Origin of the sequence: Rothia sp. CCM 9417, assembly GCF_048513575.1 — a bacterium.
GTDB lineage: Bacteria > Actinomycetota > Actinomycetes > Actinomycetales > Micrococcaceae > Rothia.
Genome location: NZ_JBLXXT010000001.1, coordinates 1 through 57,671, shown reverse-complemented (window position 1 = coordinate 57,671; position 57,671 = coordinate 1). Strand labels below are relative to the sequence as shown.

Annotated in this window: 50 protein-coding genes (1 of these 50 running past the window's edge); 21 read left to right on the top strand and 29 right to left on the bottom strand. The window is 55.9% G+C overall.

Translation table 11 applies throughout. From position 1 onward, the window contains the following. A protein-coding gene (locus ACN082_RS00250; protein WP_419098850.1) for a sucrase ferredoxin crosses the window boundary here: on the top strand, positions 1–714 show its 3' portion. Its footprint begins 261 nt before the window's first position; the window shows 714 of its 975 coding nt (coding positions 262–975); its start codon lies off the left edge, out of view; its stop codon occupies positions 712–714. Between the two features lie 17 nt (positions 715–731). Here ACN082_RS00250 and ACN082_RS00245 read toward each other — a convergent pair whose 3' ends face one another. Beyond that, a complete protein-coding gene (locus ACN082_RS00245) occupies positions 732–1,685 on the bottom strand; it encodes an alpha/beta hydrolase (RefSeq protein WP_419098849.1) in 954 nt (317 codons plus the stop codon). A gap of 162 nt (positions 1,686–1,847) precedes the next feature. Here ACN082_RS00245 and ACN082_RS00240 point away from each other — a divergent pair, with 162 nt between their 5' ends. Beyond that, on the top strand, positions 1,848–3,506 hold the full coding sequence (locus tag ACN082_RS00240; RefSeq protein WP_419098848.1) for an alpha-keto acid decarboxylase family protein: 1,659 nt from the start codon (positions 1,848–1,850) through the stop codon (positions 3,504–3,506). A 196-nt stretch (positions 3,507–3,702) separates the two neighbouring features. Then, entirely contained in the window at positions 3,703–3,960 is a 258-nt protein-coding gene (locus ACN082_RS00235) for a metal-sensitive transcriptional regulator (protein ID WP_419098847.1), read from the top strand. 118 nt (positions 3,961–4,078) lie between these two features. On the opposite strand, the gene ACN082_RS00230 is transcribed toward ACN082_RS00235, so the two are convergent. Further along, positions 4,079–4,870 (bottom strand): TSUP family transporter, encoded by a 792-nt coding sequence (locus ACN082_RS00230; protein ID WP_419098846.1) that lies wholly within the window; start codon positions 4,868–4,870, stop codon positions 4,079–4,081. A gap of 204 nt (positions 4,871–5,074) precedes the next feature. On the opposite strand from ACN082_RS00230, the gene ACN082_RS00225 reads away from it, so the two are divergent. From ACN082_RS00225 to ACN082_RS00215, 3 genes are all read left to right on the top strand, one after another. Further along, entirely contained in the window at positions 5,075–5,392 is a 318-nt protein-coding gene (locus ACN082_RS00225; protein WP_419098845.1) for a hypothetical protein, read from the top strand. Positions 5,393–5,702: 310 nt separating this feature from the next. Beyond that, entirely contained in the window at positions 5,703–7,622 is a 1,920-nt protein-coding gene (locus ACN082_RS00220) for an alpha/beta hydrolase (protein ID WP_419098844.1), read from the top strand. A 4-nt stretch (positions 7,623–7,626) separates the two neighbouring features. Further along, positions 7,627–8,154 carry a hypothetical protein gene (locus tag ACN082_RS00215; protein WP_419098843.1) on the top strand — a complete coding sequence of 176 codons (528 nt, stop codon included), beginning with the start codon at positions 7,627–7,629 and terminating at the stop codon, positions 8,152–8,154. Between the two features lie 135 nt (positions 8,155–8,289). Here the strand turns inward: ACN082_RS00215 and ACN082_RS00210 are convergent, their stop codons facing one another. The 3 genes from ACN082_RS00210 to ACN082_RS00200 all read right to left on the bottom strand — a co-directional run bounded on the left by ACN082_RS00210 (position 8,290) and on the right by ACN082_RS00200 (position 12,703). Further along, positions 8,290–9,669, bottom strand: a complete 1,380-nt coding sequence (locus ACN082_RS00210; RefSeq protein ID WP_419098842.1) for an NAD-dependent succinate-semialdehyde dehydrogenase — start codon at positions 9,667–9,669, stop codon at positions 8,290–8,292. A 129-nt stretch (positions 9,670–9,798) separates the two neighbouring features. Further along, complete coding sequence (gene gabT, locus ACN082_RS00205; RefSeq protein WP_419098841.1) at positions 9,799–11,142, bottom strand: 4-aminobutyrate--2-oxoglutarate transaminase; 1,344 nt, start codon at positions 11,140–11,142, stop codon at positions 9,799–9,801. A 73-nt stretch (positions 11,143–11,215) separates the two neighbouring features. Beyond that, positions 11,216–12,703: an NAD-dependent succinate-semialdehyde dehydrogenase gene (locus ACN082_RS00200; protein WP_419098840.1), complete on the bottom strand. Its 1,488-nt coding sequence runs from the start codon at positions 12,701–12,703 to the stop codon at positions 11,216–11,218. Positions 12,704–12,920: 217 nt separating this feature from the next. On the opposite strand from ACN082_RS00200, the gene ACN082_RS00195 reads away from it, so the two are divergent. From ACN082_RS00195 to ACN082_RS00175, 5 genes are all read left to right on the top strand, one after another. Continuing rightward, positions 12,921–14,567 carry a hypothetical protein gene (locus tag ACN082_RS00195; protein WP_419098839.1) on the top strand — a complete coding sequence of 549 codons (1,647 nt, stop codon included), beginning with the start codon at positions 12,921–12,923 and terminating at the stop codon, positions 14,565–14,567. A 110-nt stretch (positions 14,568–14,677) separates the two neighbouring features. Next, on the top strand, positions 14,678–15,268 hold the full coding sequence (locus tag ACN082_RS00190) for an arsenic metallochaperone ArsD family protein (protein ID WP_419098838.1): 591 nt from the start codon (positions 14,678–14,680) through the stop codon (positions 15,266–15,268). A gap of 58 nt (positions 15,269–15,326) precedes the next feature. After that, complete coding sequence (locus ACN082_RS00185; protein WP_419098837.1) at positions 15,327–15,788, top strand: GyrI-like domain-containing protein; 462 nt, start codon at positions 15,327–15,329, stop codon at positions 15,786–15,788. Between the two features lie 99 nt (positions 15,789–15,887). Then, complete coding sequence (locus tag ACN082_RS00180; protein WP_419098836.1) at positions 15,888–16,769, top strand: DUF1295 domain-containing protein; 882 nt, start codon at positions 15,888–15,890, stop codon at positions 16,767–16,769. After that, complete coding sequence (locus ACN082_RS00175; RefSeq protein ID WP_419098835.1) at positions 16,769–18,550, top strand: AMP-dependent synthetase/ligase; 1,782 nt, start codon at positions 16,769–16,771, stop codon at positions 18,548–18,550. The genes ACN082_RS00180 and ACN082_RS00175 overlap by 1 nt, the downstream gene beginning before the upstream one ends. Positions 18,551–18,649: 99 nt before the next feature. Here the strand turns inward: ACN082_RS00175 and ACN082_RS00170 are convergent, their stop codons facing one another. The 5 genes from ACN082_RS00170 to ACN082_RS00150 all read right to left on the bottom strand — a co-directional run bounded on the left by ACN082_RS00170 (position 18,650) and on the right by ACN082_RS00150 (position 29,005). Then, positions 18,650–23,551, bottom strand: a complete 4,902-nt coding sequence (locus ACN082_RS00170; protein WP_419098834.1) for an NAD-glutamate dehydrogenase — start codon at positions 23,549–23,551, stop codon at positions 18,650–18,652. 231 nt (positions 23,552–23,782) lie between these two features. Continuing rightward, on the bottom strand, positions 23,783–25,975 hold the full coding sequence (locus tag ACN082_RS00165) for an acyltransferase family protein (RefSeq protein ID WP_419098833.1): 2,193 nt from the start codon (positions 25,973–25,975) through the stop codon (positions 23,783–23,785). 131 nt (positions 25,976–26,106) lie between these two features. Beyond that, complete coding sequence (locus ACN082_RS00160; RefSeq protein ID WP_419098832.1) at positions 26,107–27,591, bottom strand: hypothetical protein; 1,485 nt, start codon at positions 27,589–27,591, stop codon at positions 26,107–26,109. Beyond that, positions 27,581–27,991 carry a GtrA family protein gene (locus ACN082_RS00155; protein WP_419098831.1) on the bottom strand — a complete coding sequence of 137 codons (411 nt, stop codon included), beginning with the start codon at positions 27,989–27,991 and terminating at the stop codon, positions 27,581–27,583. The genes ACN082_RS00160 and ACN082_RS00155 overlap by 11 nt, the downstream gene beginning before the upstream one ends. A gap of 3 nt (positions 27,992–27,994) precedes the next feature. After that, positions 27,995–29,005 carry a glycosyltransferase family 2 protein gene (locus ACN082_RS00150; RefSeq protein WP_419098830.1) on the bottom strand — a complete coding sequence of 337 codons (1,011 nt, stop codon included), beginning with the start codon at positions 29,003–29,005 and terminating at the stop codon, positions 27,995–27,997. Positions 29,006–29,091: 86 nt separating this feature from the next. On the opposite strand from ACN082_RS00150, the gene ACN082_RS00145 reads away from it, so the two are divergent. Next, entirely contained in the window at positions 29,092–30,384 is a 1,293-nt protein-coding gene (locus ACN082_RS00145; protein WP_419098829.1) for a hypothetical protein, read from the top strand. Positions 30,385–30,391: 7 nt separating this feature from the next. On the opposite strand, the gene ACN082_RS00140 is transcribed toward ACN082_RS00145, so the two are convergent. From ACN082_RS00140 to ACN082_RS00120, 5 genes are all read right to left on the bottom strand, one after another. After that, complete coding sequence (locus tag ACN082_RS00140; RefSeq protein WP_419098828.1) at positions 30,392–31,231, bottom strand: glycosyltransferase; 840 nt, start codon at positions 31,229–31,231, stop codon at positions 30,392–30,394. Positions 31,232–31,267: 36 nt separating this feature from the next. Further along, positions 31,268–32,377: a glycosyltransferase family 4 protein gene (locus ACN082_RS00135; protein ID WP_419098827.1), complete on the bottom strand. Its 1,110-nt coding sequence runs from the start codon at positions 32,375–32,377 to the stop codon at positions 31,268–31,270. A gap of 7 nt (positions 32,378–32,384) precedes the next feature. Continuing rightward, positions 32,385–32,789: a DUF2304 domain-containing protein gene (locus ACN082_RS00130; protein ID WP_419098826.1), complete on the bottom strand. Its 405-nt coding sequence runs from the start codon at positions 32,787–32,789 to the stop codon at positions 32,385–32,387. Between the two features lie 2 nt (positions 32,790–32,791). Then, positions 32,792–33,526, bottom strand: coding sequence for a glycosyltransferase family 2 protein (locus ACN082_RS00125; protein ID WP_419098825.1), 735 nt, complete (start codon positions 33,524–33,526; stop codon positions 32,792–32,794). Between the two features lie 220 nt (positions 33,527–33,746). After that, positions 33,747–35,744, bottom strand: a complete 1,998-nt coding sequence (locus tag ACN082_RS00120) for a DUF6541 family protein (protein WP_419098824.1) — start codon at positions 35,742–35,744, stop codon at positions 33,747–33,749. A 448-nt stretch (positions 35,745–36,192) separates the two neighbouring features. Between ACN082_RS00120 and ACN082_RS00115 the strand changes: the two genes are divergently transcribed. Further along, on the top strand, positions 36,193–37,857 hold the full coding sequence (locus tag ACN082_RS00115; protein WP_419098823.1) for an alpha-keto acid decarboxylase family protein: 1,665 nt from the start codon (positions 36,193–36,195) through the stop codon (positions 37,855–37,857). 84 nt (positions 37,858–37,941) lie between these two features. Here the strand turns inward: ACN082_RS00115 and ACN082_RS00110 are convergent, their stop codons facing one another. After that, a complete protein-coding gene (locus tag ACN082_RS00110) occupies positions 37,942–39,348 on the bottom strand; it encodes a GntP family permease (protein WP_419098822.1) in 1,407 nt (468 codons plus the stop codon). A 42-nt stretch (positions 39,349–39,390) separates the two neighbouring features. Beyond that, the gene (locus ACN082_RS00105; protein WP_419098821.1) at positions 39,391–39,912 is read right to left on the bottom strand and encodes a gluconokinase; all 522 of its coding nucleotides are present in this window, start codon (positions 39,910–39,912) and stop codon (positions 39,391–39,393) included. Between the two features lie 224 nt (positions 39,913–40,136). On the opposite strand from ACN082_RS00105, the gene ACN082_RS00100 reads away from it, so the two are divergent. Then, positions 40,137–41,369, top strand: coding sequence for an acetylornithine deacetylase (locus tag ACN082_RS00100; protein ID WP_419098820.1), 1,233 nt, complete (start codon positions 40,137–40,139; stop codon positions 41,367–41,369). Between the two features lie 44 nt (positions 41,370–41,413). On the opposite strand, the gene ACN082_RS00095 is transcribed toward ACN082_RS00100, so the two are convergent. The 6 genes from ACN082_RS00095 to brnQ all read right to left on the bottom strand — a co-directional run bounded on the left by ACN082_RS00095 (position 41,414) and on the right by brnQ (position 47,402). Continuing rightward, positions 41,414–42,778 (bottom strand): hypothetical protein, encoded by a 1,365-nt coding sequence (locus ACN082_RS00095; protein ID WP_419098819.1) that lies wholly within the window; start codon positions 42,776–42,778, stop codon positions 41,414–41,416. A 142-nt stretch (positions 42,779–42,920) separates the two neighbouring features. Next, positions 42,921–43,883, bottom strand: coding sequence for an MIP/aquaporin family protein (locus tag ACN082_RS00090; protein WP_419098818.1), 963 nt, complete (start codon positions 43,881–43,883; stop codon positions 42,921–42,923). 241 nt (positions 43,884–44,124) lie between these two features. Beyond that, positions 44,125–44,748, bottom strand: coding sequence for a VanZ family protein (locus tag ACN082_RS00085; protein ID WP_419098817.1), 624 nt, complete (start codon positions 44,746–44,748; stop codon positions 44,125–44,127). A 104-nt stretch (positions 44,749–44,852) separates the two neighbouring features. Next, positions 44,853–45,227 carry a fluoride efflux transporter FluC gene (locus ACN082_RS00080; protein ID WP_419098816.1) on the bottom strand — a complete coding sequence of 125 codons (375 nt, stop codon included), beginning with the start codon at positions 45,225–45,227 and terminating at the stop codon, positions 44,853–44,855. Next, on the bottom strand, positions 45,224–45,691 hold the full coding sequence (locus ACN082_RS00075; protein ID WP_419098815.1) for a fluoride efflux transporter FluC: 468 nt from the start codon (positions 45,689–45,691) through the stop codon (positions 45,224–45,226). The genes ACN082_RS00080 and ACN082_RS00075 overlap by 4 nt, the downstream gene beginning before the upstream one ends. Before the next feature lie 379 nt (positions 45,692–46,070). Continuing rightward, positions 46,071–47,402, bottom strand: a complete 1,332-nt coding sequence (brnQ, locus tag ACN082_RS00070; RefSeq protein WP_419098814.1) for a branched-chain amino acid transport system II carrier protein — start codon at positions 47,400–47,402, stop codon at positions 46,071–46,073. Positions 47,403–47,551: 149 nt separating this feature from the next. Between brnQ and ACN082_RS00065 the strand changes: the two genes are divergently transcribed. Next, positions 47,552–48,403 carry a PRD domain-containing protein gene (locus tag ACN082_RS00065; protein ID WP_419098813.1) on the top strand — a complete coding sequence of 284 codons (852 nt, stop codon included), beginning with the start codon at positions 47,552–47,554 and terminating at the stop codon, positions 48,401–48,403. Positions 48,404–48,661: 258 nt separating this feature from the next. Continuing rightward, a complete protein-coding gene (locus ACN082_RS00060) occupies positions 48,662–49,168 on the top strand; it encodes a MarR family winged helix-turn-helix transcriptional regulator (RefSeq protein ID WP_419098812.1) in 507 nt (168 codons plus the stop codon). Between the two features lie 109 nt (positions 49,169–49,277). Here ACN082_RS00060 and ACN082_RS00055 read toward each other — a convergent pair whose 3' ends face one another. From ACN082_RS00055 to ACN082_RS00040, 4 genes are all read right to left on the bottom strand, one after another. Beyond that, on the bottom strand, positions 49,278–49,505 hold the full coding sequence (locus ACN082_RS00055) for a hypothetical protein (protein WP_419098811.1): 228 nt from the start codon (positions 49,503–49,505) through the stop codon (positions 49,278–49,280). Positions 49,506–49,538: 33 nt separating this feature from the next. Continuing rightward, the gene (locus ACN082_RS00050; RefSeq protein ID WP_419098810.1) at positions 49,539–49,907 is read right to left on the bottom strand and encodes a hypothetical protein; all 369 of its coding nucleotides are present in this window, start codon (positions 49,905–49,907) and stop codon (positions 49,539–49,541) included. 183 nt (positions 49,908–50,090) lie between these two features. Then, positions 50,091–51,296 carry a biotin synthase BioB gene (bioB, locus tag ACN082_RS00045; protein WP_419098809.1) on the bottom strand — a complete coding sequence of 402 codons (1,206 nt, stop codon included), beginning with the start codon at positions 51,294–51,296 and terminating at the stop codon, positions 50,091–50,093. An 81-nt stretch (positions 51,297–51,377) separates the two neighbouring features. Beyond that, entirely contained in the window at positions 51,378–52,076 is a 699-nt protein-coding gene (locus ACN082_RS00040) for a hypothetical protein (RefSeq protein ID WP_419098808.1), read from the bottom strand. Positions 52,077–52,166: 90 nt separating this feature from the next. On the opposite strand from ACN082_RS00040, the gene ACN082_RS00035 reads away from it, so the two are divergent. The 4 genes from ACN082_RS00035 (at position 52,167) to ACN082_RS00020 (ending at position 54,866) form a co-directional block, all read left to right on the top strand. Further along, positions 52,167–52,739, top strand: coding sequence for a TetR/AcrR family transcriptional regulator (locus ACN082_RS00035; protein WP_419098807.1), 573 nt, complete (start codon positions 52,167–52,169; stop codon positions 52,737–52,739). Between the two features lie 101 nt (positions 52,740–52,840). After that, complete coding sequence (locus ACN082_RS00030; protein WP_419098806.1) at positions 52,841–54,214, top strand: galactokinase; 1,374 nt, start codon at positions 52,841–52,843, stop codon at positions 54,212–54,214. A 169-nt stretch (positions 54,215–54,383) separates the two neighbouring features. Continuing rightward, entirely contained in the window at positions 54,384–54,548 is a 165-nt protein-coding gene (locus tag ACN082_RS00025) for a ribosome recycling factor (protein ID WP_419098805.1), read from the top strand. Between the two features lie 87 nt (positions 54,549–54,635). Then, positions 54,636–54,866 (top strand): CsbD family protein, encoded by a 231-nt coding sequence (locus ACN082_RS00020; RefSeq protein WP_419098804.1) that lies wholly within the window; start codon positions 54,636–54,638, stop codon positions 54,864–54,866. A gap of 329 nt (positions 54,867–55,195) precedes the next feature. Here ACN082_RS00020 and ACN082_RS00015 read toward each other — a convergent pair whose 3' ends face one another. Together ACN082_RS00015 and ACN082_RS00010 are read right to left on the bottom strand one after the other, a co-directional pair. After that, entirely contained in the window at positions 55,196–55,975 is a 780-nt protein-coding gene (locus tag ACN082_RS00015) for a rhomboid family intramembrane serine protease (protein ID WP_419098803.1), read from the bottom strand. Between the two features lie 95 nt (positions 55,976–56,070). Then, positions 56,071–56,595, bottom strand: coding sequence for a peptidylprolyl isomerase (locus tag ACN082_RS00010; protein WP_419098802.1), 525 nt, complete (start codon positions 56,593–56,595; stop codon positions 56,071–56,073). A 237-nt stretch (positions 56,596–56,832) separates the two neighbouring features. Between ACN082_RS00010 and ACN082_RS00005 the strand changes: the two genes are divergently transcribed. Next, positions 56,833–57,432 (top strand): hypothetical protein, encoded by a 600-nt coding sequence (locus tag ACN082_RS00005; protein ID WP_419098801.1) that lies wholly within the window; start codon positions 56,833–56,835, stop codon positions 57,430–57,432. The last annotated feature ends 239 nt before the right edge of the window (positions 57,433–57,671 follow it).

The window sequence follows — 57,671 nt, the reverse complement described above, 5'->3', positions numbered from 1 at the left end:
CTTATGGCTAGTGGGGAGTCCCGCAGGGCCTACCTTGCCCGGGTAGGAGGTCGGGGCTTTGAGCCTGCCGTGCTTTATACTTTTGAGGTTTCAGATGTGGCAGACCTGCTGACACTCCCCCTGGAAAAGCCAGAAACTATACCCGGACTAGTTGTTTCACGTGAAACCCTGGTGCTGATATGCACCCATTCTAAGCGCGACCGGTGCTGTGCCTTACTGGGGCGCCCCTTGGCGGCTTTCCTCCAGGAGCAGAGCACCGGGGTGCAGGTATGGGAGTGCTCCCACACCGGAGGCCACCGTTTTGGCCCGGTTGCCCTCACCCTACCCAGTGGCTACACCTATGGGCGGCTCACTTTTGAGCAGGCCTTAACTCTCGCCTCTGGCATCCGGTCTGAGCAGCTTGCTTTAGCGGGCCTAAGGGGACGTTCAGCCCACACCCCTATTGAGCAGGTAGCGGAAGTTGCAGTGCGCTCCTACCTTGCCCAAGAGGGCGAGAAGCCGCCAATCAATGACCTCAGCCCCGAACGGGTAAGCACACCGGCAGACGGGATCGTCCAGAGCGCACGCGTGACCCACCGGGACGGGCGGGCATGGCTAGTTACCGCCCATGAGGTAGAGCTACCTGCCCGGCCGGCCTCCTGCGGCAAAGACCCCAGCCCGGCAACTAGCTGGCAGGTAGAGAGTATAGCCCCCACCCAGCCTGCGGAGGGCTAGACAGCTCTAGCGCCCTCTTAGTCCACTGCCAGCCGCCGCATAAACCGGCCCATAAGTTTGTAAGCTTGACTGCGGGCGGGTTGGGCGGAGAGAAAAACATCGTGGGTAGCACCGTCAATGACTTTACTGGTGACATCGTTGCCCAGTTCTAGGGCCCAGCGGCGGATTTGCTGAACAGAGAGTACCGCGTCAAAGTCATGTTTCTGGCCCGGTGCGCTCAGCCGCCCGGAGCGGGCTGAGGTCAGTACCAGCACCGGGGCTGTGATGCCGGTACCCCGGTGGAGCTTAGCCTGGGCGCGCCGGATAGCGGTGAGCCAGCCTGCGTAGATGGGAGGGAAGTCGAGGGTCTTCCAGGCGGTCTTGAAGTCCCAGGTGCCGCCGGTGCTGTGGTGCAGGGAACGGGCGTAGGGGTCGGGTGCGGGCTTTTTGAGGACGGTGCGCGGGTTCAGACGGGCGGCGGTAGCGGCCAGGGCGGTCAAACCGGCCTGGGCAACCGGCCCTTCAAAGTGATCCAACCAGGGCGAGTTGAGGATCAGGGCGGTAAGTTCTGGCGGGGCGGTCTGCCCCGCCCACAGGCTGGTGATGAGCCCGCCGGTGGAGTGCCCCATGAGCACCACCTGCTGGTGCCCGTCACGGCTGGTTATCAGTTCCCAGGCGGTGTCCAGTTCTGCAAAGTAGTCGGTGATGTCCTCGGTGTAGAAGGGGGTCTGGCCGGTGCGCAGGGAACGTCCGTACTTTCGTAGGTCAAGGGCGTAGAAGTCGTAGCCACGGGCTGCCCACCAGTCCCCCAGTTCCCGCTGGAAGAAGTAGTCCACAAAGCCGTGTACATAGAGCACAGCACCCGCTGACGGGCTGGGGCCAGAATCAGCGGGCCGGTGAACCAGAGTGGCCACCAGCGGGCCTTCGGAATCAGCGCCCAGGTCAAGGCTTTCGGCGGTGTAGGGGTGCCCAAGAATATCCTGCTCTTTCATAGGGTCAGTCTACGCCCACCGGCAGGCAATAAGGTTTCTTACGCCCCTGTGACGCTGGGGCTAGGGGCAGTTTATTCAAGCTAGCATCCGGCCCTATCATAGAGAGAGACAAACGTGATGCTAACAACATTATGTGGTTACCCCCAGAGAAAGGCCCGACCTTTGACCTACACCGTCAGCGACTACCTCCTTGACCGACTTGTTGAGCTGGGGGTTACCGATATTTTCGGTGTTCCCGGCGACTTTAACCTCCAATTCTTGGACCACGTGGTTGCCCACAAGACCCTAGCATGGGTGGGCAACGCTAACGAGCTCAATGCCGGCTACGCCGCCGACGGCTATGCCCGTGTTAACGGTATTGGTGCCCTGGTGACCACCTACGGGGTGGGTGAGCTCTCGGCTATCAACGCCACGGCAGGTTCCTACGCCGAGCATGTGCCCGTCCTGCACATTGTGGGTGCGCCCTCTAAAGATGCTCAGGCCGCCCACCTGACCATGCATCACACCCTGGGAGACGGCGATTTCACCCACTTTATCCGCATGGCCTCCGAGGTTTCCTGCGCTGTGGCTAACCTGGAACACGCCACCGCGACCGGTGAGATTGACCGCGTCCTGCGCGAGATGATGATTCAAAAGCGGCCCGGTTATATTCTGCTAGCTACCGATGTGGCCCGGGTTGAGGTGGCACCGCCCCAGGCACCGCTGGAGCTGCCCCAGGCGCTCTCATCCCCCGGTGCTTTAGAGTCCTTCCGGGCAGATCTTGCCACAGCGCTTGCAGGTAAAAAGACCACCGTTCTAGCGGACCTACTGGTTCACCGCATGGGGGCGCAGGAACAGCTGGCCCAGCTCCTTGCCACCACCGGCCTACCCTACGCCACCCTCATGTGGGGCAAGACCCTGGTTGATGAGTCCAAGCCTGCCTTTGCGGGCATTTATGCCGGCCTTGTTTCTGATGCGCGGGCAAAGGATGCTGTGGAGCAGGCCGAGGCCCTGATTTGCGCCGGTGTCACTTTTACCGATACCACCACGGCTGGTTTCTCGCAGAAGCTCCCCGAGAATACTGTCTTTTTGGGGGCGCAGACCGCCAAGATTGGTCGGCGCACCTATGCCCCGCTGACCCTGGCTGCCGCTCTCGATGTGGTGCGGGAGGTTGCCCTTGAGGTGGGAGCCCAGCCCAAGGAGCTCCTGCCCTGGGCCGAGGAAGAAAACCAGGGAGTAATCGCCTGGGATGAGCCGCTCACCCAGGATGTTCTCTGGTCTCTGCTGTCTCAGAAACTTTCACCGGGCAATATTGTGGTGGCCGACCAGGGCACCTCTTTCTTCGGTATGGCTTCGCGCCGCTTCCCCGAGAACTCAATGTTTATTGGCCAACCCCTGTGGGGCTCTATTGGCTACACCCTACCGGCTATGTTGGGGGCGGCTATAGCTGACCGTTCAGCACGCGGGGTTCTGCTCATTGGTGACGGCTCAGCCCAGCTGACCTTCCAGGAAATCGGTACCATGCTGGAGCAGAAAATTAACCCGGTGGTGGTGCTCATTAATAACAAGGGTTACACGGTGGAGCGTGCTATCCACGGAGCCACCCAGCCCTACAACGATATCCGCACCTACAACTGGCAGCTGATTCCGGCGGCTTTGGGCGCACAGGAGGACGATGTACTCATGCTCAAGGTCTCTACCGCCCGTGAGCTGGTCGAGGCTGCCAAGCTCACCCACCAAACCCGTGACAGGCTGGTCTTTATAGAAGTCGTCATGGATCAGGACGACGTCCCGGCTCTGCTGGCGGATGTGGCCGCTGCACTGACCCGCGCCAACTCATAGGTGGCACCTGCCAGTAGTCCGCCTTAAAAATAGCCGCCCCTCTCCCCTGGTTCTAGGTGGGAGGGGCGGTGCTTTTGCAGTATGCCTGCCGTGAGTAGGTATGCCAGGGAAAAGCGGTGTAGCTCTCAAAATACGATAAACCCCGGGGGGTATAATTTTTCTGTAGGGACCACCCAAACACGAAAGTAGAGAAGCCGTGAAACTCGATCCCGATGAGATGAAGCCCGTCATCAACCGTCTTAAGCGTGCCCAGGGCCAGCTCAACGGTGTTATTCGTATGCTCCAAGAGGGCGATGACTGCCAGAAAATTGTTACCCAGCTGGCCGCCGCATCCAAGGCGGTAGACCGGGCCAGCTTTGCGGTGGTGGCCTGCGGCCTTCAGCAGTGCCTAGCGTCCGATAACCCGGAACTCAGCCCCCAGGAACTTGAAAAAATGTTCCTCTCCCTAGCCTAAAGCAGACCCCAGATACTAGTAATGCCCCAGCAAGGTATTTGGCGTAGGGGAAGAGACCGCGCTGGGGCACATCAATCTGTGCGGGGAGGTCGGTGGGGATAGCCGTCATGTGCTGTCCTTACCTTGATGCGGCCAACTGAGTGAGGGTACTGACAGCGATATAAATGGAAATAAGGTAGAGGAAGCCCGCGAAGGAAAGCTGGAGAGCCCGGCGGGAGACGCGTTTACCCACCCAACCGCCAGCAAGTACTCCTGCCACGGTGGTCAGCAGTAGGGGAAGCAGTAGCGCCCAGTCGAGGGCCGCCAGGTGGCTGGCGCTCAGGGCGAGAGTGATAAGGCTGTTAATGAGGATGACCAGCAGGGAGGTACCCACAGCCGCCCCCATTCCCAGCCCCAGAATCAGGGTGAGGGCGGGGACAATAGCAAAACCTCCGCCCACACCAAAGAAGCCAGTCAGAAAACCTACCCCGCTAGCGGCACCGATGAGGCGAGCAAGCCGACCGGGTGCTAGATGGGTGGTGTGAGCGGGGTGGGAGGGGCGTGCGGGTATGGCCCTGAGGGCCTTGGTCACCATGAGGCTTGCCACCACTACTAGGAGTGCGGAGAAAGCCAGGAGCAGGGCGCTGCCGTCTACCCCTACAGATAGCATCCGCCCCACAGAGGCACCGGCTATACCCAGGGCACCAAAGGTAATGCCCTGCCGCCATTGGACGGTGCGAGCGTGCGTGGCGATTCCGGTAATAGAACCCAGGCTGACGATAACGAGTGATGCCAGAGTGGCAGAAGCTGGTGCCATTCCAGCCCCGTAGACCAGCAGGGGCACGGCCAAGATAGCGCCGCCGCCGCCCAGGGCGCCCATGAGTAGGCCAATGAGCAGGCCCCCTACCAGCATGAGAAGCACCAAGGCCACCTTTCTATTACCTGATCCATCTCACCTTAGGCTACCCCAGGTGTGCACCCGGGCAAGGTAACTTGCCTGGGGCTCACTACCCGTATACCGGATCCACCCATTAGTTCACAAAAATATTGACTTAAGGTAACAAAAAAGTTGAACCACATGCCTTTGATAGGCTGGTTCGGGATCTATTTCTTCCCTTGCGCAGAGAGGGCTTTCATGTCGGGTTCAGGTCTTGATTTTAGCTTTGAGCTGTTACAGAGTCTCATTGATACGTTCGATGCTCTCACTCGGGATTTAGAAGCTTCTGCTTGGTTTGTGGTGCAGAACGCCAACAGTTCAGACCCTGTCAGTGAAGTTCATGCAAACACCGTTAAACCTCTTGAAGACAGAATGTACCAGGCCGCTACCGAGTCTATGCGTCATACAAGAGAGGGAGCACAAGTCACCTATGACGGATTCAAAGATGCAGATTTTGCAAGGCATGGCTACGGGGCAATTACCGGCGCCGCAGGTGCAGGCACTGGAGTTGCATAGCAATTTATAGCCCAGGAGGGAATTCTATGGTTTACCGACCCGTCAATTGGTCGCCGCTGACCGGGGGTGATCCTGCTCCCGGGGACCCCGATGGCTGGAGCCATGTACTACATCACTGGGATTTTGAATCTACCCGCATGTCAGATCGGGCTAGGAAGCTAGGTGAAATCACAGCGACCGGGCAACTTCTCAGCGTATTGAACGTATTGAAAGTGTCGCGCTCGAGGGGCAGGCACTTTTTACCTCTTTTGCGGCTTCCTATACCAATGCTCACACAACGCTTAGTGCCTGGGTAGAGAGCTTGAAAGATATGCAAGACCGTTCAATTCAGGCACTTACTAGGGCGCGCATTGCTGAAACGCTGAGAGATGATGCTCAGGGAAGGCTTAAAAATCTTGCCTTTAACAGTAAGTATCTAAGTGATGAGATGGTCTCTTCCCGCGAAGCCTCAATTCAGGGGGATATTAGTAGCGCAGAGCAGATGCTGGCGGAAGCGCAAGCCGATGTAGATGATATCCGCGAGGAATATTCGATTAAAGCCTCCGAAGCAGCTCAACAGTATCAGAGGGACTTCCAGAGTCTGTGGTCTTTCGCGGGGTCCTCTCTGTCATCTCTTGATCGGTTTGGTAGCTCGCCTTCAGCAATTATCGAGAGATTAACGGGCTATGACAATAAAGCATTAGATATGTCCTTCGAGAATGCGCGCCGGGATCCCAGCAGACTACCTGAGCTGCTGGCGACCCTCTCTGAATGTACACCCGAACAGCTTCATATTTTCTTTGAGCAGAACCCTGAGCTGGCTTATACTCCCCTGTTTCCCGAGGGTACAAGTACTGCGAACATCTTTGCCGCTAAGGGTTGGTGGTCAGGTACGGAGCTCACGGATCAACAGCGGTCGGCCCTTATGTCTGCGGCTCCGGGTTTTGTTGGCAATCTTGATGGAGTCCCCTATAGTGTTCGTCACCAGGTGCTGAGTGATTTTATGCAGAATCTTCTCAGGGGTGAGGTGTGGCCTGTTCCCGGAGAAAAGATGGATGCGGATACCGAGATTGCTTTACAGAAAATCGAGGATTCACTTCAGAATGAGGCAGAAGGCTCCCGCCAGCTGGTGGTCTTGGATCTTAGTAATGTCCTTCCCCCGTATAGGGATAAGAACCCGGATAACAATGTCTTATCTGCTATGTCTATTGGGAAATTGGACGACTCCCAAAACACCACAGTCCTGGTTCACGGCATCCAAAACAGTGTCTATGGAACCTGGGGTGACTTAGTTACCCAGGGTCAGGCTCTCTATAACCGAAGGGGTGTATATGCTGATGGCACCCCTCAAGCTGTCATTATTTGGGCCGGCTACGATGCCCCACCCAGCCCCGGTGAACAGGCTAAACTCTTGGCCCAGAAGCCGCTGGTCCCCTATTACCCCTATGAGGGTGGGGAGCTTGGTAAACCAGGGTCACCGCTTGTGCGCCGCCCGGATGCCGCAGAACGCGGCGGTGTAAGGTTAGCCGGTTTTACAGACGGCTACCTTGCGACTAGAGCGTCTGATGCTGAGCATCTCAATGAACCCGTGTACTCTATAATTGCTCACTCCTACGGGACTACGGTAGCTACCTATGCCTTAACCCGAACAGAGGGTACGGTCCATGGCTACTTTATGCTGGCTTCGGCGGGGCCGCGGAAGAGAGATGTTGAGACTGCGAATGCCCAGGGGCTCCATGTGGAATCTGGCACAGAGGGGCCCTTGATTTATTATGCTTCAACGAACGAAGACTGGACTGCGCCCTTCGGCTATGTAGGCACAGGCGTGCTAACCCCTGATTTTGCGAGAACCGTCCCCCAGAATATTGATGGTGCCATTCGACTAGAGACAGGTGGTGGCTACAGCCTGGACGGAAAGTACTGGGAGGACGTGGATCACCACAGCTTAGGCAAGAAGGACAACCCGGACTTCCTTGAAAGATTCCCCTATGATGAGAGCACCCAGCAGGGCTTCAACACCCCGGGGACGACTAGTCATGAATCTGTTGCCTACCACTCGATAACCTTTGATGAAAAGCCTCTCACCTTCATCAAAGCTGAGGAGCGGGTTCTGTCCCCCAGAGATGAATGGCATACAGAGTCTGTACGAGGTGACCTCGACCCTAACGATCCCAGACTCAAGACTATGATGCGCCAACAGGGGCTTACCGAAGAAGACATAATCCCCGGTAAACCAGATGCCCAGGAGTAAGTAGATGAAACACCACCTTGCCACAACCGCCCTCACCACAACCCTCATCCTCACCGCCTGCACACCCCAACCCACACCCCCCAACACCACCACCATCACCAACGACTTCCGCCAAGCAGTCACCCAAACAGTCCAAGCCACCGGTCTCCCAGACCAACAACTCACCTACAACACAGGAAAACCCTACGACACCGACTACTTCACCCACCAACCCCTCACCACCGCAATCACACCCTGCGGAGATACCAAAGAAGGCGGGCTTAAGTACTCCTACAGCGTGGTCATTAAAGGAGACACAAGATACCCAGCCAACCAATGGCAAACCCAAGAAAACAAAGTCCGCCAAAAATGGCAAGAACAAGGCTGGGAAGTCAAAAACGTAGCACCAGGCTTCAACAAACCAGGAATCACCATCGGCACCACCACCGAACACGGAGTCACCATCCTCTACTCCGTAGCAGAAGGCCGCATCGACTACATACAAGTAGACTCACCCTGCCTAGCCGAACTAGCCCCCACACCCACTAACTAGCTCGGTATTTACTGGTGGATTTAGCCCCTCATAGGGCTTTCTTGCGGGCCAGTAGCCACAGGGCAAGCATGGCAAAACGAAGCCTGCCTTCACCTTCTCTATCAGAGGGTGAAGACAGGCTTGACCGTATGGCTCTTACTTCTGCACGAAGTAGAGGCGCTTGTTGACAAACTCGTCCATGCCATAGGGGCCCAGCTCACGGCCATAACCGGAGTTCTTCACCCCTCCGAAGGGAATCTCAGCTCCCTCCCCGGCAGGAGTGTTCACATTGGCCATGCCCACATCCAGCTGACGGGCCAGCCTCTCGGCACGCTCCCGGTCCTGGGAGAAGACCGCACCACCCAGGCCGTACTGGCTATCATTAGCCAGAGCCAGGGCTTCCTCATCACTGCTGACCCTATAGACGGTAGCAACAGGGCCAAAAAGTTCCTGGTAGTAGACCTCAGAACCCACAGGAACATCGGTGAGGACAGCTGGGGAGAAGTAGGCGCTGGTGTCATCGAGTAGTTCACCACCAGCATGCAGGGTGGCACCGGCGGCCACGGCCTCATCCAGTTGCTTCTTGAGGCCCTCAGCGGCAGACCGTGAGGAGAGGGCCATGTAGGTAGTATCGTCAGCTTCGGTCGGCTTGCCGGGCTTCATAGCCTGGGCCAAGGCAACCAGTTCAGCTACGAACTCGTCATAGATGTCCTCCATGACGATCAGGCGCTTATTGGAGTTGCAGGCCTGACCGGCGTTGTACATGCGGTAGCCCCAGGCGGTTGCCGCAGCGGCCTTCACATCGTCGGTATCAAGCACAATGTAGGGGTCAGATCCGCCCAGTTCCAGAACGGCCTTCTTGAGGTTGCGTCCTGCAATGCCGGCAATAATGGATCCGGCGCGCTCTGAGCCGGTCAGGGAAACACCCTGAATGTGGGGGTGCTCAATGATGGTTTCAATCTGCTGGTGGCTAGCAAAGACGTTCAGGTAGGTGCCAGCTGGTAGACCAGCGTCCAGCATCAACTGTTCGATAGCCTGGGCGGAGCGGGCACAAATTTCGGCGTGCTTGAGCACGATGGTGTTACCCAGCATCAGGTTGGGCGCGGCAAAGCGGGCCACCTGGTAGTAGGGGAAGTTCCAGGGCATGATTCCCAGCAGGGCGCCCAGGGGGCGACGCTGAATGTAGGCCTCAGAGCCTTCGGTCTGGGAGGGGATCGGCTCGTCCTTGAGCTGGTCAGGAGCGATATCTGCATAGTAGGTGAAGATCGCGGCGGAGAACTCAGCCTCTTCAATCGCCTCGGGCAGGGACTTACCGGTTTCGGTGCAGATGATTTCTGCTAACTCCTGCTTGCGCTCTTCAAAGAGCTGACCGATCCGGCGCACAATGGCCGCACGATCCTCCAGGCTGGTCTTGCGCCAAGTCAGGTAGGCGGCGTGGGCGCGCTCTACAGCCTGGATGGCTTGCTGGTCGGTGAGAGTGGGGAAAGTTTCGAGGATCTGCCCGGTGGTGGGGTCCTCTACGCGGTAGTTACTCATGGATCATATTCCTTTTGTGTCTCTTAGGGTTGATGCGGCTAGGCGCTCCTAGGCCGACTAACCAGCTCGCAGACGATTCATGCCAGCCAGCCGATTGCCGGGGACACCCGCCCTGCCTATCGCTGGGTATTAGCCGGCGACCTTGCGGATTTCTTCAACGAAGATATCCAGGGCCTGGCCCAGCAGTTCATCACCGATGGTCAGCGGCGGCAGCAGGCGCACCACGTTACCGTAGGTGCCACAGGTCAGAATGAGTACACCGCGCTCAGCGCAGGCGGCGGCAATCTCTTTAGCGGCGGTGGCGTGGGGTTCCTTGGAGTCGGAATCTGCCACGAACTCCACGGCGAACATAGCGCCACGGCCACGGATTTCACCCACGATGTCCAGCTCTTCAACCAGGGGGGCCAGCTTCTGGCGGGCGATTTCTTCAATGTGGCGGGCGCGGGCAGAAAGATCCCACTCTTCCATGGTGTCGATAGTGGCCAGGGCTGCGGCGCAGGCCACGGGGTTACCACCGTAGGTGCCGCCCAAACCGCCGGGCTGCACTTTGTCGAAGAGTTCGGCGCGGCCGGTGACAGCAGAGAGGGGCATACCACCGGCAATACCCTTAGCTGTGGTGATCAGGTCAGGTTCGATACCTTCGTGGTCGCAGGCGAACCAGCTACCGGTGCGGCAGAAGCCAGCCTGTACTTCGTCAGCGATAAAGACAATGCCCTTTTCGTGGGCCCAGGTGACGAGCTCGGGCAGGAAGCCCTCGGCGGGTACGATGAAGCCGCCCTCGCCCTGTACGGGTTCAATCAGAATTGCGGCCACATACTCGGAGCCAATCTGCTTTTCGATCATGTCGATGACCTTGGCGGCAGCTTCCTTACCGCCGACGTTGCCATCGCGGTAGGGGTAACTCATGGGTGCGCGGTAGACCTCGGGCGCAAAGGGGCCAAAGCCCTTCTTGTAGGGTGCGGCCTTGGCGGTCAGTGCCATGGTCAGGTTGGTGCGCCCGTGGTAGGCGTGGTCAAAGACCACTACGGCGTTGCGCCCTGTGGCGGCGCGAGCGATCTTGACGGCGTTTTCTACAGCCTCAGCGCCGGAGTTGAAGAGCACGGTACGCTTGTCGAAGTCGCCGGGGGTGAGCTTATTGAGTTTCTCGGCAACAGCCACGTAGCCCTCATAGGGGGTGACCATGAAGCAGGTGTGGGTGAAGTGGCTGACCGCTTCTTGGACGGCGGCCACAACCTTGGGGGCCGAAGCGCCCACGGAGGTCACGGCAATACCGGAGCCCAGGTCGGCAAAGGAGTTACCGTCCACATCGACGATCACACCACCGTCTGAGTCTGCGGTGTAGACAGGCAGGGTGGAGGCCACGCTACCGGGTACGTTGGCGCTGCGACGGGCGGCCAGTTCTGCTGAGCGGGGGCCGGGGACGGGACCGTTTAGCTTGATTTCTTGGGGCAGGCGGTAGGTAATCTCAGCCATGGTTTTCCTTAAAAAGTTTTGTAATTACAGAAAAGTTGGGTGTCCGCCGGTGGGGACCGGCGGCACAGGGTAGCTAGCTGGTGTAGGGGTTACGCATGCCGATGTACTGAATGGAGGAGTACTCGTCAATGCCTTCTGCCGCGCCTTCACGGCCCATACCGGACTGTTTGACACCACCAAAGGGGGCCGCCGCGTTAGAGACGACACCGGCGTTGAAGCCCATGATGCCGAACTCTAGGTGGTCAGAAGCCCGGTAGAGGCGGTCGATATTTTCGGTAAAGACGTAGGAGGCCAGGCCGTATTCGGTGTCGTTGGCCAGGGCGTAGGCTTCGTGTTCCTTGCTGAAGGTAAAGATGGGGGCGATGGGCCCAAAGATTTCTTCGCGGGCTACGCGAGCGTCCAGGGGCACATCAACTAGCACGGTGGGCTGGAAGAAGTAGCCGGCGCCCTCCCCCTTCTTACCGCCGGTGAGCACGCGGGCACCCTTGGCGACAGCATCTTCAACCAGGGCAACCATGGAGTCCTGGGCCTTCTGCTCAATGAGCGGGCCGCAGGTCACGCCCTCATCCAGGCCATTGCCCACCACCAGTTCGCTCATTTTCTGGGCAAACTTCTGGGAGAACTCTTCGGCCAGGGATTCGTGGACGATGAAGCGGTTAGCGGCGGTGCAGGCCTCACCGATGTTGCGCATCTTGGCGGCCATGGCCCCGGCAACCGCCTGGTCGATGTCGGCGTCCTCAAAGACGATGAAGGGGGCGTTGCCGCCCAGTTCCATGGAGGTACGTAGGACGTTCTCAGCGGCCTTTTTAAGGAGTTGCTTACCCACCGGGGTGGAGCCGGTGAAGGAGACCTTGCGCAGGCGCGAATCGCTCATGATGGGCTCGGAGATAGTTGCCGCCGACTTGGAGGAAACCACGTTGAGTACACCTGCGGGCAGGCCGGCGTCCATGAGGGTTTGGGCCAAGTATTGGCTGGTGAGCGGGGTTAGGCGGGCTGGCTTGAGCACCATGGTGCAGCCTGCGGCGATGGCGGGGGCTACCTTGCGGGTGCCCATGGCCAGGGGGAAGTTCCAGGGGGTAATGAGCAGGCAGGGGCCAACCGGCTTGTGGCGGGTGATCATACGCAGGTGCCCTTCGGGGGCGGTGAGGGTGCGCCCGTAGTGGCGGGGGGTTTCCTCGGCAAACCAGCGCAGGAATTCGGCACCGTAGGTGACTTCTCCCAGGGCTTCGGCGTAGGGCTTACCCATTTCTAGGGTCATGAGGGTGGCAAATTCTTGGGCGCGTTCAGTAACGAGCTCGAAGGCGCGGCGGAGAATTTCGGCGCGTTCGCGCGGGGAGCTGGCGGCCCAGCCGTTGCCTCGGGTACCGCGTTCAGCGGCGCAGGCGGCGTCGAGGGCGGCGAGCGCGTCGGCTTCGGTTGCTGATGCTAGGGTGGCGAGGTGTTGGCCGGTGGCGGGGTTTTCAACGTCGAAGGTTCCGCCGTCGGAGGCCTCACGCCATTGCCCACCGATAAGTAGGCCGGTGGGGACCTTTGCCAAAAGTTCCTGTGTATCCAGGGTCATGAGGGTTTTCACCTTTCAGTGACTGTGTGTCTAATGTCTCGCGGCTGTCCTATCCATCTTACGCCCTCCCCTTGCTAGGCAGGTAGCCTGCCTCACATGCCGACGGGCGGGTCATGTTTCGTTATTAAAGTTTGTGGGGTGAACGGCAAAAAGTAATCTCCCCTAGCCACCGGTCATTCGGGTCATAGCCCCCTGGAAACGTGCAAAAATAGTGACCATGAGTTTTGATTCGCACTCCGAGCTCCCCTCGCACCTTTTAGCTCTTGCTCAGATGACCCAGTGGTACACGGATGCACACCAGCTACCTCTTGAGCTTCGCCTGAGAGTGCACGAGGGCGCTGTCGATACCGTCCGCACCTCTGTGACCGGGGGCGCTGATAGGCCGGTTCCAACCGACTACGCCCAAGCGGTTACAGTTGCCGCCCTTGATATAGCCCGGTCTGAAGATTTTTCAGGCTCCTTCACCGTCCGCATCAATAGCAGCCCTGGCGGGCAGGTGATCGTCAAGCAGGTACCCCTTGCTACCGCTGATTCCCAGCCGGCACCGGCCGCTCAGCCCCAGCAGATTATCACCGCTGATGGCCTGCAATTACGCGCGGCTTTGATGGACCGTGGGCATACTTCGGGCTATTCTCCCCAAGAGATTGCCAACGAAGAAAGAGAACGCGGTTTTTCTTTTTCTCCCGAACTCAAGTTCTACAGGGCTTTGGTGCGTGAAGGTGTGGTTGCACAGGCGCAGGGGCGCGATGTGCTGGCCTCTAGTCCACAGGCTGACTTTGGGGCTTCAAGCCTCGACAGTGCCCCTTGGAAGGCCCCGGCCACCCACGATGGTACCGTGCAGGCTGTATTGAACCACCGCCTGTGGATCGAGATAGCCCACAGCGATAGCCACCTGTACGCCATCGACCTGGCTCCAGGTTCTGCCGGTGTTATCGGTCAGATTATTGCGCGCCCTATTGGCGAGGCCTCCGTCCCTGTGCAGGTTGCAAGTTCACTGGCCCAGTTTGTGGTAGGTGAGGTTGGAGGCGACCAAGGAGCCCAAGCTCCCCAGGTCACTTCTCAGAAGGAAAGCCCGTTTGGGCAAACCATTGCCTGGGTTGGCACCGTAGACCCTATCGCCTTCCCCTCGCTCTTAGGCTGGGCAGGGTTTCCGGCTGAGTCCCGCTACCGGCAGGCACTCCAAGAGCTGGCTGACCCGGCTCCTGCTGAGGGTGAAACCGACGCTGAAACCGTCGAGCAGAGCACAGCAGGGCAGGCGGAGACTTCTGGGCCGCTAGAAGATGCTACTCCTGGAGAGGCCAAGGTCGCAGAAGATGCCAGCGCTCTCTTCTCTAGTCAAGCCCCCACCGAGGCACCCTCTCCCGTAGCAGATGCTGAAGCTACCGCCGGGTCCGCTACCGATTCAGGTGAGCAGGCGGGTGCAACCAGCAAAGCCGACGAGCCTGAGTACTCTACCAATGTTGAGGGGACCGAGGCTGATAGCCCTGAGGCACCCAGCGCCGAGTGGCAAGAAGAACAAGCCAACGGCGCCCAACCCGACAATGAGCCGGAGCGGGCAGAGACCGTTCAGTCTGAGGCTTCGGAGGTCAGCGCCGACAATACTAACCCCGGCAAGACCTACGCACCGATTTCGCCGGAGCAGAAGAATATCGCCACTGCTATTGGCACCCTGGCCTTTGGCACCAAGGAACAGCGCGAGGAATACCGTGCGGCAGACACCAGCCCCATGCCCACCCGTGATAGGCGCGGTAAGAAACTGTCACTCACCTCAGCCTCCCCGGGTGAGGTAACAGCCCAGCGTGAGGATAAGCAGCCCGAAGGTAACCTGCGTTCCGCCCTGCGCAAATTCTTTACCGGCAGCTAGGTAACTAGAGGCGCGGGGGCACTATCTGGGCGTAGGCTAGGGTCTAACTTCTTCTCATATCTGCTGGGAGAAGAGCTAGCACCCTTGCACACCCCGTCAAAGGAGTACCCGTGGCCCGTATCGCCAAGGACACCATCGGCACCACCGCTCTAGAAGTTTTCATTCCAGCGCCCGGCCAAAACCCTGACGACCCGGGCGATAGCGCCCGGCAGGATTTTTTGCGCCAGGCGCAGGAGCTCCTGGATGCCGGTCTTGATATCGCCGTCTACTCCACGGACTCTTACCCCTCTGCTTTTAGGGACTGTGAGCCGGTAGCGGATCAGATTGCTATGGCTGGGGAAGCGGTCCTGCCCATCCTGCTGGTGGAGGGCCTAGTCAAGGTGTCTTACATGTACCCCACTGCTGAGCAGATGCGCCGTTTCTCGCACTTTTCTGAGGTCAAACAACCCAAGGTGAACGCAGCAGCTGCGGCCTGCGGGACCGGTGGTGCCCAAGCTCCGGCAAGCACACCTACCCTTGAGCCAGCTGGCTTTGCGGCCGTCCTTGCGGGGGTCACTCAAAAACCAACGGGTGGCCCCGATATCGGCGGGCGCCGCAACCTCATGGGCGGCGATTTCGGGCAGGGCCTGCCCGATGACGGTGACCCCCTGGTGGAGTCGCAGTCCACCTGCGGGTGCGGCGGATGCGGGTGCGGCAGCTGACCGGCCGTTGGGTGCTGGGCACTAGAATAGTGCTGATTTTATTTTCTAAGGAGTGGCGATGATTGGTGCGCGGGTAGAGCACAAGGACGAGTTCTTTATTGCGGGGTTCCGCCAGACCGTCAAGCAGGGGGCTGGAATCGGTGAACTCTGGAAGAAGCTGACCGACCACGCCCAGAAGCGCGGTGTTACCATGCCAGAGGTTCATTCCATGGGTGTCATTGTGGGCATGAATGGCGCAGGCGAGTTCGACTACATGGCGGGAATTCTGGTGGAGAACCTAGAGACCGCTCAAGCTCTAGGGCTTAATGCCCTTAAGGTGGATGGCGGCGATTTTGCTGTGACCACTGTTCAGGGTGCTGTGCCTATGAGTACTATGGCAGGTGTGGATCACCTCATGGGGACTTTCTTGCCCCAAGCTGGTTTTAAGGCCAACGGCCCAGTCTTTGAAGCCTACGGACCGGGTGACCCCTCGTCTCAAGACTTTCAGATGCAGGTGTGGGTTCCGGTAAAACCAGCCTGAACCAGCTCTGAGCTGGGGGGTGCGGAGCACTCAAAACAGCAACTATATTTATAACCCCTGGACCGCTCAAGCTAGCGGGTGCGAAAAGGTAAGGGAAATATGTCTCAAAAATTAAAAGCACTGGTCAGCGTACTTGGGGTAGTCATCCTGATTTCTGCTCTGGTAGCTAGCGGCGGTAGCTACCGGGGTGAGACCTTAGCGGGTGGGTTCCCGCTCTTTGCGAGCGCCGTGGTGCTGTCCTACCTGATTCAGTGGCTCTTTTTCATCCCCGCCTACGCCCTAAAGACCGAGAAGTTCTATGATGCTGCCGGTGGTGTGGGCTTTGTGGGAGGAACCCTCTTTGTGATGCTTGCTGCCTCCTCTCTGAGCCCTCTTGCCTGGCTGCTGGGGGCCATGGTTATTCTCTGGTCGCTCCGCCTGTCCCTCTTCCTCCTGGTTCGGGTCATGCGCAGCGGGGGCGACGGCCGCTTTGACGACATTAAAACCGACCCCGTACGCTTTTTTATCGCCTGGACTTTGCAGGGGCTGTGGGTTGCGGTAACAGCAAGTGCAGCCTGGGCGGTCATTACCTCAGGCCGCCATGCTGAGCTGGGCTGGGTAAGCTATCTGGGTGTACTGGTGTGGCTGGTAGGTATGGCTCTTGAGATAACCGCCGATGTCCAGAAGAGCCGCTTTAAGGCTGACCCCGCCCACCGTGGTGACTTTATCCAAAGCGGGGTCTGGTCGGTGTCGCGTCACCCTAACTATCTGGGCGAGATTCTGGTTTGGGTGGGTGTTTTGGTGACCGCTGCTCCCCTGCTGGTGGGCTGGCAGTGGGTAACTATCTTGTCGCCTGTTGTGGTGGTTCTTCTTCTTACTAAGGTCAGTGGTATCCCCAAGCTGGAGGCTCGTGCCGATGAACGCTGGGGCGGCCAGGAGGCCTATGAGGAGTACAAGCGGAACACCCCTGTGCTGATTCCGGGCCTTAAGGGTAAGAACTAGTGAGAAAGCGGACATCGGTCTCATCAGCTTTGATGGTTGATCCTGAGCAGAAGTACCGTAACCTCAGTGACGTTTTAGAGGAACGGCTTTCACAGAACCCTGAGCACATTGCTTTTGATCTGCCGGTGCGAGGGTCTACAGGTGCCATTGAGCGCTGGAAGCATGTCACAACAGCAGAGTTTCACCGGCAGGTTCGGGCGGTTGCGGCGGGTCTAATAGCCCAGGGCATAGGTTTGGGCGACCGCGTTGCTCTTTTCTCACCCACCGTTTATGAGTGGGCTGTAGCTGACTGCGCCCTGATCTATGCAGGTGCCCAGGTGGTGCCCATCTACGACACGAGCTCACCCCAACAGGTGGGCGATATTCTGGCCGATGCCGGCGTGGTGGCCGCTTTTGCCGGGTCGCAGGGGCATGCCGATACCCTGACTCAGGCAGGGGAAGAACGCGGGCTGGAACTTGCCATCTGGTGCTGGGAAAGCTCGCTTTCCTACCCCTGTCTGGCCGACTTGGAGGAGGCAGGGCGGGGCCTTGAACAGGTGCAGGTGGACCAGCGCCGAGCTCAGCTGAGGCCCGCAGATATCGTTACCCTGGTCTACACCTCGGGGACCAGTGGGGCGCCCAAGGGCGTAAAAATTAGCCACCTGAATATGATGGGGCAGGTTCTCAACGTTGCAGCTGCCTACTCGGAGATTGTTCATGAACAGGGCAGGACGGTTATTTTCCTGCCACTGGCTCATGTTCTGGCGCGGGGCTTACAGCTGGTGTGCCTGGTCAAGGGTATGCGGATCGCCCACCTTTCAAACCCCAAGGAGCTGATTTCGCAGCTACCGCATACCCAGCCCACCTTCTTAGTGGTGGTTCCGCGCGTCTTAGAGAAGGTAGGCGATGCGGTGTCCAAGCAGGCGCAGGCTAAGCACCTGGGCAGGGTGTGGCAGGCCGCCGAGCGAACCGCCCTGGCTGTAGCCCGAGCGCAGGAGCAGGGGCTACGCCCCGGTCGGCCGCTTCTTTTCGCTAGGGCCGCATACGATGCACTCTTCTTTAGCAGGGTGCGTTCCTTGCTGGGAGGAAAAATTGAATGGATACTCTCAGGCGGCGCTCCCCTAGCTCGTGAGCTATCACTACTTTTTGCGGGCATGAAGGTTCCGGTGGTGGAGGGCTACGGCCTGACCGAGACTACCGCCCCACTGGCTGGTAACAGGCCAGGTGCTATCCGCTCAGGGACGGTAGGTTTACCCCTGCCCGGCGCAGAGATCCGCATTAGCGAGGAAGGGGAGGTCTTAGCGCGGGGCATCGGTGTGATTTCGGGCTACACAGATAGTTCTTGGGATCAGCTGGCTTTTACCGAAGACGGCTACCTGAGAACCGGTGACCTGGGTTCCCTAGACGCGGACGGCTACCTGACCATTCGCGGGCGACTCAAAGATGAAATTACAACAGCCGGCGGCAAGTCCATATCGCCTTTTACCTGGGAGGAGGCGGTTACCGCCAGCCCACTGGTGGAACACGCGATCATGATAGGAGATAAGAGACCCTACCTTGTTGCCCTGATAGTGCCCAGCGAAGATGGCCGGGCACTACCTCAGGCGGCTTGCGCTCAGGCTATCCAGAAGCTGGTTGAAGATGCTAATTCCCTGGTGGCCCGCAGTGAGCAGGTCCGCCGTTTTAAGGTCATTGAGCTAGATGATCAGGACCCGGAGCTTATAACCCCCACGCAGAAGCTCAGGCGCACAGCGCTTTCTAAGCGCTTCGGTCAGGTCATTGATGAGCTCTACGCCGCCTAGCTGAGCCCCTGTCAGAAAGTAGCGGCCCCGGGGGGGGGGGACATTCCCCGGGGCCGCTGTCTACTAGCTATTTCGCCTTGCAGTGAGGAGATCTTCCGTCTAGCTCACAGCACCGCGCAGGGTACGCAGGGCTACCTGGAGTACCGCCAGGCGGGGGCGGCCGTCGGCGCCGGGGGCAGCCTGCTGAATCTCAGCCAGCATGGTGTCCACACGGCCCATACGAACCGGGTGCTTCTCTACCCAGCGGGCTACGGCAAGATCGCCGTTCTCGGTGCCCGCTACTACGCCCTGCCCGGTTTCCTGGAGCACACGCAGGGCCAGCTTAGCGGCAATCTCGTAGAGGTCATCGCGCAGTGATGAGCGAGCCAGAGTCTCCCACCGGTCTGCACGGGGCAGAGTCGAGATAGTGGTCAGGAGCATATCTACCTGGAAGCGGTCATAGACCGAGTAGTAGACGCGGGCCATTTGCTCGGTGGACAGGTTGTGGTCTTCTGCCGCACGTACCACGTCCATAAGAGCAAATGCCTCAAACTCGCGAATCCAGTTGACTGTGAGCTCTTCGGGTAGGTTCCAGGCCTCTGCCTGGTTACGCATAGCGCGTACTCTGGCTCGTGTGTCGTCTGCAAAGTAGTCATTGAGTGAGGGGATGAGTTCGGCAACGGGCTTGAAGCGCTCAATCATGTCAGCAATGGGGGTGCCCACCACCACCGAGCGTTCAGCGGCAAACCAACGGGCTAGGCGGTCCAACACGCGCTGCCAGTCACGGATAACAGCCAGCCACCCCTCCAAGGGAGTTGAAGCAGGAAGCTCACGATGCAACCGTGCAGAGTTGCCAATGCCAAATGTTTCACGGGAAACATAGAAGGCGCGGGCAATCGCATCAACCCCCACCCCGGTTTCTTCCACAGCCCGGAAGACGTGGGTAATGCCACCCAGGTTCACCATCTCATTGGCGACACGGGTACAAATAATCTGCTGACGCAGCGGGTGCGAAGCCAGATGTTCCCCAAAACGCTCCACCAGGGCAGGCGGGAAGTAGTCGGTCAAAATACGGGCCAGGTAGGGGTCATCGGCCAGGTCAGTCTTCTCCAACTCGGCGGTTAGGTGAATCTTGACGTAGGCCGCCAGCACAGCCAGTTCCGGGCCGTTGAGCATTTCACCGGTCGCCTCGTAGCGGCTGCGAATTTCCTCATCGGTAGGCAGGAACTCGACAGCACGGTTCAGCCCGGCCTTCTCTTCCAGGTCGTGAATCAGTCGGATATAGACCTCAATACCGGGGGCGGTGCCGTGGCGCTCAGCCTGCAAAAGCACGTTCTGTTCCCGGTTGGTCAGCAGAACCTGGGCACCAACATCCTCACGCTGGGCTTCAATGAAAGCCGCGCGTTCCTCAGCGGCAAGCTCACCGGCAGCCACCAGGCGGTCCACCAGAATCTTGATATTAACCTCGCGGTCAGAGGTTTCCACGCCGGCGGAGTTATCGATAGCATCAGTATTAAGCAGGACGCCTGCGCGTGCGGCCTCAATGCGACCTAGCTGAGTGAAGCCCAGGTTGCCGCCCTCGCCCACAATCTTAGCTCGCAGGTCACGGCCATCCACGCGGATAGCGTCGTTGGCCTTATCACCCGCGGCCGCGTGGTTCTCACTGGAAGCCTTCACATAGGTACCGATGCCGCCGTTGTAGAGCAGATCGACAGGGGCCTTAAGAATGGCGGAGAGCAGTTCGGGCGGTGAAAGCTGGGTAATATCCTCGTCCAGCCCCAGAACCTCACGCACCTGGGGAGAGATGGGAATGGACTTAGCGCCGCGAGAGTAGACACCGCCGCCCTCAGAAATCAGCTCGGGATTGTAGTCCTGCCAGGACGAGCGGGGCAGGTTGTAGAGGCGAACACGTTCCTCAAAGGAGACGTCAGCCTGCGGTGAGGGGTCCAGGAAGATATCCCGGTGGTCAAAGGCCGCAACCAGGCGGGTGGCGCGTGAGCGCATCAGGCCGTTGCCAAAGACGTCCCCGCTCATATCGCCGATACCTACGGCGGTGAACTCCTGGGTCTGGCAGTCGATACCGAGTTCGGCAAAGTGCCGCTTGACGGATTCCCAGGCACCGCGTGCGGTGATGCCCATAGCCTTGTGATCGTAGCCTACCGAACCGCCGGAAGCAAAGGCATCGCCCAGCCAGAAGCCGTATTCGGCGCTAATGGCGTTGGCGGTATCGGAGAAGGAGGCGGTACCCTTATCGGCCGCAACGACCAGGTAGTAGTCGTCGCCGTCACGGGCCAGGACGCGGGGGTTGTGTACTACGGTTTCGGTGCCGTCGGCCTCGATAGAGAGGTTGTCGGTGACATCGAGCAGGGAGGCGATGAAGACCTTGTAGGATTCGCGGCCCTCCGTGATCCAGGCGTCGCGGTCAAGTGCGGGGTTGGGGAGCTGCTTGGGGTAGAAGCCGCCCTTAGCGCCGGTGGGGATAATGACCGCGTTTTTGACCATCTGCGCCTTGACCAGGCCCAGGACCTCGGTGCGGAAGTCTTCACGGCGGTCGGACCAGCGCAGGCCGCCGCGGGCTACGGGGCCAAAGCGCAGGTGAACGCCCTCAACGCGCGGTGAGTAGACGAAGATTTCGAAGGTGGGCCGGGGTAGGGGCGCAAAGTCAATCTGGCCGGGTGCCACCTTGAAAGCGAGGGCGGGGCGGTCCAGGTAGGCGTTGGTGCGCAGGGTTGCCTTTATGACGGTGGCAAGTGAGCGCATGAAGCGGTCCACATCGAGGGTGGGGATAGCATCCAGGGCGGTGGTGAGTTCGGCCCAGACCTGTTCGCGCTTGGCTTCTCGTTCCTCTGCTGGGCTGTAGCTGGCGTCGGGGTCGAAGCTGACCGCGAAGTAGCGGGCAAGCAGGCGGGTGGCCGCAGGGTAACCCAGCAGGGTGTCGGACATGAACTCTGCGGAGTAGACCTGGCCCAGCTGGACCAGGTAGTGGGTGTAGGCACGCAGGATAGCGACCTGTTCCCAGGTGAGTTCTTCAATGAGGATGAGGCGGTCCAGGCTGTCAGATTCGCGCTTGCCCAGCAGGTAGGCGTTGAGGGCATCCTGGTAGAGCCCTGCAACTGCCTGGATATCGACCCCTTGGGGTAGTTCTACGCCGAAGTCGTAGAGGGAGAATACTCGTCCGTCAGCAGGGGTGATTTCGTAGGGTTTTTGGTCAATGACGACCAGGCCCATGTTCTGCATGACCGGCAGTAGCTCGGTCAAGGTGTGCGCCGAGGCCAGGTAGGTCTTGATGCGGGTGCGGCCCTTGCGTTCATCGATGCGGGCGGCGGCGGGCTGTTCCTGACTGAGGGACTCAAAGATGGCCATGTCTTCGACCGCGTTTTCAACCTCGTAGTCGGCACGGTAGGTCATGGGTACCGCTTCTGACCAGGCGGATGCGGCCAGGCGGCTAGCTTCGGGGTCTTGCTTTTGGCCAAGGACAGCGCCTTCAACGGCGGCGGCGGTTGCTTCACCCCAGGAGCGGGTGGTGGCCTGTAGGCGGCGTTCAATTTCCCGTGCATCCAGGCTGGGAATGACGTTGGGGGTTGCCAGGCGCAGGCGGAAGAAAATACGGGCCAGCGATGAGGTGGAGAGGTAGACCTCAAAGTCTAGGCTCTCTACGTCGATGAACTCATAGAAGACCGCTTCGAGCCGTTGGCGAACCTGGGTGTTGTAGCGGTCGCGGGGCAGGAAGACGGTGGCTGAAACGAACCGGCCAAAGGTATCGGAGCGCAGGAAGAGGCGGGTGGTACGGCGTTCTTCTAGGCCCATAATGCCACGGAAGGTGTCGGTGAGTTCTTCCAGGTCGGCGTGGAGCAGTTCTAGGCGGGGGTAGTCTTCGATAATGCCAGCCAGGGTCTTATCGGAGTGTGAGCCGGGCTGGTAGCCCAGGTGTCGGCGCATAATGGCGATGCGTTCACGCACCAGCGGGGTTTCTACAGCCGGTAGCGAGTAGGCCTGGCGGGAGAACAGGCCCAGAATGACGTATTCGCCCACAATCTTGCCGGACCGGTCAAAGTCGCGTACCCCAATGTAGTCCAGGTATTCGTGGCGGTGCACGGTAGAGCGGGAGTTGGCTTTGGTGATGTAGAGGGGGCGCGGATTCCGGGCGTTTTCTAGGCCCAGGCCGGTGAGGACGATGGGGTCGCCTTCCCCCGTAGTGGCCAGGATGCCTAGGCCGGAGCCTGGGCGGTCCGTCAGGAGCACTTCGCCGGAGTGGCCGGTCAGGTCACGTTCTTTGATGCCCATGAAGAGGAAGTTTCCTCGGGTGAGCCAGCGCAGGAATTCTTGGGCGGCTTCCACCCGGGTCATGGGGTCGGCATCGGAGTTGATGGTGCCGGTGTAGTGTTCGGCCCCGCCGAGGGTGACTCCGGAAAGCTCGTTGAGCTTATCAGCGATATCTAGGACACGGCTAGCCATAGCTTCGTTGTCACGGGCAGCGCGGTGTACGTCGGTCAGGACGGAGCGGATTTCTTCTTCCAACTGCCCGGTGGCGGCATCATCGACGCGGGTGGTCAGTCGGACGGAGATCCAGGATTCGACGGTTGCCCCTGCCCCCATATTGCCGCTGGCAGCGTCTCTGATGATGGGCATGGAGACGGTGTCACCGCTGGCTACAGGCTGTTTGAGGCCGGGGCCGGTGAGGTTGACCAATTCACCTGCACCGTTACGTTCTACCAGGAAGGTGGGGTGAACCAGGCCCGAGATACCGCCCCAGTGGGCTGCGATCTGGGCGGTGATGGAGGAGACGAGGAAGCTGGTGTCATCGACCACGATGTAGAGGGTGCTGCCGCTGTCGTCGTTCTGGAGGGAGACGATAGCCTGGCCCGGTGCGCGGACGGCAGCTAGGGACCGGTGTGCTTGGGCAAGGTCAGTGAGTTGTTGGTCGGTCAGCCCTTCAAGCTCGTCTGCTGAGCTGTGACGGTAGTAATCGTTGATCCAGTCATTGGTGCCGGACCAGAGGGCTGAGCGTTCGTTCGTACGCAAGAATTTGCCTTTCGCTGGTGAGGATGTCACTTCTTTGTGATATCGGTGCGCGGGGTGGTGCGCGTCATTTAATCTTAGTCCGCTTGGGGGTAGGAGTGAACCGCAACACTACCACCTCTAGATTTTAGTGAGACCGGTCAGAGGCATAAGGAGCCTAACCCCGGGCGTCTTCACACGGGGGTCACTTTGAGAGCTAGCACTTTCTCAGCCTGCCATCAGGTAACGGGCCGGTTACGGTGCAGGTAATAGCTCTTGAGAGGAAGGAATCTGTAAATCGTAGGGATCCCAGCCCTGTTCATGTAGCTCTTGGTCTGCTTCCTCAACCAAAGTTTGAGAAAAGGACCAATTCAGGTGGTTATCATCCATGTAAACAATAATGTTGCCCACAATGGAGTTGCAGTAGTTATCCGGGCATAAACCGTCGGTGATATCGACCCTATAGGTGTGATCGTAACGGTCCATGATGTCGATGCTGGGATCAGTCTCAGCCATCTTGTCTTGCAGGGGAGCACCACATGAGGCAGGGTTCTGCCGGTTGGATTGTGCACACTCAAACATATTCTCTGTCCAACGGGGGTTATCCCGAACACCTATGACGTTAATCCCCTCAGAGGTGAGCCCAGCAAGTGCTGGCTCCAGGTTGGGCGTAAGAATTTCTTCATTGGATTCTCTGGAAGTGCGGGTAGAAACCAAGGCCACGTTATCAGGGTGTAATTCCAGCAACTGCTGGTAGACAATCTGATTGTAGTCCTGGCAAGATCCAGGTTTAGCAGGGCCTGAGGTGAGCGAGAAACGGCAACCCGGGCGGAAGAGCAGGATGAGGTTACTGTCCGTTGCCCGGGCGATACCTTCCATCAGGGGGTAGACCAGGTGGTGGGCATGGGAGTCTCCGACCACCACGGTCAGAGGAGCATCTGGGTCTCCGTATAGTTTCATGCGGCAGATGCTGGTCTCAACGCCTGAATCGAGGTACTCATTATCAATCCCAGGGTAATCCAGGCAACTCTCACCCAAGGGGGGGAGCTGTCCGTCTGTAGTCATTGGGATAGCCGGGTCAGCATACCTCTGGTTTGCATTTTCAGCGAGAGCGCCGGGGAATCGCTCACTGCCGGCGTACTGTTCATTTGAGGCCCACTGGGCAGACTTAGCATCAAGCCACTTCTGCCCACCAAACACCAGGCCTCCCGCTAGGGCCAAGCAAAGAAGAATTAATGAGGCTGGGCGGATCAGGCGGGTTGAACTTACCCGGAGCACACTAGACCAGGGTATCTGGTGCCTGTGTGTTGCTCCAGCAGGGGAAGTAGAGGGAGTAATAACACCTGGCTTTTTCTCCCAGGCTCTCAGTGGCCTTTCAACACCCTTGTGCAAGAGCCAGGCAAGGACCAGGGAGATCAGGATAATGAGAGCACCGTCAAACCAGCCTGCCTGAGGTTTTCGGGCCCAGGAAGTATAAAGGATCAGGAGTGGCCAGTGCACCAGGTAGAGGCAGTAGGAGATAGCACCCATCTTTTGAAGGGGTTTAGCGGATAGCAACCTATCTGCTCCAAAAGGTGAGCCGGTCTGCCCGGCCGCAATCACGAAAGCACCGGAGAGCAGGGGCCAGAGAGCGAGGTAGCCGGGGAAGGCCTGTTGGACGGGTAGCAACCAGCCGCAGGTTATCAGCCCCGCTACGCCTAACCAGCCCAGGGGTACTTTGAGAATGCTTGGTAGCCGCCATTTGAGAAGGGCGATAGCAAGCAGGGTCCCCGCGGCGAACTCCCACAGGCGGGTCCGGGTATCGAAGTAGGCAAAGCCCTGGTTTGAACCGGTCTCCAGGATAGAGAAAGTCAAAGAGAGAACAAAGATGGGGCCGAAGACAAAGAGAGCTGTTGGTAAGACTTTAAGACGCAGATAACCGACCAGGAAAGCTACCAGGGCAAAAAGCAGGGGCCAGAGAATAAAAATTTGTCCCTGCATGGAGAGCGACCAGAAGTGCTGGAATGGTGTCTTGAGGGTGGCGTCCTGGGCGTAGTAGTCCACGGCGTTGAAGGCCAGTCGCCAGTTGAGGTAATAGAAGATGGAGGCTTTGGCATCCGCCAGTATGGAGGCCCAGCGTGAGGGAACAATAACAAAGTAGCTTGCCAGCAGGGTGGCAACAATTACCGTTGCGGCAGCCGGGAGCAAGCGCTGAAAGACATGGAGCCAGTAGCTAAGAATTTTTAGGGGCTGACCTTCTTGAATTTTGCGCAGAGAGGAAAGAGACAGTAGGAAGGCGGAGATGAAAAGAAAGACATCCACACCGCCTGAGACTCTGCCAAACCAGACATGGTACATGACGACCAGGAGCACAGCCAAAGAACGCAGGCCCTGCACTTCTGGCCTGAATTTAGGTTGTTCCACCAAGCTACCGAGGGGCTTGTGCTGTCTACGCGGTCTCTGATTCATCTCTTAACACTATCTGCTAGGCCACAGGCCGTATCGAATATCCCAAGTTTTCTATCAAATCTCAGGCCAATAACTGAGGGAGTCTATCACACCCCGCTATTAGCCTTTGTCAGAATAGTATTCACGGACTCCTAAGGCATATTGCATGTCATCCACGACTTGACGATAGGGCTTGCAGGCAGGCAGTAGCCCTCGGGCTCCTGACCTATAACTACCCGTTCGGGATCCACTCCGTACCAGGTGCTAATCGCATCAAGGACCCACTCAATTTGGGGTACATGATTGTAGTTGAGGTCAACGGCCTGGCTTACGAGGGGGGTATTGAGTGGCTTTAGCTCAACCGGGGAATGGGCATCTCCAGATGCCAGTTGGTCGGCTACAGATTGCGCGCGTACCTCAAGTTGAGTAGCGCGCATGGTAAGTGCCTGAGAGACAGTTTGACCATAGGGCACGGCTGAAATGAGTGAAAACCCCAGGAGGATACAAGGTAGCACCAGCACTACCGATTGTTGCTCCTTCCGAGGTGCTAGGAGTCGAACCAGCGCAAGTATAACCAGGGCACAGCAGCTTGCTAGAGCGAAAGTGGGGTTTGTGAAGGTTCTTAGTGCAATCTCGGGGCTACCTGTTCGGGCAACAAAAATTTGGCCCACAAAATAGATGAGGAATACCAGTACGGTAACCATTAGTAGTTTTCTGAACTTGAGGTTTTCGTGCCACTGGGTTGAAGCAAAACCATAAACAGCTAAAGCTGCGGCCACGACAAGTAGATACCCCCACTCTTGCGAGTGCTCTGTGAAGAGCCGGAAGTTCGCGGGGAGACTCTTAAGAATCTCTCCAATAGAAATATCAGTCCCATAGTACTCACGGCGAGCTGCTGTACCCGGGGAAAAATAAATGAGCGCAAAGGCTACAATTGAGCCCAGCCACAGGGGAAGGCCAAGACGGCGCAAGGCCCCCTTACCCGTAAAAACTCCACTCAAGAGTATGACAAACCCGGTAAGACCGGTGCAGATAGTTAGGGGCTCAGTGAACATACCCGCCCACAGCGTCACCAGGAACAACACTAAAATACCTGGTAGCCGCACGTCTTTAAAACTCATCGACAGCGCCAGAGAAAAGGCCAACAGTGTAAAGGTGAGGCCACCCAGATATACGGTGCTTGAGGTAAGCCAGAGGAAGGAATCAAACATACTCGGGGTGAGTATCAAAGCGCCTACGGTGAAGAGGGTAGCTACGCTATAGGAGACAACTAGCGGCGCCACAGTCAGTGCCACTAGACGGCGCACCATATAAGCCACCAAAGAAACGATCATGACCAGCATAAAAACAGGCACAATCTGCAAGGAGGCCTGACCAAAGACTGCGTAGGCAAAGGCAAAGAAGGCGGCCTGCCCCAACCGCCCATTGTGGGTCATGTAGTGGTGGGTGACATAACTTATAGGATTACCCGCCTGCTCATAGGCATGAAAATAGCTAAAGTCATCGGCAATGATACTTGCCTGAGTGGCAAAGTAGGTAAAGGTTCCAAACGCCACAAGAGCGGCAGTGGCAAGTATCGTAGCCGCTACCCTTGAAAACCTACTAGTTACAGCACGGGCGTGAGAGCTATGAGACATGGCTTGGCTTTCTAAAGATAATTAATTTATAGACAAAGAAGTTCCAGCCGGTTGTAATGGCTAGTGCAACCATACGGGAAAGATAGATCCCTAAAAACTCGGCCGTAAAATGCACAAAAACCAAGGTAAAGAGGTAATTAAACCCAAGCAGAACTGCAAACGCAGCGGTTTGGTAGCTCACGGTTTTAGCACGAACGTCCTTATTCTCAAACGCAAAAAATTTCTGCAGTAAGAAAGAGAAAATAACGCCGAGCCAGTAGCTCGCAGTGACCGCGAGACTATCACTTGCAGTGAATACCCGGATCATCACGAAGATGACCGCAAGCTCAAATAGTACGCCGACCCCGCCCACTAGAACGTAACGTACCAAGGTCTGATTTTTACGGATTAAACCGAGCATGGTTTACCTTGCCAGATTGCGTGATGAGGAACGATCAACCACATAGAGAGGCCGCCCTTGAGCCTGCACGTAGATATGTGACATATACACCGCGAGAATCCCCTGAGCTATCAACAAGATACCTACGAGGAAGGCCACCAGGATACCCACCATAGCTGACCCAGTAATGTCCCACCCCAGCGGGTCACCCATCATAAACTGTTGCACGATAATGGAAATACCGGTGATGAATGCTACCAGGGTAATCATGACCCCTAGATAGCCAAAAATAAAGAGCGGTTTAATGCTCATCGTGGTAAAGCTATTAAGTGCAAGACCTACCAGTTTGCGCATATCATAGGTGGCTTCACCGGCCAGACGCTCTGGAGCCTCAAACTCAATGTACTCTCGCCTAAAACCTAGCCAATCAATGAGCCCCCGAGTGATGCGTTTACGCTCACCTAGGCGGAGGAACTCATCGACCACACCCCGATCAAGTAGGCGATAGTCAGTAGACCGAGGCACAGTTTGGCTATCAGAAATTGAGTTGAGGATGCGGTAAAAGTAGCGGGAACCTTGGGTTTTAAAGAAGCCGCCAGCATCGTTAGAGCGAACCCCTACAACGACCTGGGCCCCACCCTGCCAGAGCCTTATGAACTCTGGTAGATAGGCAGGCGGGTGCTGTCCGTCTGCGTCCATCATCACCACAGCCTGACCGGTAGCTGCTTCAATACCAGCAGTTGTGGCAATTTCTTTACCAAAATTACGCGAGAGGTTAACGACCCTTATGTTCTCTTTTTCGTCTGCAAGAGCGTGGAGTTCAGCTAATGTACTGTCAGAGCTACCATCATTCACGTAAACCACTTCATAGGGGACCTGCCCCAATCGGCTCAGCTCCTCGCGCATCTCGTCAAGCGCCGGTATCAGTAGCATCTCATGGAATGTTCTGATACCTTCGCTTTCGTTGTAAGCAGGAACCACTACCGACAGGACGGCTGCACCTTGGTCAGGCTTGGGGGAGGAAGGATTGGTCACAGAACCATGATACGGCACCGGGCGACAGCCTCACCACCACTAGACTAGAGGGACTAAAGGCTATGAGGAATCAAACTGGAGGGCTCGTGAAGCAGGATTTATCCAAGCAACCTGTCATCAGCAAGGGGCAGTCTCTTTTTATCACCGGCTCATCAGTTATTAGCGCCGTCTCCACTTTTATTGTCACCTGGCTTGCAACCCGCTCCCTGGGACCTCAGGAGGGCAAGGACTTCCTCGTTTTCTGGTCCCTTACCTCCCTTGTCTTTGCAACACTTCTGGGTGTCCAACAGGAATCGGCCAGGCTCCTGGGGCTTGCCCAGCAAGACCGGGCTGGGACAGGTCTCAAAAACCAGCACTCCAGTAGCTCACCAACCTATAACCCCCTTCTAGCTGCAGTGCTCGTTGGTGTCACCTGCTCCCTGGTTTTCCTCGCCCTCACTCCCGTATGGTTAGGGACGGTGCTTCCGGCTAAGGACCTTCGATCAGCCCTCCTGATCGCCTTGACCACCACCGTTTACGCCTGCCACGTTTACTTTATCGGTGCGGCCGCTGGGATCCGAGCCTGGACCGAATATGCTCTTCTGATCGCTACCGGCGGTATCTTCTGTTTGCTGTGCACCTACCTTGCATCGGTGACCGGAGCAGGTCCGCTAGGCTTCCAGCTGTCCTTTTTAGCTACCGCTTTTTTGTGGATCTTCTTTATCCTTTTCTCACCGCAGATTCGCTCCACACTCACGATTCGCCTGAGCGGTAACCTAAGGACTACCTATATCAGCATGATGCTGGCGGTGGGAACGGCTCTGGCTATGGCCGCCATGTCTACGGGCTTCCCCGTATTTCTTGAAGCCACCAGTTCCACCAGCTCAGCAAAAGAAGCTACCCTGATGGCGGCAATCATTCTGGGTATATCCATCACTAGAGCCCCCATTATGCTCCCTCTTCAGGCTTTTCAGGGTGTGGCGGTCTCCTACTTCATCACTCAAAGTCAAAGCCCCGCAAGGATTTTAGCTAAACCCCTAGCGGGCTTAGTCGGCCTGGGAGTGGTGGGTGCCTTAGCGGCCTGGCTCATCGGTCCCTTGCTCTTCGATCTGATTTATACACAGTACGCTGGGCAACTGTCTGGCCCCTTCTTGGCCGCCTTAACCTTCGCAGCAGCCCTTTTAGCTCTTACTACCCTCTCAGGGACGGCGGCCCTGGCTATGGGGGCACACCGTATTTACCTGCTCGGGTGGGTCGCTACCCTTCTCACCGCTTTGGTCTGCCTCATCTTCCCTTTGGGGCTAGAGGCCAGAACCTTGCTTGCCCTCATATCCAGCCCGCTGGTAGGTGCAGCGGTGCATCTTGCTGGAATGCAGGCCCTCTTCCGTTCTAGGCAGTAGACCTTACCTACAAAAATTTAAAGTACTCGTGCAAAGGTCGGATAAGGCCAGCTGCCCGGATAAACTGAACAGCTCTCCACACTAGGTGTAGCGGGACTGCCACTAAAGGCGATACACCGAGCGTTTTCGCGAGTTGACGACGGCCACTAGTGACAGCATCAATGTGCTTACCTCGAGGTGTAGCACCCTTACTTAAGTTAGAGGTATGAACGCGGTACAAGACTAGGAAGTCAGGCAAGAGAGCGACTTTACCACGGGTAGCAATTCGCAAAGTAAGGTCATAGTCTTCGCATTGAGTGAGCCCCGGGGTGTGTCCACCAACCTTGTCGTATGCGTCTTTACGAAACATTACAGAAGAATGGGGTATAGGGTTGTAGAGAAGAAGGCTCCTTCTGATATCGGGAGATTCACGAGCCTTCACATCGCCGATTCTATCCCCTTGTTCATCAATCATATGGGCGCGAGCCCCTACCAGAACGCAGTCGGGGTTTGATTCCAGATAGTTAATTTGCTGAATAAATCGCCCCGGCAAAGCTATGTCATCACCGTCTAAGTTAGCCACGAAGGTCGTGTCGATGTGCTTCATTCCCTCAATGATTGAGCCACTCATACCTAGATAATGATCAAACCGCACAACGCGGACTTTCGGGTTAGTGAGCCACGGATAGCGACGATTTTCCTCCTCGATATCAGCTTCTTTGGTACTTACCTGGGGGCCATTGAGGATAAGGACCACAGGTATTTCTATACCTTGTTCTTCCACAACGGACTTGACTGCCTCATCGACCCAGGTATTAAGGTCACCACTTCGCACGATAACAGCTAGCCGGCCAGAAATTTTTTCCATGGCTTTTCCTCACTCACACCTATCTCGTCATCAATCCTACTGGGCTTGGGTACCTATTCCGCTAATAATCTCCTCGTATATTTTGGCCTGACTGGCCCAGCCCCATTGTTCTAAGTCTGATACCGGGTAAGGTTCAGACTGCCCCATAAGCTCTACCTCAATAGCAGCTGCCAGCTCTTCTGCCCCGCGGTCAGTCACGATGCGAATTCGAACACCGGATTCCTGAAGTACGCGGGCGCTAGAAACATCGTAGGTAACAATAGCAGCCTGTGAAACGTATGCATCAATAATGGTGGTCTGGAAGCCCTCAGCGGCAACAGTCGGGTTGACCAAGGTAGCACCGGCCAGCTCCCGGGCTACCGTGGAATGATCCACAAACCCCTTAAAATCTACGCGGTCAGCTATACCCAGCTCACTAGCATAAGCACGAGCCTTTTCAAGGTCGGGACCCGCCCCTAAAACAAGAGCTCTGATCCCCGGGTCATCAGCTGCTAGGAGCTGAACCGCCTCAAGGAAGGTTCTCCAACCCTTAACCTCCACAAGCCGGGCCAGAAAGACCAACTTTTTACGATCAAAAGTTACATCTTCAGGGGCTAGGGCAGGAAGTGGAGAAACGTTATAGAAAACCTCAGCCTCCACCCCGGCAAGTCTTTTAATAAAATCACAGGAGGGTTCTGACACCCCAATAACCCGTGAAGCCGCTCGCAGGGTCAAAACACCCAAGGTCCGATCAACGAGTCGGCTGGCAGTGCGAATTAAAGCTTTTTCCGAAGCTACAAAACCTGAACCGTGTTCAGTATGCAGAACGGGGATTCCCAGGATTTTCCCTAAGGCGGATCCTATCCAGCTCATACTAAAAAACCTAGTATGAACCGAGATGATATCTATTTTTTCGCTTTTGAGCAGACGGGCAATTTTCAGGACTCCCAGCGGTGAGGGAAAACCTAAAATTCCATCCACGGTAAGATACTCTTTGAGCCGGTAAACCCTGATACCTTCCTCTACCGCGAAGTGGGATTTGGCCCCTAAAGTAAGTACCGTCACCTGGTGGCCTAAGTCTTTAAGTTCAGCGGCTAGGGCAGAGACATGCTGTTCTAGCCCGCCCACCTTGGGAGGGTAATTATTAATGACAAAAGCAATATTCATGCCCTAGCTATTTCCTCTTATGGTTTGCTGCCTGGCTTGGCTGGTCCTTCAAGATAGCAGCTGGCCCCGATCTATGATCTGGCTTTTCCAGCTGGGACCGTAAGATTGCTACCTCTTCGGCCAGCCTTCTGGTGTCTTCCCCCAAACGAGACAGGTCTAATGTTAGGTGTAAGCAGACCCCTATAAGCATGATAATCGCTAACATAAAGAGCAGATTAACAGGCATAACAACCCCGGCTAACTGTGCCAGGGCCCCCAAAAGGTGCGGGAAGATAGCTAAGATAATGATGGTTGCCGAGACCAGCAGCCACAGCGCGGCGTACTTTTCCTTCATCTTTTGATTGCGGACTTGGGCAAAGACCATAGCAAATATGAGAATGGCCAGGATCAGAAAAAATATGTTAGATGGCACGACTACTTCCCGCTTTCTGTTTTTTTACGGGTCATGGATATACCAAAGGCGAAAAAAGAGCGCATCAGGTAGACAGCTGATTTAAGAGGTCCGGATGAGGGTTTGCCTCCTTGACGTTCTCGCATCTCAACTGGGACTTGAATCACTTTACAGCCAGCTCGTATGGCCATAACTGTGGAGTCAATGGTGTCGCCCAAATATTCCGCTGGGAAGAAGTCGCAATACTGGTCAATTCCCCTTTTATTCACGGCACGAAAACCGCTGGTGACGTCCGTAAATTTCTCACCCGATATCTGCGTGAAAAGAAAGGACAGCAGGTGCATGGCCCATTTGCGGGGCCCCTGCACACTGTAACTATCTGACCCAGCAAAACGCGATCCAATAACTATATCCGCTCCCTCAAGGGCTTCTACTAGAGTGTCGATATACTCTGGGGGGTGCTGGCCATCAGAGTCCATTTGCAGGGCAACGTCATAGCCCATCCGCTGGGCGTAACGGTAACCTGCACGCATAGCACCTCCCACGCCCATGTTATAGGGCAGGTCCAGCACCAGGGCGCCTGCCTCACGGGCTACCTGAGCTGTTCTATCTCTTGAACCATCGTTAACAACCAAAAGATCAGCCTGCGGTTTTACGGCGTAGAGCTCTGTAATAGTTCGGCCAATAACGTCTTGCTCATTCCAGGCGGGCATAATGATGAGGGTACTCAGACTACCTCTTAGGGGTTCCGCAGGCATGGGCGTGGAGCTCTCCTCACAAAAAATATTAATTAGGGCCTTGTTTGTGGCACTTAGCCTCAATTATAGTCCGGCCGAGCCCCTTCCCCAGTCCACCGCCGGCAGGCCCTAAACCAAGCTGAGTACCTCAATCACCCAGCTTAGAACACTTTCTGCGCAGGATGTGCTCAAAAGCTTAGCCTACCTCTTTTGGGGCAACCTCAAAGCCCTAGCTCGAGGGCTACATGCAGAGGTCAGCCCGGTACAAGCCGACAGCCCCCACACGATCAATCTGAGTGTAGCCGGGGAGATCCTCCCCCAAGTGATCAAAGCCACTTGCCTTTTGTTGACCAGGAGGAGGTGTGAAATCCAAGGCGTAGAAGGCGTTTTCCCGGCGCATAGCCGGGCAGACATCAGGGTCGGTAGCCGCCTCATCAAAATGGAGCTTAAGCGTCCTCTGATCTTCCGTGACGTCAGCAAGCATATGCTTAGAGGTGACCTCATAGCCAGATATGGCATACGCGTAGGCCCCTCCATCCTCTGGGTTCACCACAATGGTGGACCCCTGGGGCAAGGCTCCCTTGATTTCTTGTAAGAGAGCGATTTCGTCATTGGAGACCCGGTAGCTTGAGTCGGTCACCGTATAGTACTTCTTAAGTTTCTGGAGATATTCTGTGTAACCCACTGCATTCTGGGCCCAATAGGTAAAGGGAGCCAGAAAGATCAAGATAAGAGCGGCCCATAGAGCTCCATCCTTCACCCGCCCCCGCAGGTTTGGGGAGAAAGAATCAACCAATTTCTGACTCATTGCAGATAAGCCACAGGCAGCCAAGGGTAGAGCTACCACGGGTGTAAAAGCAGCAACCCTGTAGGCATCCTGGTACCAGACACCGGTAATTTCGTACCGGCCTTCATCGTAATTTAGGTGACGGATAGCTACCAGAAAGAACATAGCCACTAGCCAGCTACCCAGAATCCATAGTTTTTTATCCCTTTGGGCAACCGTCACAAATATACCGACGATCACCAAAAGGCTGACAGCCCAGAGGGCACCGGTATTCATGACTCCGTTGACCAGACCCTCTCCCACAGCCTGCGAGGCTGTTAGTTCGGGAACCCAGTGACGTCCGGCCTCAATATCTGGGCGCATCAGCACCCACAGCACGCCTAAGACCAGGAGGCAGGAAAAGAGCGCCAGCAACTGGAAGCTGGTAGCTAGCCAACCCAGTTGCCCCCTGAGGGCAGCGCGCACCTGTAGGTACATGCGAACCACAACCATAGGTAGGCAAAGAACCAGCAAAGTAAGTGCCGCGTTAGGGTGGGCCAAGCCTATGCCTAGGCAAACGAAAATCCCCAGGAAAATTCCCTGAACACTAGCTAGGGTCCTCAAATGCGCAAGTCTAAAAATCTGAGCAGCTAGGCCTATACCCACGGGAATGAGCGCAATTCCCAAATTATTGGGATAGAGAATCCCCCAGCGCATGAGAAGAAAAGGGAAGGCTATAAAAGATGCCGAAATAGCCCCTGTCCCCACCAGCGATACCGGGTTATTCCTCAGGATATGGCGCACCATGTAGAGGGTACTGATAGGCCAGACAAAAGCACCAACCGTTAAAGCCATGCTATTGACTGCCACCCGAACAGAATCTTGAGCCGCCCCAAGGGCCAAGGCAGGGATAGCATGCCAGGCAGCCGGGTAAAAGGATGAGTCGGCGTCAATAGTCATTGTCCCGACAAAGAAGGACGAGGCATTGCCTTCTTCAGCGATATACCGGACCGCATTAAGGTGAAAGAGCTCATCAAAGGACTGCCCAATAGCATCTGGGCTACCGAGAACGCCCAGGATACCGCGGCCCAGGAGGGCAACCCCTAGAAAAAATCCTAAGACAGAATAAATACTTTGAGGACCCCACCATTGTGACTGGCTCAGTGTGGATGGGCTACCCGCCGTGAGGGGCAGGGGGGCATCCCACCACCTATATCTCTGCATCAACCGCATCAGCGGGTAGGTAAGGAGGGCTAATATGAGCCCGCTCAGGCAGGGAACAGCTATAGACCACCTGATCCCCAACAGGGGTGCAACTATGGCGCTTAGCCCAATAGTGGCCACCGATACAGGCAGGGAGAGGGCTAGGGCATCTAGCCCCTTCTGGCCTGTCGCTAGGACAAGGAATAGCCCCGGTAGAACAAGAAGCGCCACACAGATAACAACCGGAAGCACAAGAACAGACCAGCTCACCAGTCCCACTACCTTTCGGGGATAAAATATCCGGTATAACTCAACCCATGAGCTCTATGGGTTCGGATCAAAAGTATCTCCTATTTTAGACATATTATTCTTGAGCCTTGTTAATCCCGGGCTTAAACCTGCAGAAATCACGGCAAGTACCGGGCAAGCTCAGAGCTAGGGCGGGCTAGTCTCCTGCACACTATCTTTCTTCCGTACCCGCTATACCTCAGGACCTTGCTCTCATCCCCTTCTTACCGAAACCGCAACAATCACCGCATAAGCTCCCCCCTAGAGCCCCTCACATACAGGCGGATCTTCTATTAAACACCCATTTGTGCACCCTCAGACCAAGAGTAAGCGCAAACCGGCTCGGGGGGTCTTGCAGGAGCGATTAAACTGTTAGATGACTGTGGCAGGTGCTAATAACCTGCATGATGTACTAGAGAAGGAGTCGACGATGACTTATACCGTAGGCCGCTATATTCTCGATCGCTTGGCTGAGCTAGGGGTCGATAAGGTCTTTGGCGTCCCGGGGGACTTTAACCTCTTTTTCCTGGACGATGTTCTGGCCCATGAGAAGCTAGATTGGGTGGGCAACGCCAACGAACTGAACGCTGGCTATGCCGCAGACGGGTACGCCCGTGTTAAGGGGCTGGGTGCGCTAGTTACCACCTACGGCGTAGGTGAACTGTCCGCTATTAACGCAACTGCCGGTTCTTTCGCAGAAAACGTCCCCGTCATCCATATTGTGGGTGCCCCTAGCCTTGCCGCGCAGAACTCCCACCTGCGTATGCACCACACCTTAGGTGATGGGGATTTTAAGCATTTCATGCGTATGGCCTCGGAGGTTTCTGCCGCTGTAGCCGCTATCCACCCCGCCACTGCAGCCAGTGACATTGACAGCGTGATCCGAAGCGCCGTCATTCAGCGCAAGCCCGGCTACCTGATGCTCCCTGTTGATGTATCCACTATGCCTACCACCCCACCGGCACAGCCACTTGAGGTAGACAGCAAGGTTTCCTCACCCGATATTGAACAGGCTTTCCGCAAGGCAGTAGCTGATTTTATGCAGGGTAAGAAGGTTACTGTACTTGCCGATATTATGACCGAGAGGCTAGGTGCCGTAGCTGAGGTGCGGGACCTGGTGACCGAAACCGGCTTCCCCTTCGCATCACTCATGTGGGGTAAGGCTGTTCTCGATGAGACGGAACCTAATTTTGCGGGTATCTATGTGGGTGGGCTTTCTGCCGAGCCGACACGTGCCGTAGTTGAGGATGCCGAGGTTCTTATTTGCGCTGGTGTAGAGCTTACCGATACCACCACCGGCATCTACTCCCATTCCATTGACTTTAGCCGGGTAATCAATGTTGCGGCTGAGAGCACCAGTATCGCGGGCCGCCACTATGCGCCACTGACCATGGCCAGGTCGCTGACCATCGTGAAGGAAGTCGCGCTGGAGCTGGGGCTCAGTGGTACCGACTTTGAGGCAACCACCACCCAGGAGCCACTCCCCCAGATTACCGATGAGGCACTCACCCAGGACGCCCTCTGGAAGGTTCTTTCATCCAACCTGGATTCTAAGAACACCGTGGTAGTCGATATGGGCACCTCCTTCTTTGGTATGGCTACCCGCAAGTTCCCCAAGGACTCACGTTTTATTGGCATGCCACTATGGGGGTCGATCGGCTATTCCATTCCGGCTCTCTTGGGAGCGGCTATGGCTGACCAGGGATCCCGCGGTGTACTGATGGTGGGCGATGGCTCTGCCCAGCTCACGATCCAAGAGATTGGCACAATTATCCGTGAAGAGATCAACCCGGTTATCTTCCTGATTAACAATGATGGCTACACCATTGAACGTTCAATCCACGGTGTCACCGCCTCCTACAACGACATCACGGCCTATGACTGGTCAAAGATTCCCGGTGCCTTTGGGGGAAGAGAGGACAACACTGTTGTTCTTCGAGCCGCCACTATTCGTGAATTTGACGAGGCCTGCCGCCTTGCTCGTGAAACCCGCGACAAGCTGGTCTTTGTGGAGGTTGTCACCGCCCCCATGGACATGCCTGAGCTTCTAGAGAAGTTTGGTGCACAGGCTGCCCAGCTCAATAAGAAGAAGTAATAACTCATAGAGACCTCAGAGGCCGCCCCCTCAACAGAGGGGGCGGCCTCTGAGGTCATCTGACCTTTCTCAGGGAGTCAGGCTCTAGAGTAGGCTTGCGGCTCCAAAAACTGCCAGGGCACCGGCAAAACCAGTTATGCCGATCAGGGTTTCCATGACGGTCCAGGTTTTGAGCGTAGTTTTTTCATCCATGCGGAAGAAGCGACTGACCAGCCAGAAACCTGAGTCATTGAAGTGGGAGAGCACTACAGAACCGGCGGCAACTGAGACGACCAGGGCGGCTAGCTGAATTGAGTTGTAGTTAGCTGCTAGAACACCGGGGGCAATCAGGCCAGCAGCGGTAGTCAGAGCTACGGTGGCTGAGCCTTGAGCTACACGTAAGATGGCCGCAATCATGAAGCCTGCAAAAATCAGCGGAACCCCTAAATCACCCAGTACATCAGCTAGGGCATTACCAATCCCTGAGGAGCGCAGGACCCCACCGAACATACCGCCGGCACCGGTAATCAGAATAACCGAACAGACAGCGGGCAGGGCGCCGTCCATAATCTTTTGTAGTCCGGCTGCCTGGTCCTGACGCTTGAAGCCTAGCAGGTACATGGCAACTAGGCAGGTGATGAGCAGGGCAACGGGAGTCTCTCCTAAGAGCCGTAGGACCTGGAACCAGGTTTGGTTGGCTGAACCTTCAGGTAGGACACCGCCGGTGGCAAGGGTGTTGAGGCCCGTATTGAAAAAAATAAGGGCCATAGGTAGGAGCAGAACAAAAAGAACCGTTCCAAAAGAGGGCGGGTTGGTAGGATCTTCCTGAGTTTCTTCGTACCCCAGAAGTGCCGGAACCGGTAGGTTAATCCTCTGGGCTACCAGCTTGCTAAAAAGGTAGACTGCCAGGTACCAGGTTGGGACTGCGATCAGGAGTGAGACAAGTAGTAGGGTTCCTACATTTGTTTCAAAGAATGCTGCGGCAGATACCGGCCCAGGGTGGGGTGGAACAAAGACATGCATGACCGAGAAGGCACCTACAACGGGAATACCGTAGTAGAGCAAGGAACCCCCGACCCAGCGAGCTACTGAGAAGACGATGGGTAGCATGACAACCAGCCCGGCATCAAAGAAGATGGGGAATCCAAAGAGCATTGAAGCGACACCAAGGGCAATAGGGGCCCTCTTCTCACCAAAAACTGTGATCAGCTTATTGGCTAGCACCTGGGCGCCACCTGAGTACTGAATCAGAGCACCCAGCATTGCGCCCAGTCCCACCAGCAGGGCTACGGAGGCAAGTGTAGACCCAAAGCCACTGAGCATGACCGGTACAACACTGGTAATCGGTATGCCTGTGGCTACTGCGGTCAGGAGGCTGACAATGATCAGGGAGGGAAAGGCATGTAGTTTCAGTTTGATGATGAGGAGTAGCAGGAGCAAAATTGCACCGGCGGCTATAGCTAGAAGCGGGCCTGCGGTCAGGCTCTGACTCCAGTCGTCGGGGAGGGGCATGAGGAACTACTTTCCTGATGGATAAGATGATGTGGTTACGGGCTAGGTCAGGCTAAGGCCTAGAGCTGCATAAGCTCTCTCAAGGACCTGGGGCATCTCACCTGAGATATCTACGGCTACACCCTTTTCATCCTCTTGGAGGGGTTCTAGGGTAGCTAGCTGTGACTCAAGTAGTGAAAGCGGCATAAAGTGGCCTGTGCGCCTCTTCATGCGCTCAGCGATTAGGTCTTTATCGCCGGTGAGATGCAGAAACACAAGTCCCGGTGATGCTTCTCGGAGTACATCGCGGTAGGCGCGCTTAAGGGCCGAGCAGGTGACCAGGGTCTTAGCTTTTCGTTTATCTGCTTCCTGAATCCAGGAGGCAATTTTCTCTAGCCAAGGGCCTCGGTCAGAGTCGTTGAGGGGTATTCCTGCGCTCATTTTGCGGATGTTGGATTCTGGGTGCAAGTCATCTCCTTCGATGAATTCCCAGCCCAGCTCATCACGCAGAGCGTGGGCGACACTGGTTTTCCCGGTGCCACTGACCCCCATCACCACAATATGATGCGCGCCATGTGTTTTCATTCCTCCTATTATGCACCGAGGGGGTCACGAACCCTAATTTATTGCTTTACCAGGTCTTAGGCTAAGCCAAGGACTAGGATTTTCACCCTCAGGTATATTCTCTTATCCTTTTAGATCCTCCTCCATCGGAGAATAGAAATAACATGCTTTATTTGGCATATTCACTCTTAGAGTCCTCTGCGGGAGTAAGCTGGAAATCAGCTTAATCCCCTGAAAGGACACCAGTGTCTACACCTGCCAGCCTGCCCTGGATCGAAAAGCTTATTCGCACCGAATCCATTAGCCAGACCAGTAATCGGGCAGTCATCGACCTCATCTCCGCAGAATTTGAGAAGTATGGTTTCACCCCCTATTTCACAGACAGCGATGACGGCCAGCGCACCAACCTTTTTGTCACCATTCCGGCCAGCGATGGATCTACTAGTGGCGGATTGGTGCTCTCGGGGCACACCGATGTGGTTCCGGTTGAGGGTCAGGCCTGGACAGTTACTGCCCCTTTTTCACCGCGCGTAGTCGATGGCAAGCTTTATGGCCGGGGGGTATCGGATATGAAGTCTTTTATCGGGGTTATTCTCTGGCTACTCCCACGCATCGCCCAAGCCCAGCTCACCCGTCCCCTACACTGCGCCTTCTCTTATGATGAAGAAATTGGTTGTGTAGGAGCACCGTCTATGATCCGAGAATTCCGCGAGCGCGGGGTAAAACCCGATTTCGCAGTAATCGGTGAGCCATCCATGATGCAGGTCATTTCGGCCCATAAGGGCGCCCACCGGGGCCGGGTGACTTTTACCGGTGTCGCTAAGCACGCATCACTAGCCCCCCACGGGGTTAATGCTCTAGCTCCTGCGGCGGAGTTCATTACTTTCTTTGAGCAGCTAGCGGCAGGCTGGCGGGAGCACGGCCCCTTTGATGAGGATTTTATTGTTCCGTCGTCCACTGGCGGAGTGAATTTTGCGCGTGGGGGTATCCAGTACAACATTGTGGGTGAGCATGTGGTCTTGGAGTACGATTTTCGCACGGTACCTCAGATGACGACCGATGAAGTGATGGCCCAGCTTGAGGCTAAGATAGCCGACGATTTGCTACCAGCCCTTAAGTCGCGTGCCCGTGATGCGGAGAAATTGGCGGGTGTTTCTGCCGGTGAGTTTGAGACGGCGGTGGGTATTGAGCACGAGCTTTTGGCTGTTGTTCCTGCGCTGGGCACTGCGGGTGATGCTGAGATTATTGGTCTGGCTAATGACTGGGCAGGGCGTGAGGGGTCGCGGGAAGCTCTTAAGGTTACCTACGGTACCGAAGCTGGCCAGTTTGCCCTCTATGGCGGTGTGCAGGCTGTGGTGTGCGGACCTGGTGATATTGCACAGGCGCATACTCCTAACGAATGGATTGAGCTAGCCCAGATTGAGGCCTGCGAACGCTTTATGGAGAAGGTTTTGGCATGGGCAACCAGCGCCCAGTAAGAACCTGTCAATAGGTTCTTCCAAACTGCAAGGTTGAGTTGCTATTACCTACTGAGCAGGTCTCCTAGGTCTTCAGCGGTGTCTAGCCTGTAGATGGTTTCCACGGTGTAGCTCTCTCCTAGCTCGGTTGCTACCCGGCTCTGGAGTTCTTTACCCAGAGCTATCCACCGCTGGTACGGGGCTTCTTGGTAGCGAGAAGAGACGGTGGGTGTAGCAGGGTCCCCTATACCCACTTCCTCGTGCAAAGGTGCTCTGCGGTCAAGTGATTCCCAGAGCATGGCCCAGTCACCGATAAGTTCGCGGGTGAGGGAACTCAGGGGTAGTTCTTTGCTGTCTCGAGGTATGTCCCTGTACCAGAGCGGGAAGGACCCTCCCCAGTCGTTAGCGAGCGCTAGTCGTAGGCGGTGGGCGTTGGGGCCTATACGCCATTCATGGGTGTCCGGGAGGCCGGGGCTTTCATAGAGGTCACGGTAAATTGCGCTCACCAGAGGTACAAGGGCTGAGCGGGCCTGTTCATCTCGTACTGCGTGTCGTTGCACTGAAGAAAAAGGCAGGTTACGCCCTGCCCCGGGCTCCGGGGGTCCGTAGATGTAGTCCCAGTCTCCGTTACTTCGCAGGTAGAGGGTCAGCCTGTTGAGGTAGCTGAGGGTGAGAACCCAGCAGTTTGTGCGAGTATCTGCCCGGTAGCGGGGGCCGATTCTCCGGTAGTAACCCCTAGCCTCACTGTTTTTCCATGCATAACTTTCAGGGTATGCGCCCCAGGCCTGCGCAGCCAGCCCTCTCAAGTCCTGCGCCTGGGATAGATCTGATTCAGGTGGCAAATACCCCCACCAGCGCAGTGGCTCTGCTGGCAGTATCAGGCTGTAGTCGCTGTCGCTCTCTTGCTGGCTTGCTTCAATCAGGTAGGTCAGGTTGGTGCAGGTGGCAACATGACCGGGAACCAGGCGCGGCCAGGTATCTGCCACTGGGTAGGGCTCACTGCCGCATTCTCTTTCGATGAGGGCGCGCACGGCACCCATAAAAGCGGTGAGTGCCCGGGTTTCTCGTCCCGTTTCGTCGTCCCCGGGGAGTTTGCCTTCAAAGACCCCAGGGCTCACCTCTTTGAGCAAAGGACAGCCGGGCTGCCCCATCACAGGCGAAGTCACTAGGCTCATGTCCCAGGTCTTTGTTCTCTGCGTGTAGGTAGCCCGAATTGTGATGCCGGCAGATGTCTCGGGCCTATAGGTCACGCTCATCTCAGAACGGCCCGGCGGGTGGTAAGGGTCTTGTTCAATTTCCCCTTGCACATAGATGATGGTGCCAGGTTCCCCGGGGTGAGTTTCGATGACAGGAACCGTGAGGATCCCTGCCAGAACGGGGTGCAGTCCGGGAGCTAGGGGGTAGGGCACAAAGTGATAACTGGCAACCATAAGCCCAGTGTAGATACCCTGCCGATAGTCTGCCTAGAGGCACCGTAACAAAAGTGCCTACCCCGGGTCTACTTCCTGCTAACTTGCTGTAAGCAGGAGCTTGAGGTGGACGGGGTAGGCGCAAAGGGCTGTATGTGGGGTCTTACTCCCAGAAGTGCTTCTTGTCGACCACGGGAATCTGGCCGGTGGGTACATAGGTTGCGGCAGCTGATGCTGCGGTTGCGGCGGTGTCTTCTACCTGGGGCAGGATTTCAGCAGACTTGGAGCGGTACATGTGGGTGTTAGCCCATAGCCCAAACCCAAGTACGGCTACCACCAGAACTGTTGAGATGATCTGGAAGATAGAGAACTGACCGTCGTAGTAGAGCTTGAAGAAGGAGCCGCCCATTATGCCACCGGAGATAGGTGCAGCGATTGGCACCCAGGCGTAGAACCAGCGTGATCGGCCCTTGCCATGGATAGGGAGCAGGGTGTGCATGAGGCGGGGGCCCAAGTCACGGGCAGGGTTAAGTGCGTAGCCGGTCTGACCGCCCAGGCCGATGACCAGTACGGTAACCATGAAGCCGAAGGCAAGGGGCTTGAGTACGTCGTTGAGGTTTAGCGTCAGGGCGGAGCCTTCGAGGGCAGGGCTAAAGTTCACGCCCACATAGAGGGCTGAGAAGACCAGCATGAAGGTACCGATAATCTCGGAGAGAGCGTTGGTGAAGTAGTTGTGAATGGCGGGAACGGTGGCGAAGACACCCAGCTTGATTTTGCGGTCAGCGGTGGCTTTCCAGTGAGGTAGGTAGTTGAGGAAGACGATAAAGGCACCAGCCATGGCACCCAGCACCTGGGCCAGGATGTAGCCGGGAACCTTGGCCCACTCAAATTCGCCGTAGGCAGCTAGCCCGATAGAAACGGCGGGGTTCAGGTGGCCGCCGGAATAGTGGTGGGAGGCGTACACACCAAATGCTACTGCGAAGCCCCAGCCGAAAGCGATGGTGAAGAAGTTGTCACCGTGGCCTTTTGAGCAGCGTAGCTCCACGGTGGCGATGACACCACAACCGATGGTTACCATGATCATGGTGCCAAGGAATTCAGCGAGGTAGGGGCTGATGGTATTCACAGGTTCTCCGCACGGTCTGGGGCGTGGGGCCGGTGCTATCCGGTGTCTTCACCCAAATAATTGTTTCGGTTGCGTTTAAGTGTGAATGAGTGGGTTCATTGGGGCAAGACCTTAGGGGTAAAAGTGCTCTAACACTTAAGCGATTTCCTGCGATTTACCCAAGATAATGTGATTGAAAACCCATAGTTTATTTCCACCTACTAAGAATCTAGCCCGGATTCACAAGCGCAGATTCCCGCATTTAGCGAGCAAAAAGACGCTTTAGTGTCTCCAACAGGTAGCCACGGCACTGCCAAGCCGCCACAAAAGTCCAGCCCAGCACAGCACCCAGGGTGTTATTGAAAAGGTCCTCGGCATCGAAAGTGCGGATCGCACACCCGTAGTAGCCCCAGAGCCCGGTGAGCTGGGTCAACTCAATAACCAAGGAGACCCCAAAGGCGGCCAGTAGTACGGTACGAAAATGGGCTTTCCAGAACAGGTAGGCAAAGATTCCAAAGGGGATAAAGAGCAAGATGTTGAGGAGCATCTGCAGGATATAGGTGGAAAAAAGGGCTTCGAGCAGACTACCGTGTTCCCGCAGGGCAAACTGTAGGCTCCATCCCAGGAAGAAGCGGGGGTAGGTATTGCCCCATCCCGCCGGGCAGACAAAGGTGTCCCGATCCGGCAGCGGAAGTAGGGTGTAGGCGACCACTCCGGTGGCGTAGAACAGGACTATTGAGGTACGCCCCAGCCGTCGCACGAGGGCACGGGTAGCAAGGTGGCGGCTGCCCCACCAGGTCAGGGGAAGAGCAACAAGAGCTAATATAAGCCACAGCCAGATAGCCTGCTGAATCACAGGTAGAGAGTAGTTAAGGTAGTAGCGCATAGTCCAGGGGTGTAGGAATCGGGGGTCTTTATTCTAGCCCCTTGTATAAGAGGTCAATTTTATTGTTCCCTTCATGGGCTAGGCCTTCACCTGATAACTGCCCCTCAAAGGGCTAGGGATACCCCTACAATAAGCCCCAGGGCAGCTGCCAAGCTTGCGCACACAGCTTGTAGCAGGACAAGAATCAAGGGTCCAGCCTTACCGGGGTGGGTGACTGCTTCAAGAAGGGCAGTAGAAAAAGTCGTGTAGCCGCCAAGAAAACCAGCGCCCAAGACCAGTCCAAGACCTTCTGAAAGGTCAGAAGCCTGATTCTGGGTTATCACCCCGGTCAGCAGGCCTAAGAACAGGGATCCGGTCACATTAATAAAGAAGACCCCCAGCGGGAGCCGGGTGCAGAGATAAGCCTTAAAATAGCTATCGACCACAAAACGTAAGGCCGCTCCAAGTCCACCAGCACAGAAAATAAGCAAGGCAATCATCGCGGGCCCCTGCCCTTCTGAAAGTAGTTTTCCTTGTGCTCTCTTCCGCCGAGCACTTTACCCCAACGTAACCCTGACCAAGCCATCAGATAGCCTCCAAACAGTGAGAGCACCAGATAAATCAGAGCATCTATGTACTGCCCGGCTGCCCCAAGCTGAGCGAGAGCCAAGGCAAAAGATGAGTAGCTAGTAAATCCACCCAGCACACCGGTTCCTAAAGTTAGACGTGCTGACCTTACCCAGGGTCCCCCTGAACGAGAGTTCAAGAAGCCGGTCAGTACTCCCAGAATGAGGGCACCGGCACAGTTGATGGCAAGCATAGTTACCGGGAGCATGTTCAGGGGGTCTGTAGTCAGGGGGTCTACTGCAGAATCGGGGAATAGGGCGGTAAGAGCCACCCTGATAATGGCTCCGACACCACCACCACAAAAGACCAGGAAAGCATCTGAGGGGCTAGGTTTCACCCGCCCAGACTATCACCTTGCTCGCTCATCCTGAGGAGGGGTCACCGGCAGTAAAATTGACCCTCAAAGCCTTGGATCATCTTCTTTAAATTTCCATCATCAAGACCTGTTTCTTTCCAATCTCCCATCGGGTAGAGTCTGTTGCAAGCTGTTACTTGTTTATTTTTGAAGAAGATTTTGGTGGCCCTGCCGGGGTCTCATGAGTTTGAGTTGGAGGGTTAAGCCTTGCAACTCGTTGAGCGGGCTCGCGTTGATGGTTGTGGTTCCCCTCAGCGCGAGCCTCTTTTATTAAGAAGAAAGGGGGCCTTGTCCCGCACTTAAGGTGCGAGGCAAGGCCCCCTTTTTCTATACTTTCAGGTCCCAGCTGACTGCGCTCAATCTAGCTGTTACGGGGTTTCCGCGTCGTGTCGAGAACAAAACCAACCAGAGCCGCAACCAAGGTAGGTACAATCCAACCAAGCTGGTAGGAATGGCCCGGTGCCCAGCCGATGAGAGATTCAATGAGCGAAGACCCAATTCCCTGGGAGGAGAGCGTCATGCACAGCGCCCACAGTACCGAGATGATCAGTGCAAAGCGGTGGGTAAAGTTCATCCAGGGCGCCTTAATACCTGCTTCTACCAGCGCAAGAATCACCAGGGTGAGAGCCGGAGGGTACAGGGTGGTGATGATGGGAATGGCAAAGCTCATCAACCCTTCGAGGCCAAAGGAAGCCAAGGCAAAGGCAATCAGGGTGAAGATGATAGCCCAGGCTCGGTAAGACACTGCGGGAATCAGCTTGTTAAAGAAGGAGCTGGTCGCACCGATAAGCCCAACAGAGGTGGTCAGGCAGGCAAGAAGTACAATTAGGCCAAAGACGAGGGCCCCAGCGCTACCCATAGTCTGGTGAGCAGCTTCGGTCAGCAGGGCCGCACCGTCCTTGAATCCCTGCCCATCCTTAATATGACCGCCAATGTATCCCAGGCCCAGGTAGACCAGCCCTAGGAGTAGACCCGCGATAATACCGGCCAGAGCAACACCGCGGAGCAGGTCACCGCGGGCTGTGATTCCTTTTTCTCGTAGGGAGGCAATCACGATAATCCCGAAAGCAAGGGCAGCTAGGGAGTCCATGGTCATGTAGCCGCTGACAAAGCCTGTAGCAAGGGCGCCGCTGGCGTAGTCTTCGGTGGGAGTTGCCGCTGGCTCACGCAGGGTTAAAAGACCCATCACAAAGAGTGCTACCAATAAAGCCACAAGTGCTGGGGTGAGGTACTTACCCAGAGCGTCAACAATTCCGCTGGGGTTCATGGCCAGCACATAGGAGATCCCAAAGAAGATCGCGGAGAAAATCAGGGTGGGTAGTATGCCTTGGGCGCCAAAGTAAGGTTCTACAGCGATGGCGTAACTTACGGTGCCGGTGCGAGGCAGGGCGTAGAGAGCACCAATGGAAAGGTAGACCAGGGGTGGGAAGATCAGGGCAAAGATACGCCCGCCGCGGCTTGCAAGGTCATGAAGGTCAAGACCTGTCACAGCAAGAGCAATCACCGCAAGAATGGGCATCAGCACACCAGTAGTCAGGAATCCAATTATTGCAGGGGTAAAGTTGGTTCCCGCCTCTGCGCCTAGCATTGCGGGGAAAATAAGGTTACCTGCTCCAAAGAACATGGAAAACAGCATCAAGGCTGTCACCAAGACACCTGCAGGAGAAAATGATGATCGAGAAGTAGTGTTCATTTCTGGCGGTTATCAATTCTTGTTGAAAGCGAAAGCTATAGCTTATACAGTTTCGGGCAAGAGGTCCACAAAAGAGTGGGACCTCAGCACCGCAGACCGGTAGAATGATAGGGATACGGCACTTTCTGCAACAAAGATGGGGGGTCAGTGTGCGCATTGCTCGTATTTACAATAACAATGTTGCGCTCACCCAGACCTATTCCGGTGAGCAGATTGTTGTTATTGGCAAGGGTCTTGCTTTCGGCAAGCGCAAGGGGGACATGGTTGACCCCACTTTGATTGAACAGACTTTTGTTCCTGAATCAGGGATGTCTGATGAGAGTTTGTCATGGTCTCTGGCAAAAATACCATCAGAGATTTTGGGTATTACAACCGATTTGGAGTCTCTAGTTAAGGCTGAGGGTATCAGCATTTCTCATTCTTTTATTGTGCCGGTAGCTGACCATATCAACTATGCGGTTATTCGCGCCAAAGAAGGCCTAACTGTCGATTATCCGCTCGCTGTTGAGGTGTCGCAGCTTTATCCCCAAGAGGTCCGATTTGGACGTCGTGCCCTTGAGCTGGTTAAAGACCGTATGGGCATTGAGCTGCCCGATATTGAGTCTATTCCTCTGGCTATGCACCTGGTTAATTCTCAGTTCGCTTCTGAGGATATGGGCAGCACTTACCGCATGACCGAGGTTTTTGCCCAGATTTTTGAAGTTATTGGTGCAGGCTTTGGTGGCCCCGTTGATCGTTCGCTTATGAGTGCGGCGCGCTTTGTTACTCATCTTCGATACTTGTTCGTGAGAGCCTCTCAGCACCAGCCACCGGATTCTTCCCCTAGCCTCCCGCTCCTCTTGGACAGCATGAGAGAGGCTCACCCCCGAGCTTTTGCCTGTGCCCGCAAGGTGCGCCTGGTATTAGAAATGCACCTTAACCAGCCGCTGACCGACGATGAACTCACCTACCTGACGATTCATATTGCCCGGCTTGCCCGGGATCAGTACAGCATCTCATAGCTCAAGCCAGCAAGGGGTAGGGTTTTCAGCATGGCGTGAGAACAAGATGCACGCTGGTTCATCTGTCTATTTTTTCTTCTCCATAAAAGAATCAGAAAATAAACATAGATGCTGGTCAAGCCAATATTTCCCTTAAAGTAGCTTAATATTTAAGGCAAGTATTCCATACAGGTAAACCGAGAGTTAGGCTAAACCTGTAGGGGTTTTTCCAGCTGCCCCTGCATCTACTCTCTCACAAGACTTATGCGAGGAGGTTTTGTGACCATATCTACCCCATCAGCTAGTTCCCTTAAAGATCAGGAAGGCCTCTGGAGGAACTTGACGGAGACTCTGGCAACTCTCAATCTCCATCTTGATCGTTGCCTCAAAAAAGAAGCAAAAATTAAGCTGTCCGACTACAAGATTCTGGCAACTCTCATGGAGGCCAATAGCGTCTCTCCCACCGCAGGAACGCTTATACGCATGCGCGATCTTGCGCGAACTACCAGCGTTTCAGCTTCTCGTCTCACCTACCAAATTGAAGCTCTTGAGCGGCAAGGGTGGGTCTCAAAGATGCCTGTGCTTCAGGACCGTCGAGGTAAAGGTATAGTAATTACGCCCTTGGGCCAGCAGGTCTACCGCCAGGCAGCTCCTATATATACCCGAGAGGTACAGCGCACAGTTTTCAGCGCACTTGACCCTTCAATAGCCCTTGCGGTTTCACTTTTTTCGCGAACTGTCCGGAACAACATCACATCACAGAGCAAAACTCAGGACCCGCAATAGCTTATAGGTCATTTGTACCTTCTACAGATAAGGGTTCACACCAGCCATCAAGACGGTAGAACCCCTCTCTTATGTGAAGCTGCTATTGGCACCCTCAGTCAGGTATAACTTAGCTGGATTTACCAGCCTTACCCTTGGGTGCTGTTCCCACTCTCTGTGCCTTATAGAGCTGTTCACGGTTGGCAAGAACAACTAGAGCCATAGCGTTAAGGGCAAGACCCACAATAAAAATAATCCAGCCAATAATCATAAGCGAGGTTCCGCTTAGGATAGCTCCCACAACGAGAGCTGTCACCGAAACCAGGTAGGCCGGCGAGAAAAGAAATTTTGTATCCATGAACTGAGGTATAACCTATCTGCCGGTAGAGCTTTAGTGAACGTGCGGACGAGGGGGGCGGGGGCGGAAGATACGCTCATCGGAGGTTGCCGCAGGGTTGGAAGGAAGGATCTCGTGAGACTCAGTTACGGGTTCCGCTTCATCAATCTGCGTATCTGATACCTCTCCTAGGCTCTCAGCTTCCTTCTGACCTTCCCCACCCGTCAGCAGAGCAGGAAGAGGTCCGCCCTTGGAACGCTGAATCATGACCAAGGTAGAGAAGACATTGAGGCCCAAGCCAGCCAGAAGCAAAACCCAACCCAGCACCGCGAGCAAAGATGAGCTGACACTCACCAGTAAAGCTCCTACAAGCAGAGACGCAAGGGAAGTCAGGTATGCCGGTGAAAGATCTTTGGGGTCCATGGGTCCTAATTCTTTGGTTTACTTAATGCCTATATTCTACAGGAAGAATATTTAGGGGTAGGGCGACAAGCGTCCAGTTACACCGGGTGTAGACCTAGCGCCTATCGAGTGGTTACTTACCCCATGGTAGGGGATAATCCTCAGAATTTCTTGAGTATCTACCTCTCGGCATCCTGAATCACCCTAGAAGTTGGGGGCGGCATCCGTCCCTACGCCTCGTCGGCGAATCTGGGGGGAAAAGATGGGGCCTTCCTGGGCCTTGGCAGGTTCGTGCCCACCGCAAGCACTGGATGAGCAACCTCCGCACCCACCAGAGGCACCGCAGGGAGCAAGAGCTGTACCGGACTCTTGGGCTAGATCTACTCCATGGGCACGCAGGTAGTCTTCGTGTTCTGAAACCAGGTCACGGTCTTCAGCACCAAGAACAAGGAACCCGCCGTCACGAATCATTTTGAGGTCATCGAGGGCTGACTGTCCGGTGGAGGTGAGGTAGTCGCCCAAGAAGAGAGAGTTCACCACATGCAGGGCCAGTGGCTGTAGAGTGCGCAGGTGCATTTCACGCCCCCCGGCCATGCGCAATTCTTTTTCCGGGGCAACCATGCGGACCGTGGCGAGAATCCGTAAGCACCGCATGGGGGTCAACTCCCAGGTTCCTGCCAGCGGGGTTCCTTCAAAAGGCATCAGGAAGTTCACCGGGATTGAGTCCCCCTCAAGTTCTTTGAGGGAAAAGATGGCATCAACGAGCTGTTCATCAGTCTCACCCATGCCCACAATCAGGCCAGAGCAGGCAGAAAGGCCGGCGTTTTGGGCTTTTGCGACGGTATCTAGCCGGTCCTGGAAGGTGTGGGTGGTGCAGATATCGGCGTAGTGGTCTTCGCTGGTGTTGAGATTGTGATTGTAGGCATCTACCCCGGCAGTTTTAAGGCGGTCAGCCTGGCCGTCTTTGAGGATACCCAGGCAGGCGCAGACCTCCACCTGAGGGTGTTCTTCTTTGAGGTCTTCTACCATTGCTGCCACCCGCTCAACATCACGATCGGTGGGACCTTTACCGGAGGCCACCATGCACACACGTGATGCCCCACCGGCAATACCGTAGCCGGCCTGCTTGACGGCTTCATCAGCCTTAATCCAGGTGTATTTGAGCACGTCGGCTTCTGAACCCAGACGCTGGGAGCAGTAGGTGCAGTCTTCGGGGCAGAGACCCGATTTGAGGTTGACCAGGTAGTTGACCTTGACGGTGTTGCCAAAGTAGTGACGGCGCAGGCGCGAAGCCGCATCCACGAGAGCAAAGGTCTGGGCATCGGTAGCTGTCAGCATGGCGAGCGCTTCGTCGCGAGTCGCAGGCTGGCCAGCTAGGGCCCTGTCGGCAAGAGCAGAAAAGTCAGTCATGCAACCAGTGAACACTGTTTTTGAACAGTGTTCAACTTTTGGGCACCTATGACTTTTTCACTTCTCCTGCCTGAGCCTGCTTTAGGACCCGCACCCGCCACTACCGCAAGCGCAGTTGCCACCGCACCCACCGGTCTTATCGGAACCGCTCAGGGCGATCTGAGCGTAGGTTTCTGCACCGGCAACACCGTGCTGACTCAGGTAATCCACATATTCGGCGACCAGGTCACGCTCTCCGGCACCTTCAATAGTGAGACCTGCGCCCACAATAAGTTTGAGGTCCTCAAAAACCAGGCGAGGTTCCTCGAGACTGTCGTTGAGCGCCAGGGAATCAATCGCACCCACAGCAAGGGGCTGTAGGGAGCGGAGCGTCGCCTCTCTGCTGGAACCCAGGTGAAGACTACGAGCAGGATTCGCAATACGGGCGGCTGCAATAATGCGCAGCGCTTCCATAGGGAGCAGAGCACTGTCCCCTGCCACAAAATCAAGTTCCAGAGCCTTACGTGTTTCACCCTCGTCGATAAGTAGAGCAACGAGTGTTGTAGGGTCAAGCGGTGCGGTAATTTCTAACCGAACCCCCGCTTTTACGTCTGCCGCTACCCCCGGCAGGTTAGTCACTGTCATCAGCGTCCCAAAGTGCTGTTGTCGTAGTTCCGCCGCGAATTCCATGAGGGCAAAGGTAGCCGCAGCGCTAGCGGTGAGAACGTCGCTGATGTCCTCGGCGGTGACCTTCTGCCCCGCCCGGACGCGGCGGGTTAGGTCTGAGAAGTTAAGAGTCATGCTCCCCAATGTACTCCCCTACCGCCAGTTTCGCCCTGCCGGGTCAGCGCCTAACTGTTCTGAAAACTCAAAGTAGGACACAATGAGGGGGTGGCATTAACCCGTGAGAAGATTCTTGATACAGCTTTTGAAGTACTCCGCCAGTTTGGGCTAGCCGACCTGTCTATGCGCAGGTTGGCAACCGAGCTGGGGGTTGCACCGGGTGCCCTTTACTACCACGTCAAAAATAAGCAGGAGCTCCTTACTCATCTCGCATCTCGCATGTTGCACAGAGTTCTGGTCGCCTCATCTAGGCGGGGTAGAGCAGGCACAGGTAAGTTGGCCATTATCTGCGGTGAACTGTACACCCAACTTATGCCGGTCAAGGAATCTGCCGAGGTAATCCGTCTGGCTATTGCACTGCATCCCCAGGAGCAAGGGCCGGGGCATCTTGATCTTTTAGATATTCTGGAAAGCGAATTTAAACCCCTCTGCGGATCCTCTGCGGGCCTTGCCGCGAGTTCTTTGCTCCATCTGGCTCTCAGCCTGATTGAGGAAGAGCAGACCAGAGCACTACTCACGGGTGCCGCTCCTGCCTCAGATCCCCCGGCAAGCTATATATCTGCCCTGGAACACCTGATTAAAGGTTTCACAGTCAGTCCCTCAACTCCACCGGGGTATTAGCCTGCGATACCTTCGACAAGAAATAAAGTAGTAGCTTCATACGTTTTACATGTAGCTAGAATGACAACCGGCTCCTGAAGCCTGTAGAAAAGATAAGTATCGTGACTTTCCGTGTAGAACCCCTGTGGTCAACTCTGCCCGACCATGAAGCCCAGGTGGAGGCCGCCCGCACCGCTTTCATCGATAAGTATGGGGAGGAACCAGACGGTGTGTGGTCAGCTCCAGGTCGACTCAATCTCTTGGGGGAATACATCGACTTTTTGGGCGGCTCCTGCATGCCCATGCCTCTGCCCTACCGCACCTATGTTGCAGGTAAACTCCGCACCGATGGAGTTCTGCGGGCTGCATCTCTCCAGATGCCAGGCGATGACCGCACTGTTGTCATTCGTGAGATCGCTCCCGGAACTATTAAGGGCTGGTTCACCTATGTTGCCGGAGTAGCCTGGGCTATGAATAGGGAAGGCGGCAAAGATATCGCTCTGCCCCACCAGTTTGGTGCCGACCTCCTGATTTCATCGCAGGTTCCCGTGGGCGGGGGGCTCTCATCATCAGCTGCTATTGAATGTTCAACAGCGCTCGCCCTCCTTGATCTTTCGTGCCCTCTACGAGCTGATTGTGACTCCACCGAGGCTCTTCCCTCTGATCGAGGTCCCGGTAATGACCAGCTCAGGGCGCGCCTGGCGCAGGTCTGTATCAGAGCTGAGAACGAGGTCGCAGGTGCCCGCACAGGAGGGTTGGATCAGACCGCTTCTCTTCGTTCCACACCGGGCCAAGCGCTTGTCATTAACTTCAGGGATTTCTCTATTGAACCGCTAGAGGTCGATGTGAATAAGGCAGGTCTAGCCTGGCTGGTTATTAATACCAACACTCCCCACGAGCTCACAGGTGGAAAGTTTGCCGCTCGGCGGGCGGCCAACGAGGCTGTCACCCAAGCTATGGGGCTCGACTATCTACGCAATGCGCTTCCCAAGGACCTATCCTGCGCCGGTCTCAGCGAGCGTGAGGCCAAACAGCGTCGTCTCAATATTATTGACGAGACAGTTAACCGCGCACTGGTTGCCCTGGAAGAAAGTGGGCAGCCCCTAGATTTCCCCCGTGGCTGGGTGCGCCACACTCTTCACGACATGACGCTGGTTGAGCGAGCTGCCTATCTTCTAAAAGCTAAAGCTGCGAGTGGGCACACCGATTGGGTTGAGCTGGGCCATCTCTTCACTGAAAGCTTTGTTTCCATGCGCGATGAGCTATGGGTCTCGCGCCCCGAAATTAATGTGGCGGTAGAGACCTGTTTGAAGGCCGGGGCTTTAGGTGCCCGACTGGTGGGTGGTGGCTTTGGTGGCGCTGTTATGGCGCTCATGGATGCCGCGCATATACAGCAGGCCGCCCAGCAGGTTGCTCTTGCTTACGCTCAAGGGGGCTATGATGAGCCTGAGTTCTTGCCGATGGTAGCAGGCTTCCCTGCCGATAGAGATCTTTAGGACTTCTTCTCAGCCTCTCAAAGTATTGCACAGCTCCTTGAATGCCGGACTGACTATCTCAGCATATCTACAGCCTGGCGGGTTTCTTTTCACAGTGAGAGTGCATAAACTGGGCTTCAGGGATGGCTTTCCTGCCGTCCTGGTATATACCTCACATAAGGAACAACAAATGGGTTTTGACCTCAATAACGCCATCAACGAGAACTTCGAGAAGGCGCAGGACGTCGTCAATGAAAAGGCCGGTAAGGAAGTTGTCAACGACGACCTTGCTCAGAAGGCCAAGGACGTTGCATCCGATGTTGCCAATAAATTGGGCGAGAAATTCAACAAGTAAAGCTTGGGTTTACCCCACAAAACAATACCCAAGTATCACCTTATAAAGGTTCTATCCGTCTCTGGATATAGATGAAAGGAGCCTCTCATGGCTGCAGAAGAGAAATTTGAAAACGGTCTAGACAACCTAGCTGGTAAAGCTAAGGAAGCTGGCGGAAAGCTGACAGGTAATGACCACCTCGAGGCAGAAGGCAAGACCGATCAGGTCAAAGCTCAGGCACAGGACAAGGTTGAAGACGCCAAGCAAGCCGTAAGCGACGGCATTGACAAGGTCAAGGAAACCTTCTCCGGGATTGCAGACTCTTTCAAGAAAGACTAAGTTAGTTTCTTCTTGGGCGTCACAGGTTGTACCTGTGGCGCTTTTTTATTGGGGAGGGGCGATTCCGTAGGGTTTTATTCGCTTATTACCCACACAGGTTTTATCCACAGGTGGGGATAAATTTGGGGAAATCTCTTACACCCATGTAATTTCAAGATCTCCATCAGCTCGGTTCCACTATACACAGTTTTTTAACATCTGTGGAATTACATCTATGTAGTTATTAACAGCTGTGGATAAGCTGTGTGGAACCCTGGTTTAAGTACAGTGGGGCTGGCTAGCTATAGGCCACCCGCCCCACTGTTCTTGTCATTTTGTTGATCTGCCCACTAGCGGCTGAGTCGCTTACCCCGAGGCGTTGGGATACGGTCTAAGAGGGTAGCTACCGCGGCACCTGTAATCAGCCCGCCTAGGTGGGCTTCCCACGAAATACCAGAAGCAAAGAAACCAAAGGCAAAGTTGAGAACAACTAAGAGGACAATGCCATTGGTGCTCTGTTTGCGAGCGCGGGAGAGGGCAAAGAAGGCTCCAAAGAGCCCAAAAACGCCACCCGATGCGCCCAGCGTACTGGTGTCCATGGTGCCCATCATCTGGGCAATCAGATGCACCGCCAGGGACCCTCCAATAATGGAGAGCAGGTAGGTTGCCAAGAATTTCCACCGTCCCAGTAACGGTTCCAGGGCCTGCCCAAAGAGGTAGAGGGTCAGCATATTGAGCAAAAGATGGGTGATATTGCTGGTGGAGTGCAGAAAGCCTGAGGTCAGCAGGCGGTACCACTGTCCCGTATATTCCACGTAGAGGGGGTTGTAAATGCCGAATAGGGTGACCTGGCGGAAGAGTATTTGGAGGACCCACACCAGGCAGTTGAGAGCGATAAGGATGTAAGTAACGATGGGCATGGTGTGGGCATACCGAATTTTAGGTGCGGTAGCTTGAGCGGCAGTCATACAGTCCACGCAGATCATGCCAACTTCTAAGGGCACCTGACATTTGCCGCAGGCCAGTCTGCCACACCGCCCACATCGTACATAGGTTATCTGATCAGGGTGGCGTGGGCACACCGAAACCTGTTCATCCTTATACCCGTAACCGCCTGTCTGTTGGCTCACGGGGCCTTCCTTTCTCTATGTACTCCTCATAAGCACAGAGTGCAGAAAGGCCCGCCCAGAGTTCGGGCGGGCCTGGAGTAAATCTTTACGGAGATTTAGAGCTCTTCGATGTCGATGGAAGAAATGACGACGTCTTCAACAGGGCGGTCCATGGCGCCAGTAGGAACACCTTCAATCGCATCAACGACCTTCTTGGAATCCTCATCTGCAACCTCACCGAAGATGGTATGGCGGCCGTTGAGCCAGGGGGTTTCAACGGTGGTGATGAAGAACTGTGAGCCGTTGGTGCCGGGGCCTGCGTTAGCCATAGCGAGCAGGTAGGGCTTGTTGAAGGAGAGTTCGGGGTGGATCTCGTCCTTGAACTGATAGCCGGGTCCACCGATACCCTGGCCGAGGGGGTCGCCACCCTGGATCATGAAGTCGCGGATAATGCGGTGGAAGATAACGTCCTTGTAGAGGGGGCCGTTCTGTGCTTCGCCGGTGCGGGGGTGGCGCCATTCCTGGCTACCATCGGACAGGCCGATGAAGTTTTTGACGGTTACCGGTGCGTGGTTACCGAAGAGGTTAACGACGATGTCACCGTGGTTGGTGTGAATTGTTGCTTTTGCAGTTGCAGTCATGTCCCTATTCTTGCACGGGGTGTTCAATACCCGCTAGCTATTCGCTGTGCTTTTGCACTAAGCGAAAGCGGCTCAACTTCAGCGAGTAGAGAAACACGGGTGTTTTTTGAGGTATCCAAACCCTATTTTGAATGATAGAAAGTAAGCTGATAATGAGATACTAGTAAAACCTGCTAGTTCATTTAGTTGAGCCGGGAAGGCAAAACTGCAAGCAGGTTAAGACTCTAAGGAGAGACCATGGAACTATGTAAGAAGAGCAAGGCTAAGAAGGCCCAGAAGCAGGCAGAGAAGCTGCTGGCGAAGGCTACTAAGAAGTCCGGTAAGAAGGCAGATAAATTGACTGCTCTAGCGGAGAAAAAGTTCAGTCGTGCCGAGAAGTTGACCGGCAAAAAAGCACACCAGCTCGGCAAGAACGCTCGCTCGGTTGCCCAGGATGGCGTACAGAAGGCTGAAAAGATTCAAGGCAGCCTTGCCGATAAAATTCAGTCAAAGGTGGACGATGTAACACCTGCGGTAGAAAGTGCTGTAGCTCAGGCTCGAATCAAAGCAGCCGGCGTTGCCTCAACTGTGGCCGGTAAGATTTCGGATGTAGAGGCACCAGCTGCGGTTGAAACTCTAGCAACCAAGGTGACCGGCGATAAGAAAGCCCTGAAAAAAGCTCAAAAGTCTGCCGCTAAGGCCGCTAAGTCTTATGCTAAGGAACAGAAGAAGGCTGCTAAGAGTGGCGGCAAGGGCCTATTGGTCTTTGGCCTGCTGGTTGCTGGCCTTGTTGCTGGCGCTGCTGCCTACAAGGCTTCACGCCCTGTCGAGGATCCCTGGAAGACCCCTGCGGCCTAACCTTTCCTGCCTTGAGTTAAAGAATGGGGGCCTGTCTCTATAAGAGACAGGCCCCCCTTTCTGTGAAAATTGGTGGGGCCGGGCGCAAAGCTCTACCAGGAACATGCGACACAGGGCAGGTGAGGGGAAAATCTGGCGGGCTAGCACCCTTGAGGTGCTGTTCAGGGGCTAGGTCTCATCTGAAGACAAAAAGAAACCCTAGGCTGAAAAGCCTAGGGTTTCTTTGAACTAAATTTAGA

What these genes read in the sequence shown, in the direction of transcription:
- ACN082_RS00245 (WP_419098849.1), bottom strand. Translation starts at nt 1,685, where the DNA reads ATGAAAGAGCAGGATATTCTTGGGCACCCCTACACCGCCGAAAGCCTT.
- ACN082_RS00225 (WP_419098845.1), top strand. Translation starts at nt 5,075, where the DNA reads ATGTCGGGTTCAGGTCTTGATTTTAGCTTTGAGCTGTTACAGAGTCTC.
- ACN082_RS00220 (WP_419098844.1), top strand. Translation starts at nt 5,703, where the DNA reads ATGCAAGACCGTTCAATTCAGGCACTTACTAGGGCGCGCATTGCTGAA.
- ACN082_RS00215 (WP_419098843.1), top strand. Translation starts at nt 7,627, where the DNA reads ATGAAACACCACCTTGCCACAACCGCCCTCACCACAACCCTCATCCTC.
- ACN082_RS00210 (WP_419098842.1), bottom strand. Translation starts at nt 9,669, where the DNA reads ATGAGTAACTACCGCGTAGAGGACCCCACCACCGGGCAGATCCTCGAA.
- gabT (WP_419098841.1), bottom strand. Translation starts at nt 11,142, where the DNA reads ATGGCTGAGATTACCTACCGCCTGCCCCAAGAAATCAAGCTAAACGGT.
- ACN082_RS00200 (WP_419098840.1), bottom strand. Translation starts at nt 12,703, where the DNA reads ATGACCCTGGATACACAGGAACTTTTGGCAAAGGTCCCCACCGGCCTA.
- ACN082_RS00195 (WP_419098839.1), top strand. Translation starts at nt 12,921, where the DNA reads ATGAGTTTTGATTCGCACTCCGAGCTCCCCTCGCACCTTTTAGCTCTT.
- ACN082_RS00185 (WP_419098837.1), top strand. Translation starts at nt 15,327, where the DNA reads ATGATTGGTGCGCGGGTAGAGCACAAGGACGAGTTCTTTATTGCGGGG.
- ACN082_RS00180 (WP_419098836.1), top strand. Translation starts at nt 15,888, where the DNA reads ATGTCTCAAAAATTAAAAGCACTGGTCAGCGTACTTGGGGTAGTCATC.
- ACN082_RS00165 (WP_419098833.1), bottom strand. Translation starts at nt 25,975, where the DNA reads ATGAATCAGAGACCGCGTAGACAGCACAAGCCCCTCGGTAGCTTGGTG.
- ACN082_RS00160 (WP_419098832.1), bottom strand. Translation starts at nt 27,591, where the DNA reads ATGTCTCATAGCTCTCACGCCCGTGCTGTAACTAGTAGGTTTTCAAGG.
- ACN082_RS00155 (WP_419098831.1), bottom strand. Translation starts at nt 27,991, where the DNA reads ATGCTCGGTTTAATCCGTAAAAATCAGACCTTGGTACGTTACGTTCTA.
- ACN082_RS00140 (WP_419098828.1), bottom strand. Translation starts at nt 31,231, where the DNA reads ATGGAAAAAATTTCTGGCCGGCTAGCTGTTATCGTGCGAAGTGGTGAC.
- ACN082_RS00135 (WP_419098827.1), bottom strand. Translation starts at nt 32,377, where the DNA reads ATGAATATTGCTTTTGTCATTAATAATTACCCTCCCAAGGTGGGCGGG.
- ACN082_RS00125 (WP_419098825.1), bottom strand. Translation starts at nt 33,526, where the DNA reads ATGCCTGCGGAACCCCTAAGAGGTAGTCTGAGTACCCTCATCATTATG.
- ACN082_RS00115 (WP_419098823.1), top strand. Translation starts at nt 36,193, where the DNA reads ATGACTTATACCGTAGGCCGCTATATTCTCGATCGCTTGGCTGAGCTA.
- ACN082_RS00110 (WP_419098822.1), bottom strand. Translation starts at nt 39,348, where the DNA reads ATGCCCCTCCCCGACGACTGGAGTCAGAGCCTGACCGCAGGCCCGCTT.
- ACN082_RS00105 (WP_419098821.1), bottom strand. Translation starts at nt 39,912, where the DNA reads ATGAAAACACATGGCGCGCATCATATTGTGGTGATGGGGGTCAGTGGC.
- ACN082_RS00095 (WP_419098819.1), bottom strand. Translation starts at nt 42,778, where the DNA reads ATGGTTGCCAGTTATCACTTTGTGCCCTACCCCCTAGCTCCCGGACTG.
- ACN082_RS00085 (WP_419098817.1), bottom strand. Translation starts at nt 44,748, where the DNA reads ATGCGCTACTACCTTAACTACTCTCTACCTGTGATTCAGCAGGCTATC.
- ACN082_RS00080 (WP_419098816.1), bottom strand. Translation starts at nt 45,227, where the DNA reads ATGATTGCCTTGCTTATTTTCTGTGCTGGTGGACTTGGAGCGGCCTTA.
- brnQ (WP_419098814.1), bottom strand. Translation starts at nt 47,402, where the DNA reads ATGAACACTACTTCTCGATCATCATTTTCTCCTGCAGGTGTCTTGGTG.
- ACN082_RS00055 (WP_419098811.1), bottom strand. Translation starts at nt 49,505, where the DNA reads ATGGATACAAAATTTCTTTTCTCGCCGGCCTACCTGGTTTCGGTGACA.
- ACN082_RS00050 (WP_419098810.1), bottom strand. Translation starts at nt 49,907, where the DNA reads ATGGACCCCAAAGATCTTTCACCGGCATACCTGACTTCCCTTGCGTCT.
- bioB (WP_419098809.1), bottom strand. Translation starts at nt 51,296, where the DNA reads ATGACTGACTTTTCTGCTCTTGCCGACAGGGCCCTAGCTGGCCAGCCT.
- ACN082_RS00040 (WP_419098808.1), bottom strand. Translation starts at nt 52,076, where the DNA reads ATGACTCTTAACTTCTCAGACCTAACCCGCCGCGTCCGGGCGGGGCAG.
- ACN082_RS00025 (WP_419098805.1), top strand. Translation starts at nt 54,384, where the DNA reads ATGGGTTTTGACCTCAATAACGCCATCAACGAGAACTTCGAGAAGGCG.
- ACN082_RS00020 (WP_419098804.1), top strand. Translation starts at nt 54,636, where the DNA reads ATGGCTGCAGAAGAGAAATTTGAAAACGGTCTAGACAACCTAGCTGGT.
- ACN082_RS00010 (WP_419098802.1), bottom strand. Translation starts at nt 56,595, where the DNA reads ATGACTGCAACTGCAAAAGCAACAATTCACACCAACCACGGTGACATC.
- ACN082_RS00005 (WP_419098801.1), top strand. Translation starts at nt 56,833, where the DNA reads ATGGAACTATGTAAGAAGAGCAAGGCTAAGAAGGCCCAGAAGCAGGCA.